Raw genomic sequence first — 57,487 nt, 5'->3', positions numbered from 1 at the left:
GGGCGCGTGGCGTTTAAAGGCGACGAAACCTCGCAGGGTGGCGCGAGGAGGGTTTTGAAACCGCCAACACAACAATCGACATCATCAAACGTGGGGCGTTTTGGCGAGTGTTGTGTTGGGCAATTGGTTGACACAATCAACTACAATGAGATAGTTGATTATGTCAACTATAAATTTGCGAATGGATCGCAATATTCTGACGGAGGTATGCGTTCAGGGATGATAAACCGGTCACAGGGGCTTTGACCGCGCGGGTCTATTTTACCCGAAAAACATCATAGAAAATGTGTTTCCTGTCGCCGAAATCTTCGTGGTTCGGCAGATAGGGCATGGGATCGGAATGGGAAATCAGGTCCCACTTTTTTGCGCGTGTGGTGGCCTGAATGGCCTTGATGAAGGCATCGTCATACAAATCGGTGCGCTGGGTAAAACAGACTATTCCACCCGGTTTGACCACGCGGCAGAACTCCGAAAACAGTTGCCTGGTTTCGCGCACATAGGTAAGCGTCCCGATGCATTGAACGGCAGCAAAACCATTGTCGCCAAAGGCCAGCGTCTTGTTCATGTCGCGCTTTTTAAGGTGGCGATAGACTTCCTTGTCCTCGGCGGTTTGCAGCGACTCAAGGGATAGATCAATACCGGTAATGTCGGTGTATCCGGCCTTGGCAAGCTCAAGCCCGGTCAGACCCGTGCCACATCCGGCATCCAAAATCGGCGCATCAAACGCAACACCCTGTTCGCGCATGATCTCTGCCGCCCGCTTGGGCGCATCATAGCCCATCTTTGGCAGGTCGGCGTCATAGCTTTGCGCCCACTTGTCGTAATAGTCCGCCAATGTATTTGCATCGGCATTGGTCATGCTGGTCAGATCGGTTGCGGTAGCGGAAATATCCGCCTTGCTGGAATTGCCATTACTGGCACCCGTCATGGTTCACCTCACTGTTTTTGCTTTTGGATTTTTAATTTTGGAGGTGGGTATTAAGGCACATGGGATGCATCAATGCAAATTGCGCCTGACCTTACGCGTAGTATCGCGCGATGGTTTTGATGCGTATCATCATGGAAATACTGGGGAGGACAGATGATGAAATTCACACTGATTTTGGGGATGAGCGCCCTGTTCGCGCTTGGTGCGGACGCCATGCCGGTCAACGCAGCGCAACCGTCCATCGTATTTGATCAGATGGTTGAACATGGCGGCGGATGCCGTAAAAGCTCCCCACCCGGTCAGTGTTGCCACATGGATAACAAGGCGGGGTCGGTGCATTGCCACTAAGCATCGCTTTGGATGCATCATGGAACGGGCCGGGAGGCGTTGTTGCGCCAGCCTTTTCAGTGTATAATCTGCTCTGTATTTCAAAGGGATCTACCCATGGTGACGAAACAGCAGATAGCGGATCGCAAACGTAACGTCGCAAGCGCGATTGCCAGCCAGCATCTTGAAAGCATCGCCCCGGATCGCGAGACACTGGCAGATTTGGAACGCTTTGCCCAAGGGAAGCTTGAGATTTCCGACGTTCTTGCACGCCTGCAACACAGGACAAAACGTGTCGAAGTACAGTCTTGACGATCATTATCTTGACCCCGTTTCCAATATCCTCAGAAACAGGCTTGGCCTGACCAAGCAGGCTGAACTTGATCAGGTCGAGGCCGCTTTTGTTGCGGCGCGGACGATTGAATTATCCGGCATGTCTGATCGGTTTGAAGGCGTGGTGCGGTTTTCGCTTGCGCATATGCAGGCCATTCACCGGCACTTGTTTGGCGATGTTTATGGCTGGGCTGGGGAATTGAGAACGGTCGACCTTGCCAAGGGCGCAACACGGTTTGCCAATTTCGGTTTTATTGCGCGTGAGGCCGATAAACTTGTTGCGGGGCTTGAGAAAGAAAATTTCTTGCTTGGTTCTGACCCGAAGACGTTCTGTGACCGTGCCGGGTATTACATGGGGGAATGGAACGTATTGCATCCGTTTCGCGACGGAAATGGGCGCACACTTCGGGAATATGTCGGTCAATTGGCATGGCGTGCCGGGCATGTTTTGCGGTGGGACAGAGTAGAGCGGACGGAACTCGTTGAGGCATCTATTGCCGCCTATAACGGCGATCACCTGCCTTTATCGGCGTTGCTGTATAGAAGCCTTGATAGCGTTGGCTTTCCTGCCGCCGTGATCCATCGCCTCAGTGCAGGCGAAAACCCGGTGCGGGTCTATCGCGAGCATTACGATATGACTCAGGACGCCTTGGGGGCGCAAGTTGGCGTGACCGGAACCTATATTGCTGCCATCGAACGTGGCGCTCGCCCGCTGTCAAAAAAACTGGCGACGAAAATTGCGTCCGTCTTCAAGGTGGATGCGGATGAATTGGAGGTTTGGTCGCAAGAGTGATCTTACTTGGTGAGTGGAAAATAAATCTGTCCCTTGCTCTTTATCCTTCATCTTTGGGTAGAAATAACACTCTTGTACTTTCTAGATAATTATCGAGCTATACGAAAGAGTCATTATGCAATTGAGAGAGATTGGAAAAATTACAAGCCTTGCTGACGCTGTGTCTGCGCGTGTAAAAATCAGTGATCACCCCAGGCAGTTCACAGCTTTCCGAGGTCAGGCCAACTATAGATGGAAACTTGAGCCAAAATTATTTCGGAGCTCAAGATGGAAGAGATATGAACACTCAATGATTAGGGATGTGATTTCTGCTCATCCACAAGAGTTTCATAATGATGAGACTATGTTAGATAAGTTGGTGAGGCTGCAGCACTATGGACTCCCTACGAGATTACTTGACGTAACGCTGAATTTTCTAATCGCTTTGTATTTTGCGTCCGAAGACCACCATGAAAAGCTACCAAATTCCAACCAAGCAGTCCCCCGGGATGGTGCATTGTTTGCAATGTCTGGATCAGACAAACTTGAAAAATACTATGATAGTGACAGTGTCAGTGTGCTGGCGAATTTGTCAAACTTAACTTCCTACAGAAAAGAGAACATAGTTACAGCTCTGGAAACATACTCAAAATCTGAACTTGAAGAATATCGAGAAGAACGAGATGTGGATCAGTTGGTTCAATTTATTAGAGCTGAGAAACCTTACTTCCGCAATCTCATCAATATGGATGACCTGACAAAAGCTTACTATGTAATCCCAAAGAAAAATAATCGGAGAATAATCGCGCAATCAGGGGGCTTTATAATTCTAGGGCTGAGCACAACAAATTTTAGTACTGTTTTCCCTAGAATGAAAACTGGCTTCTTTCGCATACCACATTCTAATAAAACCAAAATACGGGAGGATTTGGATAAGTTGGGAGTTAACGATGCTTTCTTGTTTCCGGAAATTGATAGAGCTGCTGCATTTGTTGCTGATCGATATAGAAAAAAATAGTTGTTCTTATCTACATGTTTTTAATAGACACCCACTTAACAAATACCCCCCCGTCGGCGCTTCCCAATCGACCATTTCGCCGAGGCAGTAGGTGCCCGGGCGTTTGATGAGTTGGAAATTCTCATCGAGTTCTTCCCAGGCGACACCGCCTGCGGTGCTGATGGCCTCGTCCAGTGGACGGGGCTTTTTGATTTGGAGTTCCAGGTTTTTGATGGCGGTGGCGAGTTGGGCCGGATCGTTCAGGGTTTCGCGCGGGGTGACTTCGAAAATAAGGGCCGTTTTGGTGGCATCAAGGCCTAGGGTTTTGCGGAGGTGATTGCCGAGTGAGTTTTTGCCGCGTGGCTTTGACAGGCGCTTGGTGACGTCTTCAAGTGTGCGGTCGGGGCAGAGGTCGAGGGTGAGGGTGCCGACACCGGTTTCAAGCCACTGGTCGCGGAGGGTTGCCGAGATGGCGTAGACCGCACTGCCTTCGATGCCGGTTTTGGAAATGACGAACTCGCCGCGCACGGTTTGGGTGCCACAGGCAAGCGTCACGGCCTTGACGGGTTGTCCGGCGCATTTATTGATCAGGTGGTCGGTCCAGTTAATCTCAAAGCCGCAATTGGCCGGTTTGAACGGGGTGCATTTGATCCCGGCATTGGTAAGGATTTCCATCCATTTGCCGTCTGAGCCCAGCCGTTTCCAGCTTCCGCCGCCCAAGGCCAGCACGGTGATGTTGGCGGTGGCGGTAATTTCGCCATCCGGGGTTTTGAAAACGGCCTGATCGGCGTCGTTCCAGCCGGTCCAGTAATGGCGGTAATGGATTTTACAGCCCAGATCATCAAGCCGCCTAAGCCAGGCGCGCAAAAGCGGGCTTGCCTTCATCGCGGTCGGAAATACCCGGCCCGATGATCCGACAAAGGTTTCCACGCCCAGCCCCGCGCACCATTGCCGGATTTGATCGGGGCCGAATTTGCGCAGGTGTGGTTCGAGGCGTGCGCGGGATGCGCCATAGCGCGTGAGAAACGTTTCCAGATCTTCGCTGTGCGTGATGTTGAGTCCCGATTTCCCGGCCATCAGGAACTTCCGCCCGGCACTTGGCATGCCTTCATAGATCGTCACCGCATATCCATCACCGGCAAGGCGTTCAGCCGCCATCAATCCGGCCGGACCCGCGCCGATCACCATGGCAGTTTTGCCATTGGGAGTGGGGCGGGCAGCAAGTGCGGCGGTGGTGTCTGCAGGGTGGGGCATGTTCGGCCTTGTGACGGGGTTAAGTTACTGTGGCGGTTTTATCGTGTTTCGCAGGGGGTGGCAATTTGTGCGGTGGTTTGCGGTGGAGGATGCCGCGCAAGGTCCCCGTACCCGCCTTCGCGGGCACAGGCTCTGCGCGGGGATGACGATGCGATCCGTTTGCCGTTTGGTTCCGTCATTCCCGCGAAAGCGGGGGGCTGGTGCCAAAGGTTCCACCAACAGGCGAAAGATCGTTTCGTGCTGTTTGCCTGTTTGGGGCAAAAGCCGCCAATCTGCGTGTGTTTGGCGCTAAACATTGGCAATTTGCAGGCAATTCGGCTACCAGATTGAGGAACAGATAATTGATCGAAAAAAAGACCCTGAGGAGGAAACATGCGTTCTTATGATCTGGTGACGGGGGCGGGCAAGGCTGCGCGTCGTTCGGTTCTGGCAATCGCGGTTGGCGCGGCTGTTTTTGGTGCGGGCGTTGCCCATGCGGCAGAGAAAATCAACATCGCCGCCCTGACATTCGTGTCAAGCTCCCCGCTGTTTATTGCCAAGGAAAAGGGATATTTCGAGGCCGAAGAGCTTGATGCGGAATTGACGTTTTTCCGTTCCGCACAGCCGGTCGCAGTGGCGATTGCATCGGGTGATGCCGATTTTGGCGTGACGGCCTTTACGGGTGGGTTCTTTAACCTTGCGGGTAAGGGCGCGCTTAAGGTGATTGGCGCGCAGCTTCATGAAGATGTCGGTTACGACGGTTCGGCGATTTTGGCATCGAACAAGGCATATGAAGCCGGTTTGACGTCGGTCGACAAGCTTGGCGGGCACAGCTTTGCGCTGTCGCAGGTGGGATCGAGCTTCCATTACATGATCGGCAATGTGGCCGAGAAAGCCGGTGTTGATATCGAAACAATGGAGCTGAAACCGCTTCAGTCGGTTCCCAACATGATCGGCGCGCTTAAAAGCGGGCAGGTCGATAGCATGATCATCGTCCCGCATATCGCCAAGCCGCTAAATAACGCGGGTGCCGCGCATATCATCGGCTGGGTCAAGGATTACGTGCCCTATCAGGTGGGTGGTTTGTTTACTTCAAGCCGCAATGTCGAAGAACGCCGCGATGTGGTCGAAAAATTCGTGCGCGCCTATCAAAAGGGTGTGGCCGATTACCGTGCGGCCCTGTTGGCAACCGATGGTGATGGCAATCTGATCGAAAGCGATACCACCGACGAAATTCTCGAGATCGTGCACAAATATGTCTACAGCGATCAGCCCGCCGAGAAGGCCTATCCGAAAATCCGCAATGGCGCGATGTTCATTACCGAAGAAGGCAAGCTTGATGTCGAAGACGTCAAGCAGCAGGTCAAATGGTATCAGGAACGCGGCTATGTTTCTGACAGTGCCAACCCGGATGACTTCATCGATACCAGCTTCATCGCCCCGCTGGGCCAATAAGCTGATGTGATTTTCCGACCGGGCCGAAAGACCGCCTTTCGGCCCGGTTGTCATTGATAAACTGTTTTCCCAAGCGCCCCGTATTTTTTAATTAATCAAGAGTTGGCCATGCGGCTTACCATTCAGAATGTCAGCCATCATTACGATCAGGTCGAGGCATTGCGCGACATTGATCTTGCAATTGAACCGGGCGAGGTCGTAGCCCTGATCGGGCCTTCGGGCTGTGGCAAATCCACGTTGTTGTCGATCATTGGCGGAATGCTTGCGCCCAGTCAGGGGGACGTCCTGATTGATGATCAGGCAAAGCCCGAAGGGTGCCTGAACCCGCTGACGTATGTGTTTCAGGATTTCGCATTGCTGCCCTGGCGCACGGTTGCAGGCAATATCAGCCTTGTTCTTGAAGACCATCCGCTGACCAAGGCCGAACGCGATGCCCGCATTGCCGAGGTGCTGGCGCAAACCAATCTTTCGGATTTTGCCAATGCCTATCCCAAACAATTGTCAGGTGGCATGAAACAGCGTGTTGGCATTGCGCGCGCGCTTGCGGTGCGTCCGGCCGTACTTTTGATGGATGAACCGTTATCGGCCCTTGATGCGCAGACACGCATTTTGCTTCTCGATGAATTTGCCGATCTGTTTGCACGCACCGGCATGACGGCGGTGTATGTGACTCATAACCTGAACGAAGCGGTGCGTCTGGCGCATCGGGTGGTGGCCTTGCGCCGTCGTCCGGGCACGATCAAGGAAATCCATAGCATCGATATCCCGATCAAGGATCGGGCTGAGGGCATGCCAGAACTTGTTGCCCACGAACAGGCCTTGTGGAACCTTATTCGTGATGAAGCGATTGCTGCGGACAAGGAGCTTGAAAATGTCGCGTGATGTTTCAAAAAATGCTCCGACCAATATGAAAAATCGGGAAAGCACGGAAAACACGGAAAATAAAGTCCGTTTCCGTGCCACGGGCTTTAACCCCAAGGCCAATCCGGTTGCCGCGTGGGGAAGCTTCATTGCCGTCATCGCGCTTTGGCAACTTGGATCGAGTACCGGATTTATTTCCGAACTCGCGATGCCAAGTCCGGTTGCGGTGGCCAAGGCGCTTTGGCAGTTGATTATATCGGGTGATCTTTGGCGTCATCTTGGCGCGTCGTTGCAGCGCCTTGTCGGCGGCTGGATTATGGGAACGGTCGCTGGTCTGATTGTTGGTTTTCTGGTTGGCATGTTTACCTGGGCGCGCTCGCCCGGTGTGGCATTGGTCTCGGCACTGTTCCCGATCCCGAAAATCGCACTCTTGCCGCTTTTCATCATCTGGTTTGGCATTGGCGAACCTTCCAAATTCGCCACCATTGCCTTTGGCGTATTCTTCCCGACCGTGATCAACACGTTTGGCGGGGTCGATAATGTCCAGCGCAACCTGATCCGCATGGGGCAAAGCTTTGACATGCCGATGACATCGGTTATTCGCAAAATCATCCTGCCCGGTGCGCTTCCAACCATCCTGTCGGGTTTTCGCATTTCGTCGTCTATTGCAATTATCCTGCTGATCGCTGCTGAAATGATCGGGGCGCAATATGGCATCGGCGCGCTGATCTTGGCCGCCGGGAACCTGTATCAGACCGATCAGTTGATTGCCGGTGTGGTGGTCTTGTCGCTTTTGGGCTTGTGTGTTTCGTGGCTTCTGGGGCGGCTGGATCGCTGGTTGCTGGCATGGCGATAAGAAGGCCAGCGATGATGAACGGAACCTGGGATATCCCGGCACAAGACGAACTGCCGCGCATCGTTGCGATGATGGAAGACGAGGCCTTCTATGACAAGATCGCGCGTGTGCCGGATGCGGATTTGGAGGCGGCCCTTGCCGGATCGCCGGATACGGCTCTTTGGGTGTTTCGGGTTGACGGGCGTGCTGTTGCGTATGCCTTTATGACCGAAATGGCGACCAAATACCCCAAACTTGATGAATTCGGTGTGTTTGAACGCGGGCGCGGATATGGCAAGGCGGCGCTTGATGCATTGGCAAGGAAATGTGCGAAAACGCCACGCTATGAAAAGCTTTGGCTGCATGTCGTTGATGGCAACGAGGCTGCGATGGCACTTTATCGCAGCCTTGGTTTCGGCGAGGAACTTTTCATTGCTAAGGGCTGGAAAACCCGGTCGGACAAGGTCGTTGATCAGGTGCGCATGTGGCTGAAGCTTGATCGCCTGCGCAGACCAGAGGACTAACGGTTGTCTTGTCTGAAGCGGGCCGGGGATATCCCGGTCTTTTTGGCAAAGAAACGTGAAAAATATCCGGCATCGCGAAAGCCCAGTTCATCGGCGATCTGTTGAATGGCGATGTCGGTATAGATCAGGGTGCGCTTGGCTTCCAGCATCAGGCGGTTTTGCACCACCTCGCTTGCGGTCATGCCATAGATGTCCTTGGCAATGCGGTTGAGCTGTGTGGTGGTCACACCAATTTCGCGGGCATAGAACTCAAGCGATTTATGCTGCTTGTAAAACGTTTCGACCAGCGTTTGAAACTTGCGGAATTTATCGGTTTTCCGTTCCTGGCGGGACAGACGCCCCGTCTTGCCCTGTGGGGCGCTGCGCCCGATATCGAGCAGCAACAATCCCAGAATATGACGCAGGGCAAACAGCCGCCCGGTATTGTGGCTGTAGTATTCCTGCACCAGTTGCGAAATCAGGAAATCGCCCGGATTGGGCGCGTCATCGCCGGGGTCGCCGGATGGGTGGCGCGTATCAACGCATATCGCGTGATCCAGACGGGCAAGCAATTTGGGCGCAGGTTCAAGAATTTCACGCAGGTGATGGTCGGTCAGCGATATCACCCAGCCATCAATATCATCACTGAACTTAAAACCGTGCACAGTGCCCGGTGGCACCGTGATCAATTGACCGGCCTGCATGGTCAGGTGTTGATCATCAAAGCTGATATCGGCCTGACCACGGGTGATATAAAGCAATTGAAACAGGTTGGTATGACGGTGCGGCTTGATATGCAAATCATGCAAGCGCGAGCGTTCCGGAATGCTTTCAAGATGGAAAAATTCCGGTTCGGTGACCGGTTGCGGGTCGGTGCCGGTCCGATCCCCCATCGCGGGCCGAAGGGCAGCGTCGCTTTCACCATAAAGCTTATAGATCGGGATGCTGTTGCGCATGGGCTTCTTGATATCGGGGTTTCGATTTGCGCAGTCTAGCGCGTTTGACAGGCGATCAAAAGAAAAGCCCGCCATCGGAGATGGCGGGCTTTGTCAATTGGCTGTTATGGGGCTAACCGCCCAATATCGATGGCACAAACAATGTGAGTATCGGGACAAAGATCAACAGCAGAATACGGACAATCTCGGCCCCGAAGAATGGCATGACACCCCGGAACGTCTGGCTCATCGGCACACCCTTGGCAAGGGCGTTGATGATAAAGACGTTCAGTCCCACCGGCGGCGTGATCAACCCTAACTCCACGACAATCAGGGCCAGGATACCAAACCAGATTTTAAGGTCTTCGGTCCCCATGCCATAGGCCGCTGTTGCTGCCGTTGCCCAGTCACCCCCATTGATATCAACAAGGGCCGGCCAGAAGAACGGGATCACCACCACGATCATCGACAGGCTTTCCATGAAGCAGCCCAAAAGGATCAGGGCGAGCAGCATCAGAACCATGATCAGCCAGGGATCAAGACCACTGGTCGCTGCGGCTTCTGCCATATAGGCCGGAAGGTTCGCACGGCTAAAGAAGCCTTTGAGGATTTCCGCACCCAAAAGGATGAAGAAAATCATCGAAGACGTAATCGCCGTGTCCTTGAGCGACCTGCGCAAACCCGACCATGTCAGGCCGCCTTTGCCTTTCCAGCGCATATAAGCGCCGTAAACCAGAATGGCGAACACGCCCACACCGGCAGCCGGGGTCGGGGTGAACAGGCCAGCCCCCAGACCAAGGATGATCGATCCAAAGATCACCATCACCGGGATCAGGCGCATCAATGCTTCCTTACGCTCGGCTGCGGGCATCGGTTCGGGTTTTGGCGCCAAGGACGGATTGAGGCGCACCTGAATGGCAATCACCCCCATAAAGAACACAACAGCAATCAGGCCAGGAATGATGGCCGCCTGAAACATCTGAATGATCGATGCTTCAACCGTGACCGCATAGATCACAAGCGCAACCGATGGCGGGATCAGAATGCCAAGCGTGCCGCCCGCAGCCAGCGTACCGGTGGCAAGGCGCGGCGAATATTTCAGGCGATCAAGTTCCGGCAGGGCCACCTTGCCCATGGTCGATGCGGTCGCAAGCGACGATCCGCAGACCGCGCCAAACCCGGCACAGGCGCCAATTGCGGCCATGGCAACACCACCACGAAAACGCCCGAGAAGGGCATTCACCCCCTGAAACAGATCGCGTGACAGATTGGCCTGACTGGCGAGATACCCCATCAGAACAAACAGCGGAACGACAGAGAGCTCATAGTTCGACACAATCCCGTAAAACAGGGATTTGAACTGCTGCAGATAGGGATCAAAGCGCAGGAACGGGAAGAAGATGCTCAGCACATAGTTGCCGCCGATCCCGACGCCAACCATGGCAAGGCCAACCGGCACGCGCAGTGCAAGAATAACAAAGAGAAGGGCAAGGCCACCAAGGCCGATCAATTCACGCTCAGACATCGGCCTCTCTTTCGAAAATCTGACTTCCGGCAATCGCAGCCCAGAGGAACATCGAAATGATGCCCGGAAGATAGAACGGCCAGATTTGCCAGCCGAGGATTGCGGAAAGGGTGTTGTCGCTTCGAACCTCGATCAGGCCATGAACCATCATGTAACCAAGGAACAGCGCCAAAGCAGTCATGCAAATGCCCGAAATCACATCAACCCAACGCGAAAACCACGCCGGAAACATTTTGATGAAGACATCTACCGCGACATGTCCGCGTTTTACCTGACAGTAGGGGAAGAACATCAGGGCAGCCGAACTTACGATCATGCTGACAAAGTCCTCATAGCCAATAATGGCCGGGACATTGGCGTCGAACAGTCGGGCAATCTTATCCAGGCCAAAGGCGGTAACGTTGACGATCGTTACAACGGCAATCAGCAGGGCAAGCATGCCACCGGCAACGGCGAGCCAGGATGCAGCCTTGTAGAGCACGTTTTTCATTTGTCTAACCTAGCGGGAAAAACAGGGTCACGTATCGGCATGATACGTGACCCTACAAGATTTACCAGTAACCTTGAAAAGTTACTTGGTGTGGGCCTGAACGGCTGCTTTGGCGTCTTCCACCAGTTTCGCACCGTCAATGCCGTTTGATTTGGATTCTTCGATCCAGCGATCAACAACCGATGCAGCTGCATCGTCGAAGGTTGCTTTTTCTTCAGCGGTGATCTGAACGACCTGGCCTTTGCCTTCGTTGACCATGCGCTTGCCGACTTCTTCAACACCGTTGAAAACATCGCCGATTTCTGCTGCGAAGTCCTGACCGGAGTTGCGGTCGATGATTTCTTTCAGGTCATCAGGCAGGCTCTCGTAACGATCCTTGTTCATTGCGAACAGGAAGGTCGAGGTGCCAAAGCGCGAATTTACGCCTTCGCCTTCAACAGAGTACGAAATCAGCTCAGCCAGTTTCAGCGGCGGAACAACTTCGAACGGCACCAGACCGCCGTCGACAACGCCAAGCGACATTGCCTGCGGCAGGGCCGGGACCGGCATGCCAACCGGCTCCGCGCCCCAGGATTCAATCACCCAGGAACCGGTACGGGTCGGGGTGCGCAGTTTCAGGCCTTTAACGTCATCCACGGTCCGGACTTCTTTTTCGGTCAGGTGGATTGCCTGACCGGCATGGACGTGAACCGCCAGCGGGTGGATGTCTTCAAGGTCTTCGGCGAATGCGTCTTTAAGGTCCCACATCGCAAGGTTGGTTGCGCGTGCATCACCAAGATGAACACCGGGAAGTTCAAAAACTTCGATACGCGGGAACACACCCGGGGTATAGCCCGGAAGGGTCCAGACAATGTCTGCCACGCCATCGCGGACCTGACGGTAAAGTTCCGGCGGATTGCCGCCAAGCGACATGGACGGGAAGATTTCAAACTTGATGCGACCGTTTGATTCTTCTTCGATTTTTTTCGCCCATGGTTCGATCATTTTCGACTGGGCCGGTGCTTTCGGGCCCAGGAAATGGTGAACGGTCAGGGTGACTTCCTGTGCATGTGCGCCAAACGACACCATCGTCGCAACAGCAGCACCCGCAAGCAATTTGGTGATATGTTTCATTCTTCCTCCTTTGAACGTCCTGTCGCGCTTTGTGCGCTTGCAAACGTTTCAGCCACGATCCCGTAACTAGCGTACGAAGTTTTCCAATAATTTTGTTATTGTTTTTGATCTTGTTTCTGGATCAGCCTGCGTTTAACGCAATCCTGCCATACCATATTGGAGTCAATCTAATCGGCATGAGATGGTTATGTATAATGATATGTAAGCACATATCCATAACCAAACGATTATGTTTTGACGCCAGAATGAGGGGCATGGTGATGTGTCGCTTCTTCGCGGACAGCATTGATCAGCATCTCTACCGGCGGGGATATGGGGGAATCAATCCGCGTCGTCAGGCCAACAGGGCCAAATGTGTCACTTGTATCAATTGGTAATTCGACAAGATGGCCTTCTGCGATGTCAGATGCAACGGCCCCGTTTGAGATGATCCAGATCGCATCTGTTTCGCGGGTAAAGGCACGGCCAAACGATGTCGATACCGTTTCGATCCGGTCGGGTAGGGCACCAATGCCGTGCGCAATCAGCATCTTGTCGACGGTTGGGTGAATGATGGCGTGTTTGGGCGGTACCAGCACCGTAAATTCACGAATACGAGTGATGTCCGGGTTCTTGTCTGCCAGCAACGGGTGACCCGGACGCGCGACCAGCGAAATATGTTCGGAATATAAATGTATAAAGGACAGGCCAGACATTTGATCAGGTTCGGCAAGCCGCCCGACGACCAGATCAAGCTCGCCCACACGTAATTGCCCCATCAGCATCACGTTTGGTCCGGCAACCACTTTTACAGTGGTGTCGGGACTGAGTGCCTTGAAACGGCGGATGGCACTTGGCATGACGCTGGCGGCAACCGTTGGCAAGACACCAAGGTTGATCGAAAGACCGCCCTGCATGCGGACCTGACTGATGCTATCAACACCCTGGCGCAGGGCTGTCACACTTGCCCCGGCATAGCGCAGAAAGACCTTGCCGAAATCGGTCAGGGTCACGCCGCGTTTTGATCGGTCAAACAGACGCGCATCGAGATGTTCTTCAAGTTCGCGAATGGTTTTGGAAACGGCGGGCTGGGTGATTGACAAGGTGTCGGCAGCTTTGACGACACTTCGTTGGCGCGCAACCTCAAGAAAACAGGTCAGATGGCGGAATTTGATGCGTTGATCAAGCATGCGTCCCTACGATGCAACGATGTAGAATAAAGCTTATGGGTCCTGATCTCAAATATAATTATACAGTTATGCGAAATACGCAATTCCTCATTTTACATAACCAAAAGCATCTGCGAATGTTTGGTTAAATAAGCAGGGTGGAAACGACATGAGTCTACAAGTCGCCCCGATCAACGGGACACATATCCATTACAGCCAGTCCGGCTCCAAAAAAGGTCCGGCATTGGTCTTTGCAAATTCGTTGGGAACGGATCTGCGCATCTGGGACGATGTTGTCAGTGCGCTTTCGTCACGATTCAATATCGTTACCTATGACAAGCGCGGCCATGGGCTGTCGGGTATTGGTGATGCGCCCTTTGATGTGTCGCTGCATGCCAATGATCTGATTGGATTGCTAGATTTCCTTGGTCTGAACGAGGTGATCCTGTGTGGCCTGTCTGTTGGCGGGTTGATCGCCCAAAAGGTTACAGAATTGGTGCCCGGACGTGTCCGTGGACTGATCCTGTGTGATACGGCTGCCAAGCTTGGTGACTACGAGGGCTGGAACACCCGGATCGAGGCAATCAAGGCTGACGGGATCGCATCGATGGGCGATGCGATCATGGAACGATGGTTGTCGCCAACATTCCGTGCCGAGCGGCCACTTGAAACCGCGATGTATCGCGACATGCTGGTGCGCACCACAGCCGAGGGGTATATCGGCACCTGCATTGCACTGCGCGATGGTGATCTGCGCGACGTGGCCGGAAAAATTGCTGTTCCGACATTATGTATTTGTGGATCCGAAGATCTTGCGACGCCGCCCGACGTGGTGCGTGAAACGGCAAGCATGATCCCCAATGCCGAATTCGAATTAATTGACGGGGTCGGGCATTTGCCTTGTATCGAAGCCCCGGAATTGCTGACCCGGTTGATCGACCGATTTACCAAGGAGAAGAACCTTGTCTGAGAGCCGGTATGACATTGGTATGAAAACCCGCCGTTCCGTTCTGGGCGATGCGCATGTGGATCGTGCATCGAAAAACGTTACGGAAATCGACGAAGGTTTTCAGCGCTATATCACCGAAAATGTCTGGAACGGTGTCTGGACGAGTGAAAAGTTCACCAAGCGTGAACGTTCGATTGTGACCATCGCGCTGCTTGCGGGCCTTGGTCACGAAGAAGAACTCGCCATGCATATCCGCGCCACTCTTAATACCGGGGCAACACGCGATGATATTCGTGAAACCCTGATGCATGTTGCGGTCTACGCCGGCGTTCCCGCCGCCAATACGGCATTCCGCATTGCCAAACAAACCTATGCCGAGATCGATGCGGCATCTTTGGGAGAGTAAGTCACATGTCCACCTTCAAGCCGCGTGACTGGGGTTCCCACGCCCCGTTTATCGCACCCGGTTACAAATCGACCATTTCGCGCGGTCCGTCCCGCCCCGCACTTGCCATCAAATCCGGCCTGACCGAGGGTACTGGCCCGCGCTTTGCTCCGGCAACTGTGCGTGAACTTGATTTCGATTTGACGAAGAACGGCATCACAAACGGAGAACCGCTTGGTGAACGCATTGTGGTGCATGGTCGTGTTCTTGATACCGATGGCCGCCCGCAGCCCAACATTCTTGTTGAAATCTGGCAGGCGAATGCGGCAGGTCGATATGTTCACAAGGTCGATCAGCACGAAGCGCCCCTTGATCCGAACTTTCGCGGGTCGGGCCGTTGCATGACCGATGAGAATGGCAATTACACATTCTATACCATCAAGCCGGGGGCCTACCCGTGGGGCAATCATTTCAATGCCTGGCGTCCGAACCATATTCATCTGTCGCTGTTTGGTCCGGGATTTGCCACCCGCCTGGTGACCCAGATGTATTTTCCGGGGGACCCGCTGCTTGAGCTTGACCCGATCTTCCTGGGGACAGAGGACCTGGTCGCCCGCGAACGGTTGATTGCCAAATTCTCGATCGACAAGACCGAAGAAGGCTTCGCGCTGGGTTATCAGTTCGACATTGTCCTGCGTGGACGCAACGGCACCCCGATGGAGAATTAAGTTATGGCATATGGTGAAACCCCCTCACAGACGGTTGGCCCGTATTTCGCCTATGGCTTGACCGCAGGCCAATACGCATATGACTTTACCGATATCGCTGATCCGACCGTTGCTGGCCCGGATGCTGCGGGCGAGCACATTCGCATTACCGGGACTGTTTTTGACGGTGAAGGCAATGCCGTCAATGACGCGATGATCGAAATCTGGCAGGCCGATGCCAATGGCGTTTACAACGACAAGCCTGTCGATGTCGCCGATACCGGTTTTCGTGGCCTTGGCCGTTGCGGAACAGGCACCGATGCCAAGAACCGGTTCTGGTTTGATACGGTCAAACCCGGCGTGGTCGAAGATGCCGGTGCACCCTTTGTGAATGTGATCGTCTTTATGCGCGGCATGTTGGTGCATGCCTTTACCCGTTTCTATTTTGACGACGAAGCCGAACAGAATGGCAAGGACGACGTCCTGCAGTCGGTTCCGGCAGATCGCCGCGACACCTTGATCGCCAAGCGTGTCGAAACCCCCACGGGGATTGAATACCGGATTGACATTCACATGCAGGGGGACGCGGAAACCGTGTTCTTTGACGTGTAAGTCGGTCTGGTCCGATGGCTGCGTCCGCTGCTTTGGGGAAAGCCGGCGGTCGCAGCCATCGATACTTTTTCCCGCGCTGTCGGGGCTGATGCCCCGCATTTTTAATCTTTTGGATTAATACCACAGGAGTTCACCGTGGTTGCACGTTTCATGTCGCTTAAAGAGGCGGTCGCATCCTGCGTCAAGGATGGCGACACCATTTCGATGGAAGGCTTCACTCATCTTATTCCGCATGCCGCCGGGCATGAGATCATCCGTCAGGGCATCAAGGATCTGACGCTTATCCGTATGACCCCGGATATGATCTATGATCAGCTTATCGGTGCAGGCTGTGCGAAAAAGCTTGTATTTTCCTGGGGTGGGAACCCCGGTGTCGGTTCGCTGCACCGTTTGCGCGATGCCTATGAAAAAGGCTGGCCGACCAAGCTTGAGATCGAAGAACACAGCCATGCGGCGATGGCAAATGCCTATGACGCCGGGGCGGCTGGCCTGCCTTGTGCGGTGTTTAAAGGTTATCGCGGGGCAGAATTGCCGCGTGTGAACCCGAACATCAAATTCATCGAATGCCCGTTTACTGGCGAAAGCCTGGCCGCGGTTCCGGCCATCCGCCCGGATGTCACCGTGGTCCACGCCCAAAAGGCCAACAAAAAGGGCGACATCCTGTTTGAAGGCATCGTTGGCGTTCAGAAAGAAGCCGTTCTGGCAGCGAAAAAATCCATCATCACCGTCGAAGAAATCGTCGATGATTTTGGTGATGTTTCGCCAAATGCTGTGATGCTACCGAACTGGGCCGTGACGGCGATTGTTGAGATTCCGGGCGGGGCGCATCCGTCCTACGCGCAAGGGTATTACAGCCGTGACAATGCATTCTATAAGGCGTGGGACCCGATTGCCCGCGATCGCGAAGCATTCCAGGCCTGGCTTGAAGAACATGTCATCAAAGGCGGTCCCGAAGATTTTGCCGCCAAACGTGACGCAAACAAAGGCTAAGCGGAGAAAAGATCATGGTTGAATATACCCCGACTGAAATGATGACGGTATCCGCTGCACGCGCGCTTAAAAACGACGATGTGTGCTTTGTTGGTATCGGTATGCCGTCAGCCGCCTGCAATCTGGCGCGCCTGACACATGCACCTGAGATCACCCTGATTTATGAAAGTGGCACGATTGGCACCAAGCCGGACGTTCTGCCGTTGTCGATCGGGGATGGCGAACTTTGCGAAACAGCTGTCAACACTGTGGCCGTGCCGGAAATGTTCCGCTACTGGCTGCAGGGCGGCAAGATTTCCGTTGGCTTCCTTGGTGCGGCCCAGCTTGATAAATATGGCAATATCAACACCACGGTGATTGGCGATTATGACAACCCCAAAGTCCGGCTTCCGGGCGGTGGCGGTGCGCCGGAAATCGCAACAAGCTGTGGTGAAGTTTTCCTTGTGATGAAACAAAGCAAACGTGGCTTTGTTAACAAGATCGATTTCGTGACATCGCTTGGTCATGGCAAGGGTGGCGAGGACCGCGCATCCTATGGTGTTGATACCAAAGGCCCATCGCGCCTGATCACCGATCTTTGCATCATGGAACCCCATCCGGTCGGCAAGCAATTTATTGTTACCTCGATCCATCCGGGGGTCACCCGCGAGGAAATCATCGAAAATACCGGTTGGGATGTTGAGTTTGCCGACGAAGTCGCAGAGACTGCGATCCCGTCCGAAGAGGAATTGAAAGTTCTTCGTGCATTGCACGAACGGACTGCCAAGGCCCACGGCGACCAGCAGTAAGCATAATTACAAGGACTTTGGAAATGGCTGACGCATATATTTGCGATTATATCCGTACCCCGATTGGCCGATTTGGTGGCAGCCTGTCGCAGGTGCGCGCCGATGATCTTGGTGCGGTGCCGCTCAAGGCGCTGATGGGGCGCAATCCGGATCTGGATTTTGCTGCTGTTGATGACATTATTTTTGGCTGTGCCAATCAGGCTGGCGAAGACAACCGCAACGTTGCACGTATGTCATCGCTTCTGGCCGGTCTGCCCGAAACCGTGACCGGCACGACGGTCAACCGCCTGTGCGGGTCGGGTATGGATGCGATCATTATTGCTGCTCGCGCCATCAAGTCGGGCGAAGCTGATGTGATGATTGCCGGTGGCGTTGAAAGCATGTCACGCGCACCGTTTGTCATGCCAAAGGCGACGTCGGCCTTTTCGCGCAATGCGGAAATCTATGACACCACGATTGGCTGGCGTTTTGTGAACCCGGTGATGAAAAAGCAGTACGGCGTGGATTCCATGCCCGAAACCGGCGAAAATGTTGCAGAAGATTTTAAAATCTCGCGCGAAGATCAAGATGCCTTTGCCGCCCGGTCCCAGGACAAGGCGGTTGCCGCACAGGAAAACGGTAATCTGGCCCAGGAAATCACCCCGGTTACCATTCCGCAGCGCAAAGGCGATGCCATTGTCGTGGACAAGGATGAACATCCGCGTCCGGGCACCACAGCCGAAAAACTTGCCAAACTGCCGACGCCGTTCCGCGAAGGCGGATCGGTGACGGCGGGGAACGCATCGGGTGTCAATGACGGAGCTGCTGCCCTGATCGTGGCATCCGAAGCCGCAGTCAAGAAATATGGCCTGACCCCGATTGCCAGGGTTGTCGGCGGGGCAACAGCAGGTGTTGCACCGCGCATCATGGGCTTTGGCCCGGCACCGGCAAGCAAAAAGCTGCTGGCACGTCTTGGCTGGTCAACCGAACAGCTTGATGTAATCGAACTGAACGAAGCATTCGCATCCCAAGGTCTGGCAACATTGCGTGATCTTGGCATTGCCGATGATGATGCACGCGTGAACCCGAATGGTGGCGCGATTGCCCTTGGACATCCGTTGGGCATGTCAGGCGCACGTATCGCCGGGACTGCAGCCCTTCAGCTTAAACGGACGGGTGGCAAACGTGCATTGGCAACCATGTGCATTGGTGTTGGTCAAGGCATCGCGATTGCGCTTGAAGCTGTTTGAGCCGGATGGCTGATTGATCTTTAAAAGGTGCCCCTGTGCCGATTGTCGGGCAGGGGCTTCTTTTTGCGTTATTGACCAACATGGTCGCTGGCGCGACACTAAGTTGATTGATTTTACACCTGTTTGAATGGTGGATGACGCCTTATGACCGTTTCGCCTTTTGATTCCGCTTTGCTTGGCAATTTGTTTTCCGATCCGGAAATTGCCGCCCTGTTTGATGACAAGGCGCAGATTGCCTCGATGCTTCTATTTGAATCGGCCCTTGCCGCGGCCGAGGCGAACGCAGGCGTCATCCCGAATGAAAGTGCCGTGCGCATTGCCGAAGTTTGCCGCGACTTTGCCCCCGATCCGGCAAGTCTTGCTGCGGGCACCGCAAGTGCGGGTGTCCCGGTTCCTGCACTGGTCAAGGCGCTTAAGGCGGAAATTGGCGGAGACGATGCACGTTTCGTACATTTCGGTGCGACCAGTCAGGATGTTATTGATACGGCACTGGTTTTGCGCCTGCGTGAAGCGATCAGCATCATACGCCGCCGCATTCGCAAGCTTGCAAAATCCTTGTCAGTACACGCCGATACACACCGTAAAACAGTGATGATCGGGCGGACACGCTCACAGCAGGCGGTGCCGACCACCTTTGGCCTGAAGGCTGCCGGGTGGCTTGCACCACTTGTGCGGATTGATCGCCGGATCGAAAACCTGTCGGCTGAACTATTGCGTGTTTCTTTTGGCGGTGCCGCAGGAACGCTTGCCTCCATCGGGGCCAAGGCAGCAGAGGTCGAAGGCAATCTGGCTGAGGAACTTGAACTTCCGTTGGCAGATATGCCCTGGCATACCCAGCGCGACGTTCTTGTTGACTTTGCAAGCCAGTTAACTGCCCTGACCGGGGCGCTTGGGAAAATGGGGCAGGATCTGGTGTTGCTGGCGCAATCGGAAATCGCCGAAGTTCAACCGGGTAAGGGCGGTGGTTCATCGACGATGCCGCATAAATCAAATCCGGTGCAGGCAGAAATGTTGGTGACCCTGGCCCGCTTTAACGCAGGACAGCTTGGCACATTCGCGCAGGCGCAATTACATGACCATGAACGCGATGGATCAAGTTGGCTTCTGGAATGGCTGACTTTGCCGCAGATCATCATGGCCGCAGGAACCGCATTGGCGCAGGCGGTTGATGTGGTGCCTGATCTCAAGATCAATACCGATCGGATGGCCCAAAACCTTGGACTGTCGCGTGGCGCGATGCTGGCTGAGGCGGCAACATTCGCACTGGCAGATCATGTTGGTCGGGATGATGCAGACAAATTGGTCAAGGACGCGGTGGCCAAATCGGCTGCGAACCATTCGAACCTTTTTGACGAATTGCCAAAATTGACCGATGCCCCTGTTGATTGGGAATATGTGCGTGACCCGGTCAATTATATCGGGCAGGCCGATGTCTTTGTTGACCGGGTTCTGGGCGCGGCAAAGCGCGGGTTGCGGGAATAATCATCAGCAAATCCGCAGTTGGGAAACCTTGGTTGCGGATGCGTCAACTTGCTTTGCGCAGGCGCTTTTCGACGGCAAAATTGTGGATCGGGACGCCATTGACTTCGAAATCGCGACGCTCGACCACCGAAAACCCCCGCTTGAGCAAGAAGGACTTGGCAAGCTCGCTGGCCTCGGAATAGAGCTTGGCGATATTTTTGGCCTTTGCCGCGTTCTCAAGGGCGTCATAAAGCTGCGCGACAACGCCGGTTCCGGCAATGTCGGGTGATGCATAAAGATATTCGATGTGACCATCGCACTCGATATCGCCAAATGCCATGACCTGATCTTGGTTATTGACGGCAACAAGGCAGTGGCGGCCGTCATTCATGACTTCGACAAGTCTTTCGGGGCTTGGCTTAAGGCTGGCCCAGACGGCGACCTGTTGCGGGCCATAGGCACGAGGCCCCAGTTCCGTGACGGAGCGACGATAAATATCTGACATTGACGCGGCATCCGGTGCGCGGAATGGGCGGATGGTGATCATTATTGTGCGCTCCATGCCGTATCAAAGAACATGACTTCAAGTTCTGTTGCACGTTTGAAATAGGACAGGCAGCTTTCGCGTTCGCGATCCGAAAGGTCGGGGCCGACCTGATCAAGTTGCCCATTGAGATAAGCGACGACACTTTCGAAATAGTCGCCGACATGCAGTTCAATCCATTCCCAATACCAGAAATCATCCGGACGCTTTGCAAGCCCACGATCAACCCTGTCCGCCCAGCCAAGATACGTCCCCTCGGCAACGGCCAGAACGGCAAGCATATCGGCATAGCTGTTGCCTTCGCTGGCGTCTTTCATCAACTGTTTGAATTTTGATGTGGCAGGCCAGTCGGGTTGATTGGAGCGCTCGGTTTCGCTGACTTCTAGTGCCGCAAAAGATCGTTCAAAATAGGTGTTCTCTGCACCGGTCAAAAGGGCCAGAAACTGACAACCGGGAATACGATCCTTTAGCGAAGGGGCCCGCGAAACCGCAGCGGCCAAAAGCGCAACAAACCGGTCAATAAACCGATGATCCTGAATAAGATAGTTTTCAAGATTACGTCTGGGCAAGGCAGCCTGTCCCCATGCATCGGTAAAGGGGTGATGGGTGACGCGATGCCAGTCGGCGGCAACACATGCCTTCAGCCAATCAGAAAACCCCCGGTCAGGATTGGATTGTTTCCATGCAGAAAAATCAGGGACAGGGTTTTGAATGTCAGTTGTCATGGCATGTTTCCTGATGTCTTTGATTTGCAGTCTTTTTACATGCGATCAGGACAAGGGCAAGAACCCATGTGCCGGTTTGAAAAATTGCAGTTCGATTGATGCTGATCAATTTAAAACAATAAATAATAATGTATTCATGTAATGTCTTCGTTGCAATTGCTCATGGAGGAAATCATGGCAAATGTCGGACTTGTTGATCGGATTTTTCGGGCGTGTGCCGGTGTTGTTTTGTTGGTTTTGCCTTTTGTAATGGCAATGCCCGAAGACGGTGCCATGGCATTTGGTGTCTATGGTTGGGTGATGCTTGTGGCCGGTGTTGTGATGCTTGCAACCGCAGCATTGCGGTTCTGTCCGCTTTATCACGTGTTCGGGATCCGGACCTGCCGGATTTCCAGGTAGGTTCTGAGGCACTCTAACGGCGTTTTGCGTGTGTACGCATTTTCGAAACGTTGTGCTGGTATCTGTCGCACTGTCGGCTATGGTGTGAATCCAAGCTGACACGTGCCCGCAAGGGTGCGGCAACTGGCAACGACCAACGGAACGGAAAAATGAAACGCCTGAGTGATGACATAACTGTATCGCCGCAATTACCACTTGATGCGATTGATGAAATTGCCAATGCCGGTTTCAAGACCATCATCTGCAATCGCCCGGATGACGAAGATCCCGGGCAGCCGTCCTTTTCGGAAATATCTGTAAAGGCCGAAGCCGCAGGCATGAAGGCCATCTTCCAGCCGGTCGCCAGCGGCAATGTATCGGATGCCGATGCGGATGCTTTTGCGGCCAATCTGGCAGGCGCGCCAAAGCCCGTCTTTGCCTATTGCCGCAGCGGAACGCGCTGCACGATCCTGTGGTCGCTGGCCAATGCCGGGCAAATGCCGGTGCAGGACATCATCAAGGCGGCCGCGGATGCAGGCTATGACATGGCACCGCTTTTGCCACGGATTGCAGCGCGCGGTTAACGCGTACCGACTTGTTCTTTATGCGATGGCGTGCTGTGCAAAAAAGACAGGGCGCATCGCATAAATTGCACTATTCCTTTTTCGCGTTTCATGACGATATATCCGTAACATGCCGCATGTGGCATGGCTTTATCATGTGATGGCGGTATGACGTCAAACGCGGGCATGGTCCCCAAGATTCATTTCCGACAGGCCCAGCCAGGCGATCTGGATGCGCTGTGTAATATCGAAAGCAGGTCTTTTGAAGATGACCAACTTTCCCGGCGTGCCATCAGGCGCTTTGTCGGTAGCAACACCGCGCGCCTGACAGTTGCCGAGACAAATGCGGGTGTTATTGGGTATGCACTGGTAATTTTTCGCCGGAATGTTGCCTTGGCGCGTTTGTATTCCATGGCGGTTTTGCCCGATATGCGCGGGCAGGGTGTTGGACGTGCGCTGATCAATCAGGCCGAAGAACAAAGCCTTGATTTCGGTGCGCCAATCCTGCGTCTTGAAGTCAGCCAGAAGAATGCGCGTGCGATCAAGATTTTTCAGGGTGTCGGATACCGGGAGTTCGCCCTTTACCCGGATTACTATCCGGACCACACAGATGCCCTGCGCATGGAAAAGGTCTTGGTGCCCAGTACCATGCGATTGCCATCGCCAATCCATTTTTACCATCAGACCCTGCCATTTACCTGCGGTCCAGCGGCCTTGATGATGGCGATGAATGCGCTTGATGCGGATGTGGCGCTTGACCGCACATTGGAAATCGCCCTTTGGCGCGAAGCCACCACGATCTTCATGACGTCTGGGCATGGCGGTTGCGGGCCATTGGGCCTTGCACTGGCTGCACACAAGCGCGGCTTTACTGCCGAGGTGCTGAGCAGCCGTGATGGTCCGCTTTTTGTCGATACGGTGCGCAAAATGGCCAATCGTGAAGTGGTCGAATTGGTCCATTACGATTTTGCCCAACAGGCCGACGATGCAGGTATCCCCGTCATCAGCGGCCCGTTTGGCCTGACCGAGATTGAAGATCGCACCAGACAGGGCAAAATGGCACTGGTTTTGATCAGTCAGTATCGGATTTACGGGGATAAAATCCCGCATTGGGTGGTGGTGTCGGGGTTTGATGACCGTTTCGTCTATGTCAGCGACCCGGACATTGGCGAATACCACGAACCATTCAATGGCAGTGATTGTTTGTCTGTTCCGATCTTGCGCCATGAGTTTGACCTGATGGCGCGCTATGGGCGCGATAAGCTGCAGGCTGCTGTTTTTATTGAAAAGAAGGCCGGGTAATCCCCGGCCTTGGTTCATTGCGCGATCACGTTATCGGGTGGGATCAGGGTCGGGCAATCTTGCCCAGAAGATGCGCGATGATCCGGCGATATAGCTCCATGCCGAGCACGGCGTCTTCAACGCCGGCATCGATATTGGGGTTGTCATTGACCTCGATGATCATCGGGCCATAGGGCGTTTCCTTGACGTCGACCCCATAAAGCCCATCCCCCATCAGGCGGGCGGCTGCAAGGGCGGTTGAGACGATATCATCCGGTGCGTCTTCAACGGCAACGGTTTCAAAGCCGCCTTCCTCAAAGCTTTTCCCGTCATCTTCATGCTTGACGATCTGCCAGTGGCCCGGCGCCATGAAATAGCGACTGGCAAAAATCGCCTCGCCACCCAGAACACCAATCCGCCAGTCAAAGGTGGTTTCGACATATTCCTGAATGACAAGAAGTTCGGAATTTTTGAACATCTCGCTGGCGATTTCCACCAGATGCTGCGGCGATTTTACCTTGCGCACCCCGCGTGAAAAGCAACCATCAGGAACCTTCAGCACAGATGGAAAACTGAACTGTTGCCCAATTTCGGAAATACGGCGTTTGTCAAAGATCGCACTTTTCGGTGCCGGGATGCGATGGGTGCGCAGCAATTCAGCCAGATAGACCTTATTGGTACAGCGCAACATCGAAACAGGATCGTCAATGACCGGAATGCCTTCTGATACTGCCCGCTTGGCAAAGCGGTAGGTGTGGTGATCAAGGGCGGTGGTTTCGCGGATCAAAAGCGCATCAAATTCTGAAAGATGGTGAAAATCCCTGGCCGTGATCAATTCGGCCTTGGCGCCAAGGTCGGCTGCAGCCTGTACAAAGTTGTCCAGTGCTTCCTTGTCTGAAGGTGGTAATACGGCATCGGGATCGTGCAGGATTGCGACAAGGGCGGTCGGTGGGGTGATGTTACCCTGTTTGCGGATACGCCCACGTAAATAGGCGCGCAAGGCCGCTTCGAACTCGGCAAGGTTGCTGTCGCCAAGCTGGCTAAGCGACGGGGCTTCGATCTCGCGCAGAATTCGGCGATCCCCCGCGTTAAGATGAAGACGCAGGATCGGGCAGCGGAACTGATCAAACGCACGTTCGCCGATTTGGCGAAACCGTTTATCAGCGGTGCGTCCGAAGTAGACATCAATGTGATCGGGAATGTGATCCGGGGCCTGTCCGGCGTTTTGTCCCGATTTTGCCAATGCATCAATGATCTGCGGGCTGAGTTCGGCGCGGGCGGATTTCTGAAGACGTTTCCAGTTCAGATCCAAAAGAACATCTGCTTCGGGAATGACGCGTTCTGCGCGTGCGGCGGCCAGCAGGCTGCAGTAATAACCGCGCGACAGGTATTCATAAGATTGGCACAGGTTGATCACACGGCGGTTACGGACCCCGTGATCAAGTGCCAGATAGTCACGTACACGCATGATGCGGGCGCCAGATACCGCAAAACGCAGGTCGGACAACCGATCGACAAGGATCAAGGGCGCGCCGGTTGCGACCGCGGGCGAGATATCGCTTTGTCCGTTATAAAGGACATGTTCAAGCCGAACGCCATCCCCGCCATCCTGATAATAGCCGGGAAGGTCGGCGATCTTGTGATATCCGTGGCGGATGTACAAATTGTGCGCAGGTTTATTGTCGGCGCGCACTTCAAGGCGCATGCGAACACACGTAGCATCTATCGCAAGGTTTTCAATCCCGGCCAGAAGCTGTGTTCCCAAGCCTTTCCCGCGCCAGTCTTGTGCGATTGCCAATGAATATATCCGCCCGATATCCGTATTGGCGTGCAATAACAAAAGGCCATAGCCGACAATATTTGGCTGATCAGCATCCCCGGCATCGGCAACAAGCAATCGTGCGGACGCCTGACGTAGGAACCTGGAAAAAGATGCGCGTGATATCAGGTCAGTTTGGAAATTCGCCGTCTCAAGGGCGCAAAGCCCGTCAAGGTCGGCGCGAACAGCATTGCGAATAATGACAGCATTGGTCGAAGACGAAGTCACGGGGTGGACCTCCTGCAATGGGGATGCGCACAGGTTGTGCTCAACTTGCGGTACGCCCAATCCAAATATTGCACAAGCGCGTTTATCGTTCACAGCCATGCCATTTTTTCATGGGATATGACACAGGACGTACTCGACCTGTGCGCAGAATAAAAATAAGGTATTTTCAATAGGCTGTTTTGAAACTTTTAGTCATCCTGAGCGTTGTGCGCTCGTATGATGTTGCTGGCCGAAAACAATAAAGTTCAGTCATGAACGGGCGTATGGGCGCAATGAACAAGGGCACGATGGGTTGAACACAAAAATCGCTTATAAATTTACCTCTTTTGGACGACGCGCTCGCATCGTTCCGCTTTTGCTTGCGGGAACGATGTTAACGGCATGTGCGTCCGATGATGGGTTGGGCGATATGCTTGGGTTTGGCACAGAGGCCAATGGTTCTGTGGCGCAAAACGATTTGCGATCAACCATCCCATACGACGTTGAAATCACCGGTATTGATCCGCAGGAAGAAAAGCTGATTGCAGCGCTTGATGGGGTCAGTACCGCGCGACGCCTGCAATCGCGTCCAACGGCATCGCGTGCGGGTCTTCAGCGCCGTGCAGAAGATGACGTTGAACGGTTTCAGGCGGTTTTGCGCTCAAACGGTTTTTATGATGGTCAGATCACTTTTGATATCCACGAACAGGAAAACGCCGGGACATCTGATGCCCCCCGTTCTGCGGATGAGCCTTCTGAAGATGATGAAAGTCAGGATGATGCGATTGAAGGGCAATCAGCCGAAGATGGCCTGACGCCGGAGACTGATCAGCCAAAGCCCCTCGTTCTGACATACAATATTGATGTCGGTACGCCTTATCTGATCGAGGCGGTCAATCTTGTGACCACTTATCCCGATAAGGTGATTGAACGTACGGCAACCGATCAGGAACTTGAAAAAACCCGCTTGCAGATTGGTCAACGTGCAACAGCCGAGCCGATCATTCTTGGCGAACAATATGGCGTCGATATCCTGCGCGAACGGGGATATCCGCTTGCCAAGGCAGGCAAGCGCACTGTTACGGCCAATACTGCGAAGAAAACGATCACGATCAACTATGCCTTCGAAGCCGGACCACCGGCAAAATTCGGGGATATTACGGTCAATGGCGCCAAGGAAGTCGATCCGGATTTTATTGCCGGTTACCACAGTTGGGAGCAGGGCGAACAATATCATCCCGATCAGGTGCGCACCACACGTCGCGATTTGGCGCAATCCAATTTGTTTGACAGCGTCATCGTCAAGGTGGCCGGACCAGTGAACGATAACGGTGAAATTCCTGTCGAAATTGACGTTGTTGAACGCAAGATGCGCTCTGTTGGCGGCGGGGTTGATTTTTCAACTGCGGACGGTCCCGGTGCAAGTGCGTTTTGGGAGCACCGAAACCTGTTTGGTGCAGGGGAAAAATTGCGACTGGGCACGGATGTTTCCAGCCTTGAACAAGGTGTTTCGGCCAGTTTCAAAAAGCCGCAATTTTTGGAACGTACCCAGTCCTTTGTTGCCGATGGCGAAGCCAAAAATAACGATACCGATGCTTATCAGGGTGAAACAGTTGACAGTTTCGTTGGTATTGAAAGGCCCCTTTGGGAAAACTGGTCGACCACCTTTGGTGTGACAGCGGAATATTCCGACCTGACCGGGTCAGATTCCCCGAACGAGGAATTCTATCTGGCGGGCTTGCGCGGTATTTTGCGCCATGACAATACCGATAACCCGCTGGACCCAACCAAAGGCACGCGATTTGAAATCAATGTGTCGCCCTATATGGGGCTGACGGACACGGATACCAATTTTACCTCTGTCTCGCTTGCCGGGTCGCAGTATCTGGCAATTGATGAGGATGGTGATTATGTCATGGCCGCACGGGCGCGGACCGGCACCATCATCGGCGAAGACCGTGGCAGTCTGCCGTCCAACAAACGTTATTATTCTGGTGGTGGCGGATCAATCCGTGGGTATGAATACCAAAAGGTCGGGCCGCTTGATGATGAAGATGATCCGCTTGGTGGTCGGGCGGTTCTTGAGCTTGGCTTTGAATTTCGCGCCCGCGTGACCGAAAGTCTTGGCATTGTGCCGTTTGTCGAAGGCGGGAACGTCTATGCTAGATCCGAACCCGAAGACATCGATCTTCTATGGGCGGCGGGTCTTGGATTCCGATATTACACGGCGGTCGGGCCGCTGCGGTTTGATGTCGCTGTCCCCATTGATAAGCGTGAAAATGTCGATGACGATTATCAATTCTATATCAGTCTGGGGCAGGCATTTTGACCGGGTCTGAGAATTCTCTACCAGTTAAGAGCAAACCAACCGGGCCCAAGCGTACAGCAAATAAATGGCTGCGCTATGGGGCCTATGGTCTTGGGGCGGTAACGTTTGGCCTTATTGGATTGGTGGCCCTTGCGGGCACCGGGCCAGTGCTGCGCATGGCGACACCGTTCATCAATGAAACCGTTTCTGCTGCGACCGACAGCCAGTTTGAAATTGGTCAGATTGAAGGCAGCCTGTGGACCGGACTGACACTTGACCGGCTTGCGATGGATCGCGCGTCAGATGGTTTTCATCTTGAACTTGGCAATGTTGAATTTGATTGGTCACCCTTGGCCCTTTTGGGTGGGCGTTTACAGATCAACCGGGTTGGTTTGGCAAGCACCAACGTCATTTTGCCGGATGGCACTGCCACGGAAACGGTCGAGCAGGAAGAAGATGACACAGGAGGCAGCTTTGCCTTGCCGTTGTCGGTATCGCTTGAGGCGCTTGAACTTGGTGAAATCGCCATTGTCGATCCGCTATCAGGCAACAGCTTTTTATACACGCTGAGTGGCAAGGCCAAGGTTGGCACAAACCTGTCCGCAACAGCGCTTGTTGATTTGCAGCCCCTTGATAGTGGGGCGGACCGGCTTAAGCTTGATCTTGCCTTTGACGGCGACGAACAGAAACTTTCGGCGGAAATCGATGGGGCGCTTGGCCGTGACGGGCTTGTGATGACGCTGGCGGATGTTGATCCGCAAACGGCAGCAGACATCACCATCGCATTGAACGGTGATGGTCCGGCTGATGACTGGAAAGGCAAGCTTGATCTCAAGGCTGCTGGCTACGGCGCGCTTTCAAGTGATGTCGGTGTACAGCTTTCATCAGATGTTCTGGCCTTTTCGCTGGATGGCGGGCTGACCCCGCAAGAGCGCATAACAGAACAACTGCCAAAACCTTTGCACAAGACGGTTGATGTTGGCATTGGCGGGGCGTTTGATCAGGCTAAACAAACCCTGTCATTTGATCGGATTGAGATCGCTGTTCCCGATGCGCTTTCTTTGGCGGGGACAACCACACTTGATCTTGAAGAAAACGACGTTGATGCAGACCTAAGTGCAAGTCTTGCCCCGAGCCTTTCGACGCTTTTTGAGGGGGCGGTATCCTGGGGGCAGCTTGATCTGTCGGTGACGGCAGACGGCAATATGGCGATGCCTGGTGTTGCTGTTGCGCTAAACGGGCAGAAAGTCACAACGCCGGTTTCCTCGATTGCGGATGTCACCCTGCGTGCTGATATGCCATCGCCCGAAGATGGTGATGAAACGGTTGCCGCGGCACTTGCGCTTTCGACATCCGGAACGCAGTGGAATGACGAAAACCTTGCGGCGGTTTTGGGCACAAAGCAGGACTTGTCGCTTGAGGCGATGATCGCGGCGGGATTTGGTGATATCGCTGTGCGCAACCTTGTCGTGAATGTGCCGGACATGGCTTTGCGCGGGCAGGCTGATATTGACGAAAACTTTTCCGTCTCAAACGCAAACCTTGTTGCTGATATTGCCGACCTTTCGATCTTTGCACCGATTTCCGGCCTTGATCTTAGCGGTCAGGGCAGGGTCAGTCTTGATGACCTGATGTGGTCAAGTAAAACGGGTTTGAAAACGGATCTGGGGATATCCACATCGCAGACCGGGTTCGGGATTGCTGATCTTGATCGTATCGTTGGCGCAAGCCCGGCTATCAATGGTGTGGTTACATTGTCACCCGATCTGGATTTGACTGTGGATGTGCCGGGCATTGAAACCGCCATGATCACAGGGCCGCTTACCGTCGACATCACCGATGATTTCGGGCAGCTTGCGGTCGGTGCTGATTTCGATCTTGCACCGGGTGTTGTGCCGCCCGGAATTGGCGTTGCCATGGCGCCCTCAAAACTGTCTGTCAGGCTTGATGGGGATATTGCCGCACCAACCGGAAAGATTGATTTGCGCGTGCCAAATCTTGAAGCCGGTGGGCAGCTGTTTGATGACATCTCGCTTGCTACGGAAATGAGGTGGTCAGATCAAAACGTCCTTTCCCTGATCAATCAGGGGCGGTTTGGACTTGGTGGCCGGGACTATGACCTGAGTGCCAATGTGATCTTGCCAAGTGATGGGCTTCGGGTTGAGGACATAACGCTTGAGGGGGATCACATCGCGCTGGCAGGGGATATCGGATTGCCCGGTTACAGCGTTCCGATGCGTGGTGCGCTTTCCTTGTCGCGCCTTGAGGCAGAGCTGCTTGGTGATTTTGCCGTGCCCTTTGCCAATGGGTCACTTTTGGCCGATGTTCGCTTTGAGCCCGACGGTGCCCGCCAAACCATTTCGGTGGCAGCAAAGGCCAAGGGACTTCGCATGGAGGGGGATGTCGAAGGCAACCCGACAATGATCGAAGACGTCACCCTTGATGCGACGGTTGCGGATGCTTTTGATGCACCGAACATCACAGCAAAGCTTGCGGCCATTGATATACTTGCGGGCAGCCTCGCGGTTAAGGATGTTGCACTTGGTGTCAAGGGCGGGCTGGATCAATTGGCGATTACCTTGGATGGATCGGGGCTTTATCAGGGCAATGTGCCACTAACCACAGATCTGGTGGCAGAGATTTCCCTCGGCACGGACATCCGTGTGTCGGCCAGCCAGTTTGATGCGGTTATCGGGGATCAGAAGATCGTGCTTCGCCAACCGCTGCAATTTGTAATGCGCGACAACGGCAGTCAGCAACTTGATGCGGATTTGACGGTGGGTACCGGCCAATTGACCGCCACCCTTAATCAGGAAGCCAATCTGCAATCCCTTGCAGGGGATGTGAAACTTAGCGGTGTTGATCTTGGGCCATGGGGCCGGATATCAGGTTTTGATGGGCTAAGTGGTACCGCAAACCTCGATGCCAGCTTGCGTGAAGAACGGGGCCGGTTGCCCACAGCACAGGTGAATGGGCAGATCACAGGTATTACCGCCAAGGCGGTCGAAGACCTGAAACCTTTTGAAATGCTTCTTGATATCTCGCTTAAAGACGGAACGCTTGAAGGGCAGGCAACGCTTGGTAATGGCGATGTTGAAACCGTATCGGCAAATGGTACTGTTCCGCTTGCGATATCGGTGCTTGAACAGCAATTCAGCCCCGATCTTGGGGCGCCGGTGTCTGCTGCCGTGCGACTGAATGGCGAAATTGCTGAATTCTGGCCTTATGTTCCCGCCCCCGATCATCAGCTTTCGGGCAAGATCGATCTTGCGGTGGATGTCGCAGGGACCCTTGATGACATCCGCTGGAACGGTGAAGTTTCCCTTACTGAAGGTCAATATGAGAACCTTGAATATGGCACCATTCTTGATCAGATGACGCTTGCCGGGACCTTTGATCAAAACGGTCTTTCGATACCGTCCTTCACGGCAACGGATGGTGGTAACGGCACGGTTAAATCATCGGTTGATCTGCGCATGCTTGATGGCGGGGAGGTTCGCTATGATGTCTCGGCCGATCTGCGCAATGTTGCCCTGTCACGTAAGGATGAGCTGCAATTCTGGGCCGATGTTCAAGCCAGTGTGACAGGATCACAATCAGAAGCCGATATCAAAAGCACGGTTTCAGTGCAGCGTGGCGAGGTCGATTTGACCTTGGCGCTGCCGGAATCAGTGCCAACCATCGAAATTGAAAACCTGCCCGATGCAACGCAAACAAAAGAAGCTGAAAAAAGTGAAGCGGACCAGGGCGGGTTTAGGGGCAACCTTGACGTCACCGTCGATATCCCCGGTCGTCTGTTTGTGCGCGGCAAGGGGCTTGATTCCGAATGGGGCGGGCGCCTGGAAGTTACCGGTACGACAGATGCTCCGCAAATCACCGGACAGTTGTCGGCTTTGCGCGGGCAGCTTGATGTCATTGGCAAAACATTCGTGATCAAGGATTCTTCGATTACGTTTGCCGGCGGATCGCCGCCAGACCCGATGCTTGATATCGAAGGGGTGTACACCACTGACGATCTCGAAGTGTCTGCAGGTTTCCAAGGACCATCAAGCGATCCGGAACTGGTTTTAACGTCCAATCCATCCCTGCCAGAAGACGAAATTCTGTCGCAGGTCCTGTTTGGCAAATCACAGGGCAGCTTGTCCGCGATTGAGGCCGTGCAGCTTGCCAGTGCGCTTAACGAATTGTCAGGTGGTGGCTCCGGGCTTGATGTGGTTGGGCAGGTGCGGCGCTTTATCGGCGCAGATGTCCTGCAGGTCGGCGGTGGCGAAAACGGCCCCGAAGTCAAGGTCGGCAAATACCTGACAGAAGGTGTCTATGTCGGCACTAAGGCTGGGTCCACGCCGGGCTCAAGCGGGGTCGAAGTGGAAATTGAGGTAACCCCTAATATCAGCGTGACCAGCGAAACCACGGAAATCGACAGCAAGGCTGGTGTGCAGTACCGCCTTGATTACTGATCAAGTGCAAGGTCGCTGATATCAACAAGTGCGCCGTGGCGACAAATCACCCGACCGGCAACCGTTTGTGCAATGTGCGGTTCAATCATTGTCGGTGAAAATACGCAAAAATCGGGCGGTTTACGTGAAGTGTTTGCAAACAGGGGAAAATTGAAGAAAGATCAATAACCGCATTTTGAACGTAAACAGATAAGACCCGTAAAAGCCGAGGTGCCGATGAGTTGGGGTGGTTTCACAGCAGCAGAATTGGAATGGCAATATAACCCGCGCGAAACCGTGCCGGAGTTCATGACCCATTTTGACCGGTTTGTGAAATTGTCTGACGAAACCCGCGCACAGCTTGGCGGCAAGCTTGATGTGCGGTTTGGTGATGGTCCCAAGGAAACCATGGATGTCTATATGGCCGCCGAGCCGGGCGCGCCGGTGCATGTGTTCTTTCATGGGGGATACTGGCGCAGTCAGGACAAAAAGGATTACGCCTTTGTCGCGCGTGACCTTGTTGCGGCCGGGTTTACGGTGATTTGCCCGAATTACGATTTGTGCCCGGATGTCACCGTTGCCGACATTACCGAAGAAGCCGTGCGGTGCATTACGCACGTCTATCAGAACATCGAAGATTTCAACGGTGACCGTGACCGTATTTCGATCTCCGGGCATTCGGCCGGTGGGCAGATTGTCGCCCGTCTTGCCACGCTGGATTGGTCGGACGTCCTAGGTGATGCCATGCCGTTTGAGGCAGTTGTCCCCATATCGGGTGTTTTTGATCTCGAACCGGTCCGCCATACGACGCTTAATGAGGACATCCGCCTTGATGAAGCATCGGCTGCGGATAATTCCCCCATGCTTGATGTTGTTCCGATCGGGGCGCGATTGCTGGTCGTGGTTGGCGGCAATGAAAGCCCGGAGTTCGTGCGTCAAAGTGATGCGTATGGGGCGTATTGTGGTAGTGCCGGGCTTAAGGTTTCTGTCTATAAGGCATGGGGCGCAAACCACTTTACCGTGCTTGAAGAACTGTTTTTGGGAACCGGGTCGTTGTTTGGCACTCTTAAGCGGTTTTTACTGCCGTAATCCTGTGTGATTTCTGCGGAAAACAGTACAAAAAACTATTGGTCTTCCTGTGACGTGAGCGGTGTGACGTGGTATAAAACATGACCGCTACCGCACTGAAATGAAAATAAATCTACAGGAAGGCTCATGCGTTTCATCTCTGCTGACGATATCGAAAAATTTGTATCGCCCCGTGATCTGGTTGAAGCCCTTCGCGACGGGTTTGAACACGGATGCGAAGCCCCGCTCCGCAGTCATTTCAACATGGAACGTAGTGCCGAGGATGACGCGACTTTCCTGATCATGCCCGCATGGCAAAAGGACGGGGCGGCAGGCGTGAAAATCGCTGCCGTGGTTCCGGGGAACTCTGCACGTAACCTGCCTGCTGTTTCGGGAACCTATGTTTTGCTTGATGCGCTATCAGGCCAACCGTCTGCTGTGATTGATGGCACCAAACTGACCACGCGCCGCACAGCCGCAGCATCGGCACTGGCGGCAGATTATCTGGCCCGGAAAGACACCCGCGACATGCTCATGGTCGGATCAGGTGCGATGGCACCGCAATTGATCAAGGCCCATGCGTCCGTGCGTCCGATCAAGAATGTCACCATCTGGAACCGCAATGCAGACAAGGCCGTCAAACTTGCCACCGAAATTGCTGAGCTTGGCTTTAACGCCAGAGGGACCGACGACCTTGAAGAGGCATGCAAAACTGCAGACCTGATTTCATGTGCAACGCTTTCAACCGAACCCTTGGTGCATGGCGATTGGCTGCGCGACGGCACGCACGTTGATCTGGTCGGCGCATTTAAACCAACCATGCGCGAAACCGACGACGCGGTGATGAAAAACTGCCGCATCTATGTTGATAGCTTCGAAGGTGCAAGTGCCGAAGGTGGCGACGTGGTTCAGGCGATGGACAGCGGCGCGATTGCCAAATCTGACATTATCGGTGATCTGTTCGGCCTGACGCGCGGGCAGGTCAAGGGCCGCGAAACGGACGGGGAATGCACGGTATTTAAATCTGTCGGGCATTCGCTTGAAGATTTCGTCGCGGCAGTTGCGGTCGTTAAGGCCGTCGAAAAATGATCAGCACCGATCTGTTTGCGCCCGAACCACTAGAAGGATTTCGGGGCCACATCAAACCCGAATGGATCGATTTCAACGGCCATATGAATGTAGGCTATTACGTGGTCGCGTTTGATCTGGGGTCGATGGCGTTTTTGGATGCTGTCGGGATGGGATATAGCTATCCCGAGCGGCGCGGTGGATCGACCTTCGGGCTTGAAATGCATGTGACCTATGATCGCGAAATTCATCAGGACGACCCGTATGTGATCTATACCCGTGTGCTTGATTGCGATGCCAAACGCATTCACATGTATCATGAAATGCGTCATGGCACAGAAGGGTGGCTGGCCTCGACCAACGAGATCATCACCATGCATATCGATATGGAAAAGCGCCGCTCAGCACCGTTTCCCGATGACATCATGGAAACGCTTAACAGGATCAAGACTGCCCATGCCGATTTGCCGATACCATCCGGTGTTGGACGCAAGATTGGCATTCGCCGCAAATAATCAAAAACCCCGCATCATCAGATCGCTGGGTTTTGTTTAGGTGTGCTGAATCTGGATTAGGGTCGCGTTGCCATATAAAGCCTGCACATCTCGCCGGTTTGATTGACGTCTTCGTCGCGCAAATAGGTTAGCCCCAGTTTTTCAAGCATCTTGACGGATGCAATGTTGTCTGGCTGGCAGTACCCATAGATCTTGTCATAGCCAAGCACGTTCCAGCCATGATCAATCAGGGCATGACAGACTTCAAAGGCATATCCTTTGCCCTGATGGTTTTCTGCCACGGCATAGCCGATATCAGGTGCATCAAGGGTGTCACGCTTTACAAAACCAATCAGGCCGATCGGTGTTTGGGTTTTCTGTTCAAACGCAATGCATATCCCAAACCCCAGCTTGGGATAAATTTCACGATGTCGCTGATCAATATATGCCCGTGTGGCATCAAGGTCGCGAATGTTGCGATCCCCGATAAACCGGAGCCAGCCGGGCTCGTTCAACAGCTGCAGTATGAAGGGGGCATCGTCATGGTGTGCATCTCGCAAAATCGTGCGTTTGGTTTGAAGAAACATCACTGAACTGTCCATGGTAATATGCTTTAGTGTGATCCTATCGGCCATTGCCGGAAAAGGCAGCATGATTTCACCCAGTAATCTTTTGAATGTTTTGGAGAAATGCGATGCCGGGAAAACCAATCAAACTTATGTTTGAAGGCAGCAATGGTGCGCAGCTTGCCGGTCGTCTTGAATTGCCAGCAGGGCCGGTCAAGGCCTATGCGCTGTTTGCCCATTGTTTTACCTGTACCAAGGACTTGACCGCCGCCCGCAAGATTGCCGAGGCACTCAATGTTCAGGGCATCGCCGTCTTGCGGTTTGATTTTACCGGTTTGGGCGGATCAGGCGGTGATTTCTCTTCAAGCAATTTCACCTCAAACCTTGAAGATATTGAACGGGCTGCGGATTTCCTGCGTAAAGAGTTCGAGGCGCCCAAACTTTTGATTGGGCATTCGCTTGGCGGGGCTGCTGTTCTTGCGGTGGCAAGCCGGATCAAGGAAGCAACGGCCGTGGCAACCATCGGTGCGCCCGCAGATGTCGAACATGTAACGCACAACTTTGCCACCCATCTTGATCAAATTAACAAAGACGGCGAAGCTGAAGTCAGTCTGGGGGGACGGCCATTTGTCATCCAAAAACAGTTCGTTGATGACTTGGCCAATCACGATTTGACCGAACAAGTCGCAACATTGAAAAAAGCACTTCTGGTGATGCATGCGCCGTTGGATCAAACGGTTGGTGTTGAAAATGCCGGGCGAATTTTTGATGCAGCGAAACATCCCAAAAGCTTCGTCTCCCTCGATCAGGCGGATCATCTTTTACGTAACCCCGACGATGCAAGCTATGCGGCATCGGTCATAGCAGCCTGGGCAAAACGCTATATTCCTGAAGAGGTTGGCAAACCTGCCGATATCGAAGAGGGTGTCATTGTCCGTGAAACCGGACTTGGAAAGTTTCAGGCTATGGTGCTTGCCGGGCGACATCGCCTGCTGGCCGATGAACCGGAAAAAGTCGGCGGTTTTGATAGCGGCCCGTCACCCTATGATTACCTGTCAGCTGCACTTGGCAGTTGCACTGTAATGACCATTCGCATGTATGCCGATCGCAAGGGTATCAACCTTGATGGCGTCAAAGTCGCGGTCATCCATGACAAGGTTCATATCGATGATTGCGATGAATGTCTGAAAAGCCACGCGCATAAACCCGATGGACGGGCTGGCAAGATCGACCGGTTCGAGCGCCGCATTCGCTTAAATGGTGACCTTGATGATGAAACCCGCGTACGGCTGATGGAAATTGCCGATAAGTGCCCGGTTCATAGAACGCTAGAGGCATCATCGCTTATCGTTACGCACGAAGACGTTGGCTAAGGCAGCCTTACTGCAAAGACAAAAACACCCGGCAGGATAAACTGCCGGGTGTTTTGGCGATCAGATGATCATTTTGTATTATGGCTTGGCTGCAACAACCATGAATTCAACCAGATAATCCGGGGTGGCAAGCTTTGCTTCGCCGCAGGCACGGGCCGGGGTGTGCCCCTGCGGGACCCATGCGTCCCATACGGTGTTCATCGCAGCAAAATCTTTCATGTCGGCAAGCCAGATGGTGGTCGACAGGATGTTTTCCTTGCTTGAGCCGCATTCGGCCAAAAGCGCATCGACCTTTGCCAGGCACTCCTTGGTCTGGTTGGTGATATCGCTGTCGGCATTGCCGACCTGACCGGCAAGATAGATGGTGTCGCCATGGACGACGGCCTGGCTCATACGCGGGCCGGTGTGAAGACGCTGGATGCTCATGAAACGCTCCTTGATATAAGCATTGGATACATTATTCGAACTGGGAATTTAGCTACCACGCTTTTGCACCCCGCACCAGTCGGCGATGAAGAGTGCAAGGACTTCGGTGACTTCCATTATGGAGGCAATCGAAACCCGTTCATCAATGCCATGAATGCGTTCGGCTTTGGGGCCATAACAGGTGGCCGGGATGTTGCCATAAATCTGGAAGAAACGGGCGTCCGTCGTGGCGGTGGAGGCATAGTTCTTGATGGTCTTGCCGGTGACTTCCTGATGGATATCGCCCATCATCGTCATCATCGGGTGGTTTTCATCCATTTCGCAGCCCTCAGCCTGAAAACCGCGATAGGTGATGTCGATTTTTGCCCCTTTGCAGGCCGGATGGTTGTCAACCGCACTTTGTTTGACGGCCTCAATGGTTTCGCGAACCTTTTCAAGTTCCATGCCGGGGTAAAACCCGACGCGCACATCCGCAGTACAAATCGGTGGCACGGTTGATGCCCATTCGCCGCCTTCAATCTTGCCCAGATTGAAATTCACCGGATGAACATGCGCGCCGTAGGCCGCATGACGATGCGTCGGGTGATTCCAGATTTCCTCGACTTCCTTAAGCGTTTCAAAGAAACCAAAGGCAGCTTCAATCGCGTTACTGCCCGCCGAGGTATCAAGAACATGTGCCGGGCTGCCTGATACGTTGATTTGGAACCACATGACACCAAGTTGCGCGGTCATCAGGGTTTGATTGAATGGTTCGGGAATGATCGCACAGTCGGCGGTGTAACCGGCATGAAGGCAGGCAAGGGCGCCGTTGCCGGTGCATTCTTCTTCGACCACCGATTGCAAGGTGATCGGGGCGGCCGGTTCAAGGCCGATATCATGCAGCGCTTGCAATGCGTGGCAATAGGCAATGATCCCGGCCTTCATGTCCCCGGCGCCGCGACCGTAAATCCAGTCATCCTCGACATAAGGGGTGAATGGCCCATGTCGCCATTGATCAACAGGCCCGGTTGGCACCACATCAATGTGCCCATTCAAAATCAGGCTGCGTCCGGTCGGCGTTTGCGGGCGGTGCAAGCCGATAATGTTTTCGCGCCCGTCATAATCATCGATCACGGGGGGGGAGAACCCCGGCTGATCCCGAAGGGCATCGACATCAATTTTTACCCGTTCGACATCAAGCCCCATTTCCGCAAATTGTTCAGCGACCCAGTCCTGAGCTGCGGCCTCGTTGCCAAGCAAACTGTCATGACGGACCAGCTCGCACAGGTCCCTAACCGCGTGTGATGTACGGTCCGAGACAGCCTTGCGCAGGGCTGCGCGATCAAAACTGGTCATGGATGCCTCCGTTCTGTCAGGGAACTGCTCATTGCAATTCCTGTTTGCCGCTTGCAAGTGTGGGCCGTGTGGCAGAAAGCGCGTCCTTGGTAATGCCAAGCTTTTCCATCTGTGGCGGAACATCGTTCCCGGTGATGATGCTTGCGGCATATTCGCCCATGGCTGGTGCGGTTTGGATGCCATACCCGCCTTGACCGGCCAGCCAATAGAAACTGTCATCAGCCGGGTCAAAGCTTGAAACCGGATCGCCATCGGCAAAGAAGCTGCGCAAACCGGCCCATGATTCACCCGGGCGGCGGACCTCGATGCTGGTTGTTGTCATCAGGCGGTCAATTGTGATGGCGATATCAAGTTCTTCGGGCTGCACATCATGGGGTTCGGTGGGCGTGGTATCAGCCGGTGACACCAACAAGCGCCCTGCGTCCTCCTTGAAATACAGTGTTTCATCGAGACAGGCGACCAACGGCCAGCCATGTGCATCAACATCAGCCGGCAGGTCAACCATCACCGCAGTACGGCGCTTGGGCACGATGCCAAGCGGGGGGATGCCGGCCTTGGTGGCGATGTCATCGGCCCATGCCCCCGCAGCGTTGACAACAATATCGCCATTGTACGACGCGCCATTTGAAAGGGACACGGTCCACACGCCGCTTTCCCTTGTGATAGCGCTAACATCTGCTTTGGTGACAAGCGTGCCACCCCGTGACTTGAACTGACGAATGAAGCCCCAATGCAGCGCATGAACATCAATATCCATGGCATCGGGTTCATAGGCGGCCTTGGCAATTTGGTCGGTATGCAGGACCGGAATGATTTCCTTCAGTTCTGCCGGGGTCAGTTCAACAAAGTTCGCGCCATTCGCACGGCCCTCAGACAGGATGGCATCAAGTTCGGCTTCTTCGCCCGGCTTTGCCGTCATGATAATGCCACGCGGGCTCAGGATCGGGTTTTCGCTAAACCCCTCGGGCGGGGTCAGGAAAAACGCCCGGCTGGCGGTTGACATCTTGCGGATGATTTTCGGGCCATAGGTCTCGCTATAAAGTGCTGCGGATCGGCCAGTGCTGTGATAGCCCGGTTGATCTTCGCGCTCCAAAACCGTGACGGATTTTCCCGCCTTTGCCAAAAAATATGCAGCCGACATTCCGGCAATGCCGCCGCCAATAATCAGGATGTCTGAATGGGTCATGTGGGGCCTTCTGATTATGAGCCTAGTTGGTGACGCCAAAGGCGCTTAGAAACTGATACAGGTTTTCTGCCAATGTTTCACTGACATAACCGCCTTCCTGAACGATTACGGTTGGGCGCGAAAGCGTGGCAATTTTGTCACCGATCCTGGCAAAACCATCCGGGCTGACGGTCAAGCCGCCAAACGGATCATCGCGCGATGCATCTAGGCCAAGGGCGATCACAACGGCGTCGGCGCCGAAATCGTCAATCGCGGACAATGCCCGATCAAGTGCGTCAAGAAAGACGCCATCGCCGCTGCCAAGGGGCAGGGGGTGATTATGGTTAAAGCCAAGCCCGTCCTTGTCGCCACGTTCTTCGGCGTGTCCCCAAAAGAACGGATAGAAATCATGCGGATCTGCATGGATCGACAGTGTCATGATATCTGCCCGGTCATAGAAAATATGTTGGGTGCCGTTACCGTGATGAAGGTCAACATCAAGGATGGCGACCTTGTCGTACTTTGTGCGGAGTTCCTGTGCGGCGATTGCACTGTTGTTTAAATAACAGAACCCACCGGCGATGTTGCTGCTGGCATGGTGCCCCGGCGGACGACAGAGCGCATAGGCACTTTGCGCGCCGTCATCACGGACATGGTGTGTGGCGGCAATCGCGGTTTGCGCACTGGCATAGGCCGACGGCCAAGTGGTGGCCGAGACAGGACAGGATGTATCGCCCAGATGAAATCCGGCCTTACCAGCGTGATGGCGCGGATAGGGGCCGTTGCGATCAAACGGATGGATGTTGGGGATCACCAGTTCTGATCCACCGGCTGCCTGCCATTGTTCATAAATCGTCTGCAGGAATGTCAGATATTGCGCATCGTGAATGGCCGCAATCGCCCCCATCCCGCTATCCTTTGGCGTTCTGACATCAAGTCCAAGGCGTGCTACCGCACGGCCCAGAATTTCAGCGCGTTCGGGTACTTCGGGGATCGGCTTTCTTTCGCCCGCGACAATGAATGTTTTGCCGTGATGGCGAAGCTGATCGTCTGAGAAATAGGCATGCATCATCGCTGCCGCCTTTCAGTTTGCGTGATCATTGGTGGCTGTTGTTTTTAATCTGGTGGGCTAGAAAGATACCTTGTCAGCACCTTTCAGCCCCAGTTGCGCACGGGCGTCATCCGGGGTTGCGATTTCAAGAGACAAACCGTCAAGCACCTCACGGATTTTGCGCACTTGTGATGCATTGTCCGGGGCCAGTTCGCCCTTGCGCAGATAAAGGTTATCTTCCAGCCCGACGCGCACATTTCCGCCCATGGCAGCCGCCATGCTGGCAAGCGGCATCTGATGGCGACCAGCCCCAAGGACAGAGAATTGATATTGATCGCCAAACAGCTTGTCTGCCGTGCGTTTGAGGTGTGCCAGATTGTCCGGGTCGGCACCGATGCCGCCCAGCACCCCCAGAACGAACTGAATGAATATTGGTCCCTTGATCAATCCGCGATCAACAAAATGGGCCAGCGTGTAAAGATGGCCGACGTCATAACATTCGAACTCGAACCGCGTGCCATTGGCATCGCCAAGGTCGGCAAGAATGGTCTCGATATCTGAAAACGTGTTTTTGAAAACAAAGTCGCGGCTGCTTTCAAGAAATTCAGGTTCCCAGCTATGTGTCCAGTCGTTCCGTCCGGCAAGGGCCGGGAACAAGCCGAAATTCATGGTGCCCATGTTAAGCGACGCCATCTCGGGTGCTGCTTCGCGGGCAGCACGGATACGGTCACGTACATTCATGTTCATGCCGCCACCGGTTGAAATATTGATCACGACATCGGTTGCGGCCCTGATTTTTGGCAGGAATTCCATGAACACATGCGGATCCGGGCTTGGGAAGCCGGTTTCCGGATCGCGGGCATGCAGATGCAATATCGAGGCACCGGCATTTGCCGCATCAATGGCCTGTTTGGCGATATCTTCGGGGGTTATCGGCAAATGCGGGCTCATGGACGGGGTATGCACCGATCCAGTAATCGCACAGGTGATGATGACTTTGCGGCTCATGAAAAGGCTCCTGCGACCAATAATTCGTCCTGCAAGGTGACAAATGCAGCACGCAAAGGATCAAGGATGTCGGCAAATTGATCCTGTTGAATTGTCATCGGTGGGCAAACCATCACATGGTCGCCACGATATCCGCCGCGTGTGCGTCGCCAATAGATGATCAGTCCCAGGTCATAGGCGATATCAACCAAACGGGCCGCTGCCATATGTTTGGGGTCGATCGGTTCCATGCTTGTGCGGTTTTTGACCAGTTCGATTGCCAGCAAAAGTCCCTTGCCCCGGACATCGCCAATCATGGTGAAATCATCGGCAAGCCCGCAAAGCGCGTCTTTCAGGGCCGCACCACTGTTGGCAGCATTTTCCAGAAGGTTGTTTTCATCGATGACGTCCAGAACGGCATTTCCCGCCGCACAGGCCAACGGGTTCCCGGCATAGGTGTAGCCGTGAATAAATCCACCGTGATCAAGAACCGGACCAACGATCCGGTCGGGCGCGATCATCGCACCCAGCGGTGCGTAACCGGCAGCCAAGCCTTTGGATACGGCCAGAATGTCGGGGGTGATGCCCCAGTGTTCGGCGGCAAAGTATGTGCCGGTGCGACCGGCACCGGTCATGACTTCATCATAGATCAGAAGGATGCCGTACTGATCGCAAATCTCACGGATGCGGGCGTAATAGCTGTCTGGTGCAACCAGCGCGCCTGTGGCGGCACCGCCAACCGGCTCCATGATGAAACCAAGAACGGTTTCCGGGCCTTGCTTGATGATTTCGGCTTCTAACATGTTGGCATATTTGAGGCCCCGGTCATGATCCGAAAGGTCATCGCGATCTAGATAGCAGGTAGGTGCGGGGATCTTCGGTTGATCGACCATCATGGGCGCAAATGGCGCATGCATCGGCGTATAGCCGGTGAGTGCCAGAGCCCCCAAAGTAGACCCATGATAACTTGGGAAACGGGAGATGACTTTGGTGCGCTGTGATTGGCCGATCGCCAGTGCATATTGCCGGGCAAGCTTGATGCAGCTTTCAACCGCCTCAGACCCGCCAGAGACAAAGAACACGCGCTCAAGATCGCCCGGTGCACGTTCGGCAAGGCGCCAGGCCAGGTTTTCTGCCGCATCATTTTCAAAATGCAGGCGATAGGCGAAGCTGGCCTTTTCAAGCTGGGCATTCATCGCGGCGATCACACGCGGGTCGCTATGGCCGATATTGCTGACCATCGCACCGCTTGATGCATCGATATAGCGTTTGCCATCAACGTCCCACATGTAAACGCCTTGGGCGCGCTCAATCAGCGGGCGGCGGGACCGGCTTTGATAAAACAGTCTGGACTCCCGGTTGTGGCCGGCCGGGCTTTTGTCATTATGCGTCATTTATGGTGGCTCTCCTGAACCGGCTGCATCTGGAACGCTTAATCCTGATGGCCGGGCAACAACACACAATTACGTGCCGCAATATGCATAAAGATATCGGCACCTTCCTGATGGGGGCGGGCATCAATCGGATTGATGACCTGCCAGTCGCGGCCATTGGCCTCGACAAAATAACGGGCTTGCTGACCCAGATAGTCAACGGTTTTGACCTTGCCCGGAATGGCAATAATACCGTCAGTTGCCTGATTTTGCTCTGACAGGTCGATTTTTTCAGCACGGATGACTGCGCGCACGTCTTTTGACCCTTTGGCCTTGGCCGTTTGTTCATCCATGGTCAGAAGCGTCTCGCCACTGTTTAAGCTGACACTTGTAAAGGCCGCGTCAGGGCTGCCAAGGTTTGCCGGAATGATGTTGGAATGACCGAGGAAGTCTGCAACAAAAGCCGAGTTCGGGTTGTTGTAAACCTCTTGGGGGGCGCCTTCCTGTTCGACGAAGCCATTGTTCATCACAACCAGCTTGTCAGACATGGCAAGCGCTTCGGACTGGTCATGGGTCACGAATACGGTGGCAACACCAAGTTCGCGCTGGATACGTTTTAGTTCCACACGCATTTCTTCGCGCAGATTGGCATCAAGGGCGGAAAGCGGCTCATCAAGCAGCAATACATCGGGTTCAATCACAATCGCGCGCGCCAGCGCAATACGCTGCTGCTGGCCACCGGAAAGCTGATTGGGATAGCGGTCTGCGACATGGGGCAGTTGCACCAGATCAAGTGCCTTGTTGACCTTGTCGCGGATGTCGGCCCTGGACACCTTGCGGTATTTCAGGCCAAAGGCGATGTTGTCAAAGATCGTCTTGTGCGGGAACAGGGCATAGTTTTGAAACACAAGGCCAAGATTGCGCTTGTGTATCGGCAGGCTGTTGACCCGTTTGCCGCGGATCTTCAAATCACCTTCGGTAATATCGGTCAGACCTGCAATCATGCGCAGCGTCGTGGTTTTGCCACAGCCCGACGGGCCAAGGAAAGTCACAAAGCTGTTGTCGGGCACGGTTAAATCCATGCGTTTCACTGCGGTGAATTCACCATACCGTTTAACGACATTTTGCAGTTCAACGGCGTTGTCGGTGTCTGCCATTGTTCAATACCCTGTCAGAATTACGCTGCACCCGGTTAAGGGGTGGCAAGGGTGTTCTGGCCGATTGTGCGTTTTCGGCCAGAACACAGTTTCAGGTGGGCAATCGGGCTTAGTAGCCGCGCTGCACACGCGAGAAGGTTTTTGACCAATCGGCTTCGTTTTCGTTCCAATACGCCGGATCAAAGAAGCTGAGCGACGCCAGCGTGCCACTTGGATCAAACGCCGGCAGGGTCGGAATGGTATCACCCAATTCGATCTTCTGTGGATCAAGGGCAGGCGGATAGCTCTGACCTTCGGCAACGGCAATGGCGACCTCTGGTTCAAGCATGAAGTTCAGAAGCTCTTCACAGGCGGCCATCGGGCTGCCACGCAGGACGAACAGGCATTCCTGCCAGCCAAGACCACCAGCCGGATCAAGATAGCCAATGTCATGGCCCTGATCCTGCAGCGCCTTGATGCGGCCCGACCAACCTTCGGTGACATAGATTTCTTCTTCTGCCAGAAGGCTCATCAGTTCCGCGCCCGAACTCCAATATTTCAACGCAAGATCACGGTGTGCACGGATCATGTCCCAAACCGCATCGATGTCCTTGATGCCATTCGGGTCCTGATCGGACTGAAGTGCGCCGTACCAGATACGGGTTTTCCATTCGCCCCAGCCGCCGATTTTGCCTTTGTAGGCCTCATCGACCATCAGTTTGGCACCCTTTGCCTTGGCTTCGTCATCGCTGATATATTTGCGGTTATAGGCAATGCCCGTGGTGCCATAGTCATAGGGCACCGCAGAAAGCGTCCCGCCTGTGATCTTGCGCAGCGGATCAATCAGGGTCGGGATGACGTTTTTCAGGTTCGGAATATTGGCTTCATTAAGTTCCGAGGTCAGTTCCAAACCGTGATACCGGGCATAGTCAAATACGCCTGACAGATGGGCAAGGTTGAATTCACCCGGCTGGCTGGCCTTGACGCGAGCAATATATTCGTCCGCGCCGCCAAAGGTGCCGGAAACCACATCGATGCCGGTTTTTTCGGTGTATGGGGCGAAGGCATATTTTTCAAATGCCTCGGACACAACGCCGCCCCAACCATCAAAGCGAACCTGTTCCGGGGTTGCAGCCATCGCCTTGCGTGCCAGCATGCCCATCGGGCCGCCGGTGATGCCGGCCGTGACACCTGCCGCACCCAGTGCCGTCAGGAAAGTACGGCGGCTGATGTCGCCGTCGCGAAAGCGGTTAAGTAGGCGTTCATAACGTTTGGTATCGTCCATTTAGGCCTCCTGATAAGGGATTTATCCGTTGATCGGTTTTGTTCTTGGTCGTGTTTTTTGTGGTCTTCTTGTTGGTTTTGGCGGTTGTCCGCGTTCTTTTAAAAAGTCTGTTCAGTGTTCCTGCATTATTTGGTCGTGCCGGTTTTGCGCATTGCCATAACCCGCGCAATAGATGCCGCCACCAGGGGCAGGGCGATGGTAAAGATCACCATCACTGCCCCCAGCGCGTTGATTTCCGGGCTGATGGAGTTGCGCAACATGGCAAAGATCTGGGTCGGAACGGTTTCAACACCGCCCGGCTTCCAGAACAGCGTGCCGGTGATGTCATCAAATGAAATCGTAAAGGCAAACAGCATCCCGGCCATGACAGCAGGCAACATCAGCGGCAGGGTCACTTCAAAGAAGGTTTGCACCGGTGTTGCGCCAAGGCTCATGGCGGCTTCTTCGACGTCGCGGCGGATCGACACAAGCCTTGCCTGAACCACCAGCACCACAAACGGCAGGGTAAAGACGACATGGCCCATCAACAGCAGGCCAAAGCTTTTGGGCATAGACAGGAACTGCAAAAACAGCAGGAGTGCCACAGCCAGAACGACTTCCGGGATCAGGATTGGGGCAACCAACAGTGTTGATATGGTCCGTTTTCCCGGAAAGTCGTATCTGACCATGGCAAGAGCTGCGAGCGTGCCAAGCGTTGTCGAAATTGCGGCTGTTAACAGACCCAGCAACAGCGACGTTTTAAAGGCACGCACAATCGCATCATTGTTCCAAAGCGCTTCAAACCAGCGCAGCGAGAACCCTTCGATCGGGAAACTGCCGAATTGATTGGCGTTAAAGGCCAACAGGATCACAACCGCAACCGGCGCAAACAGGAACAGATATACAAGGATCGTGGCAATTCGGATTACAGACCAACCGGACATCATTTCTGTTTCCCCTTATTTGAAGCTCTTGGCGATCTGATCGATGCCGAGATAGCGGGTGTAAATGACGACCAGTGCGCCCAGAAGGGCCAGCAGGACGAGCGATAATGCCGAACCAAGCGGCCAGTTCAGTTGTGTGACGATGGCTTCAAACACAAGGTTGGCAAACATTGCATCGCGTGGGCCACCCAGAACGATCGGGGTGATATAAGTGCCTGCTGCCAGTACAAAGCACAGCAACGATCCGGCAGCCAGACCGGGCATGGAAAGCGGCAGGGTCACTTCGCGGAAAGCCTGAAAACCGGTGCAGCCAAGGCTTTTGGCGGCTTCGGTCAGGTTCTTGTCAATGCCATCAAGGCTGACATAGACATTCAGGATCATGAAGGGCAGCAGATAGTGCACCAGCCCCAGAACAACGGTTTGCTGGTTATAAAGCATCTGGATCGGGTCATCGATGATGCCCATTGACAGAAACAGCGTGTTAAGCGCGCCCGACGTACCCAGAATGTTGATCCACGACATGGTGCGGATGATGTAGCTGATCCAGAACGGCAGCATCAAAAGCAACAGCAGAAATGCCTTTGATTTCATCCTTGTGTTGGCAACGAAATAAGCCGGGATATAGCCCACCAATGCGCAAATCACCGTGGTGTAAAAGGCAATCAAAAGGGTTTGAAACAGGATGTCGCGGTAAAAGCGGTCCCCAAGGACTTCAATCCAGTTATCAAAATAGAACCCGACCTGATCGGCCCCGGTTGCGGTACGCAGCCAGAAGGAATAAACGACGATAAACAGCATTGGCACAATCAGCAGAAGGCTGATGGTTGCCAGTGATGGTGATAACAGCATCCACGGAGTCCTGCGGGCTCCGGCGGCGTCTGCGGCCATTTATGCCTCCCGTTATTATCTGCGGTCATTGCCGCATGCGGTTATTTGGCCGTGAATATGTCTTTATGTCTTGGGGGTATTCCACCTCAGTCTTGGACATAGCGCAAATAGATAAGTAGAATAGAACCCATAGCCAATAACTATGCGTCTTACGAAGGCGGTGACGAATGGGGGATTTGTGATGAACGAATTGTTGCGGCGCCAGTTTGACTGGAACCTTCTGCATACCTTTACCGTCATCGTCGAAGAACGGTCCATTACCGGGGCCGCCAACCGGCTTTTGTTGCGCCAGCCAAGTGTCAGTAATGCTTTGAAAAGGCTGGAAGATCAAATCGGTGCGCGGTTGATTGACCGTGGACGTGGCCGGTTTGAAGTCACCGAGCAGGGGTTGGCGTTGTATCACGAATGCCGGGAAATTTGCGGGGCCATCGGCCGTCTGTCGGATGTGATGTCAGACAGCGGCAACCAGTTGACCGGGCATCTGCATTTATGGCTGGCCAGTCACGTGGTTTTCCCACCTCTTGATGATGCATTGTTTGATTTCAACCGATCGCACCCGGAAGTGACATATGAAATCAATGTTGCGACATCTAGCAACGTGATTGATCAGGTGTTGTCCCAACAGGCCAGTTTTGGCATTTGTCTGGTTAAGGATCAGCACCCCAGACTGGAATATCGGCGCCTGTACCGCGAACATTTCGGTTTCTTCTGCGGTCCGACACATCATTTGTTTGGCAAAGAGGATCTGACCCTTGCCGATCTCAGTCGAGAGGCCTTTGTATCCTTTTCCACCGACCAACTGACAGACGCATTGGCACCGGTTGCGGTCTTGCGTGCGCAAGAAGGGATGAAAGGCAAGGTAGTTGCCGTCAGCCCGCACCTTGAAGAAGTCCGGCGTCTGATCAATGCCGGGCTTGGCATCGGGCCCTTGCCGATCCATGTTGTACAAAGTGCAACGGACCGGGGGCAACTTTGGCGGTTGCCGCCCTATGATGCGCCGCCCGCAATTGATATTTATCTGGTAACCAACCCGCGCATGTCGCTGAGCCGGGCGGAACGGTTCTTTATTGATAACCTGACAGCCCGGCTTGACAGTGCGCCTGAGGGTTATTTTATTTATCCATAAGGTTTAATTTTCCCTGATAACGCCATTGGGACTTGTCTTCGGGGATGTGCTGCGCAAGCATGCCGGCAAATTGAAGTGTCAGGATTGAAGATGAAACTGATCTATTTTTCGTGGGTCAAGGACCGCATCGGTATGGCGGAAGAGGCAATTGATCTTCCAGACACCGTTAAAACGGTTGCCGACCTGCTGGCATGGCTGCCCGGCCGTGGCGAAAACTTTGCCGATGCCTTGGCAGACCCCGCGATCATTCGCGTCGCGGTGGATCAGGAATATGCCACACCCGAAACCGACGTCACCAAGGCCACAGAAATTGCCCTGTTTCCGCCGGTAACGGGTGGATAACCCGGACGCAGTTTGGGTATGACACCAAACCATACGGCGGCGTGAGACAAAAAAGGCGGCCCCAACAAGGGCCGCCTTTCCATTCGAGATTTAAGTCTGTTTCAGATTAGTCCGGAACAGACGCCGTCTGGGTCAGGCTGTCAAAGAATTCCTTGCGGCCCAATGTGCCCGATACCTTGCCATCGCGGGTCAGGATGACCGGGTTCTGGGTGATCGAACGAATGTCGATCAGATCCTTAAGCAGGACATCATCCTGGGCAACAAAGACGATGGAGTTGTCTGTTGCATCAAGATCGCTTGGCAGTGTGCCATCATAATTGATCAGTTTAAGCTCACCGCGTTCACCGTTGTTGGCTGAACGTACAACCCCATCCTCAAGCGTGATGCGAATGTTGGCATCTTCAAGTGTCAGCTCGGCACTGCCGGTTTTCTTGTCACGATCAATGCGGTGCATGATCGCACGACCACGCAGGATGTGAACCGGGTTCATGTGGGCAACAAAATCGGCGACATATTCGTTTGCCGGACGCAGTGCGATGTCTTCGGGCGTGCCATGCTGCACAACATAACCGCCTTCCATGATAGCAATCGAATTGCCAAGTTTCATGGCTTCATCAAGGTCATGGCTGACAAACAGGATGGTTTTGTTGAGTTTCTCCTGCAGATCAAGCAACTCGTCTTGCAAACGGTTACGGATCAATGGATCCAGGGCCGAGAACGGCTCATCCATCAGAAGGATCGGTGCATCGGTGGCAAAGGCACGCGCCAGGCCAACACGTTGCTGCATGCCGCCAGACAATTCATGGGCGTATTTATCTGCCCATTGGTCCAGGCCAACAAGGGCAAGCTTTTCATCAACGACGTCGCGACGTTCTTTCGGGTCCATGCCGCGCAACTCAAGGCCAAAGCCTACATTCTCGGCCACGGTGCGCCACGGCAGCAGTCCGAATTGCTGGAAGACCATGGCAACACATTCACGGCGCAGCTTGCGAAGGGTGGGGCCGTCACATTTCGTAACGTCAGCCATCCAGTCGCCGTCATGCACCCGAAGCGAACCGCGTGACACGGTGTTAAGGCCGTTCACACACCGCAGAAGCGATGATTTGCCCGATCCCGACAGACCCATCAGGACACAAATTTCGCCTTGCGGGACATTAAAGTTGACATCGGCAACGCCAAGAACGTTGTTGGTTGCCGCGGCAATTTCTTCGCGGGTTTTGCCTTCGTCAAGCAGCTTAAGGGATTCTGCCTGACGGTTGCCAAAGATCACGTCGATATTATCGAATTCAACAGCATTTGTCATGATCACTGCCCCGAAGTTTGGTTGTTTTCACGACGGCAGATGCGATCAAGCACGATGGCCAAAATCACAATTGCAAGCCCGGCTTCAAAGCCTTGCGCGATATTCACAGTGTTCAGGGCGCGCACAACCGGTTTGCCAAGGCCATCCGCGCCGACAAGGGCGGCAATCACCACCATTGAAAGTGACAGCATGATGCATTGGGTGAGCCCCGCCATGATTGATGGCATGGCTGATGGCAGTTCGACCTTGAACAACAACTGGCGCGGCGTGCAGCCAAAGCTTTCACCGGCTTCAAGCAGGGCTTTTGGCGTGCTTGAAATGCCAAGGTGGGTCAGGCGGATCGGGGCGGCGATGGCAAAGATCACCGTTGAAATCAAACCCGGTACCACACCCAGACCAAACAGGATCAGGGTCGGGATCAGATACACGAATGTCGGGATCGTTTGCATCAAATCAAGCACAGGGCGCATGGCCTGATACAGCCACGGACGGTGGGCTGACGCCACACCAAGCGGTACACCGATGACCATGCAGAACAACGACGCATAAAGCACCAGTGCCAGTGTTTCCATGGTTTCTTCCCAATAGCCAAGATTAACAATCAACAGCAGGGAAAGAACCGTAAAGGCCGTCAGTTTCCAGGATTTGTGCAGCACAAATGCCAGTATGCCGAAACCGGCAATAATTAAAAGGGCAGGGAGCCACACCAGAAAATCGATGGTGTTTTCAATAATGAACTCGAGGACATCCGATATGGTATAGAACACGAAATCGGCATGTTCGTTCAGCGCATCCATCAGGGACGATATCCACTGTCCCAGCGGAATTTTCGTTTCCGTGAGCCATTCCATGCGAAAATATCCGTTCAATGAGAATTAAAATAATGCGCCGATGCGCCCGCTTTTGCCATATCGGCAGTGGGCGCATCGGCAAGATCAAGCGGGCAGCTTAAAGACCAAGCGCGCCTTTAAGGGCTGACTTTGCATCGCCACCGTCAAAGGTGGTTACACCGTCAAGCCACGCATATGCAGTATCCGGGTTGGCTTTCAGCCATGCGGATGCGGCTTCTGCCGGATCGGTACCTTCATTCAAAATCGCATCCATGATTTCGTTTTCCATGGCGAGGCTGAATTTAAAGTTGGTAACAAGATTGCCGGCATTCGGGCATTCGTCGGTGTAGCCTGCGCGCAGGTTGGTATGAACCGTTGCACCACCAAAGTTCGGGCCAAATACGTCATCGCCACCATCAAGGTAAGCCATGTCATATTTTGCGTTCATCGGGTGTGGTTCCCAGCCAAGGAAGACAATGAACTGGTCGCGCGAAGATTTGCGCTTAACTTCAGCCAGCATGCCCTGCTCGGAGGATTCAACAAGTTCGAAACCGCCAAGGCCGAATTGATCGCCATCGATCATGTCCTGGATCAGGCGGTTGCCATCGTTGCCCGGCTCGATACCATAGATTTCGGCGTCCAGCTCATCTTTGAACTTGGCAATATCTGCGAAGTCTTTAAGACCAGCGTCAAAGGCGTTCTGGGTAACGGCCAGAGTGTATTTTGCACCTTCAAGGTTTGCACCGGTCGAAACAACGGTACCGGCATCAAGATACGGCTGAATGTCGGCTGCCATTGTCGGCATCCAGTTGCCAAGGAATACGTCAACATCGCCATTGGCAAGGCTGGTGTAGGTGACCGGAACGGACAGAAGTTCGGTTTCGGCGTCATAGCCCAGTGCTTCGAAGATAACCGATGCAGTTGCCGTGGTCGCGGTGATGTCGGTCCAGCCAACATCAGAGAATGTCACGGTTTTGCAGGCATCGCCATCTGCAGCTTTGGCACCAACTGCACCGAAAAGGGCGGTTGCAACGATGGTGCTGCCAAGCAGGCGGCCGAACGTGGAAAGATTGGTCATGTTTCTGGTTCTCCCTTGTGTAAACCTAATGTTACTGAGGACCGCAAAGCGCTGTCATCAGAAGACTCTCGGTTCCGGAGGCCAGACGAACATCAACGCAACAGTTATGTCGCCAATACTCGCCCAGAGCCATTAATCAGGTTCCCCCGAACGTGATTAATGGGCCGGAATAATCACAAAAACAGCCACAAAGCCGCGCAGCAAAGGATAAAGCCCCTGAGAAACGCGCCGCAAATGTCAGCGTGTTTTTATTGATTGATTGTTCAATTAAAATACAGCATATTCTGGTTACGTCAATTGCGAAGGATTAAAAACTGCGGCTTACGGCAGTGCAGTGGCGCTAAACCCTTCGCAACGCAATGGATTGGAAGAATTAATGCCCAAAGTTGGTATGCAGCCTGTCCGCCGCAGGCAGTTAATCGACGCAACGATTGAAACCATCCACCTGCATGGATTCGCGGATGCTACGATTGCTCGCATATCCAAGGCGGCGGGGATGTCGTCGGGTATTATTTCGCATTACTTCGGTGGCAAAAACGCCCTGCTCGAAGCCACCATGCGTTTTTTGATGCAGGAATTGCGTGATGATTACATGACGCGTTTGAAAACGGCGAAAACGCCGCTTGAACGCCTTGAAGCCATCGTTAGCACCAACTTCAACGAAGGGCAGTTCACCCAGCAGGTGACTGTCGCGTGGTTGTCTTTCTGGGCGCAGGTGCCATTTTCCAAGGATCTGCGACGCCTGAACGACATCTACTTCCATCGGCTGGAGTCCAATCTTCGGCACGAGTTGCGCCAACTGACAACGGATGAACGCGCCGAAGAAATCGCCGCTGTCATCGCCGCCATGGTCGATGGAATTTGGGTGGGGACGGGCCTGACGCGGGGGCGCTCCGATGTTGCGGGCGCACGCAAGATGGTCATGAACACCTTGCATCTTTATCTGGCGAATTCGCCAAGTCGCTAGATCAAGACCGCTAACATAATTCGAACCATACATACGATTACGGTCGCCCGAAACACAGGCGACCTGCAGGAGTTTAAGATGAGCCTTTATCAGATCCAGAATTTCATCAACGGCAAGAAAACTGCTGGCTCGGGCGCGGAAATGGTTACCCTTAACCCCGCGACCAACACTGTACTTGCCAAAGGCCACGAAAGCACGGCATCCGACGTTGATGCCGCGGTAAAGGCTGCGCGCGCCGGGTTTGAGGTTTGGAAAAACACACCGGCTGCCGAACGTGCCCGTGTGTTGTTCAAGGCCGCCCAGATTCTGCGCGACCGCAATGATGAATTGGCACTGGTGGAAACCCGTGACACCGGACGTGCCATTCAGGAAACCGAAATTGTCGATGTGATTTCCGGTGTCGAGTGCCTTGAATATTTCGCTGGTGTCGCTGGAAGCCTTGCGGGCGAGCACATCGATCTTGCGGGCAACTTTGCCTATACCCGCCGCGAAGCGGTTGGCGTATGTGGTGCCATCGGGGCATGGAACTATCCGATCCAGATCGCATGCTGGAAAGCTGCACCTGCGCTGGCATGTGGCAATGCCGTTGTTTACAAACCGTCCGAAACAACGCCGCTTTCGGCTATCGCGGTTGCCGAAGCACTTCAGGAAGCAGGCCTTCCTGATGGCGTTTATAATGTGGTTCAGGGCGCGCGCGAATGTGGTGCGTCGCTGGTTGATCACCCGGATGTTGATAAAATCTCGCTGACCGGCTCGGCTGCGACCGGGGCCAAGGTGGCCTCTGTTGCTGCGGGGGGCATGAAGGCGGTCACCATGGAACTTGGTGGCAAGTCGCCGATGATCGTGTTCGAAGATGCCGATCTTGATAACGCCGTATCTGGCGCGCAGATGGCGAACTTCTATTCATCGGGTCAGATTTGCTCGAACGGGACGCGTGTCTTCGTGCATGAAAGTGTTGTGGATGCCTTCATCGAAAAGCTGATTGCACGTTCTAAGGGGCTGGTTTTGGGGGATCCGGAAAAGCCGGAAACCCAGGTTGGCCCGATTGTGACAAAGACCCAGTTTGATCAGATCATGTCCTATATCGAAAAGGGCAAGCAGGAAGGGGCGAAATGTGTCCTTGGTGGCAATGCCGTGACCGATGGCATGCCCGAAGGGGGCCTGTTTGTTGAACCGACCGTGTTCACCGAGTGCACCGATGATATGTCCATCGTGCGTGAGGAAATCTTTGGTCCGGTGATGTCGGTTCTGACCTTTAGCGACGAAGAAGAAGCCATCAAGCGCGCCAATGACACGCAATATGGTCTTGCCGCAGGGGTCTTCACCAAGGATCTGTCGCGTGGTCACCGTGTTGTTGCCCGTCTTGAAGCCGGGACCTGCTGGATCAACACCTATAACATCACCCCGATCGAGATGCCATTTGGTGGCGTGAAGAAATCCGGTGTGGGTCGCGAAAACGGCCGTGCGGCGATTGAATATTATACCCGCATCAAATCTGTCTATGTCGAAACCGGCGATGTCGAGGCACCTTACTAAAGTAACGCGTTGCCTTTCGCTAAATCGTAACCGGCTGCCCCAAAGCGCGACCAGATACAAGGGATCAGATATGACGACCCCAACGACGACTGAAAAATATGATTATGTGATTGTTGGCTCCGGTTCTGCTGGGGCTGTGCTTGCCAACCGGTTGACCGAAGACTCCGAGGTAAAGGTGCTGGTTGTTGAAGCTGGCCCCAAGGATCATTGGTGGGATTGGCGTATTCATATGCCAACCGCACTTTCCTATCCGATGCAATCCGAAACCTATAACTGGGCCTATTGGACGACGCCGCAGGCAAACCTTAACAACCGCCGCATGGAAACACCGCGTGGGCGCGTTTACGGTGGGTCAAGCTCGATCAATGGCATGGCATATGTTCGCGGGCACGCGCTTGATTACAATCGCTGGGCCGAAGAAGACGCCGCCCTTAAGGAATGGGATTACGCGCGCTGCCTGCCATATTTCCGAAAGGCCGACACGCGTAACGAAGACACCGAAGGCGATGAATACCACGGCGGCGATGGCCCGCTTCATGTGACGACCGGGGCGTGCAAGAACGACTTGCACAAGGCATGGATCAAGGCCGGTCAACAGGCCGGTTACGAATTCACCCCCGATCAGAACGGCTATCGCCAGGAAGGTTTGGGGACCATGGATATGACGGTCTACAAGGGCCGTCGCTGGTCAACGGCGCAGGCCTATTTGCGCCCGGCAATGACACGCCCGAACCTGACCGTCTATCATAAGGCGTTCGCGCAGAGTGTTGTTTTCGAAGGAAAACGTGCCATTGGTTTGGACTTTTTCCATGAAGGTGAAAACAAGCGCGTGGTCGTGGATCGCGAAGTGATTATTTCGGCAGGTTCGATCAATTCACCAAAACTTTTGATGCTGTCGGGTATTGGTCCGGCGGCCCATCTTCGCGAGCATGGCATTGATGTTGTCCATGATTTGCCCGGTGTTGGCGAAAACCTGCAGGATCATCTGGAACTTTACGTTCAGATGGAATGCACTAAACCGGTCAGTCTGAACAGCAAACTTGATTGGTGGAGCAAGCTTAAGATTGGCGTTGAATGGTATCTGTTCAAAACCGGTTTGGGCGCGACCAACCATTTTGAAGCCGGTGGCTTTATTCGATCCAGGGCAGGCGTCAAACACCCGGACCTGCAATATCACTTCATGCCAGCGGCGATTAATTATAACGGGTCCAAGGCGGCAGAAGGCGATGGTTTCCAGGCCCATGTTGGTCCGATGCGGTCCAAATCGCGCGGCACCGTTCGGTTGGCCTCAGCCGATCCCAAAGATCGCCCGATCATTGATCCGAATTATATGAGCCACCCGGAAGACTGGGAAGAAATGCGCGCATCCGTGCGCCTGACCCGCGAGATTTTTGCTCAGGAAGCCTTTGCCGATTTGCGCGGTGGGGAAATCGCACCGGGTAAGGATATCCAGTCTGATGAAGAAATCGATGCATGGGTCGCTGATCACGCCGAAAGTGCCTATCACCCGTCCTGTTCATGCAAGATGGGCAGTGATGACATGGCGGTGGTTGACGAGAAAACCCGTGTTCACGGCATCGAAGGGCTGCGCGTTGTTGATAGCTCCATCATGCCGACGATTGCCACGGGAAATCTCAATGCGCCAACCATCATGATTGGTGAAAAGGCTGCCGATATCATCCGTGGTCGCCAGCCATTGGCACCGTCAAATGCCCCGTTCTTTGTGCATCCTGAATGGGAAACAAAGCAGCGCTAAGCCGCATTTGACTAACGTAGAAATTCTGAAATCCCCGGCCTGTCATTCTCAGGTCGGGGATTTTTGTTTTGATGCATTGTTATGCGTTTTGGGCGTGGCTTCGCGCAATCCTTTATCTTGTGGCGTGTCTGTTTTGGCATAATCGATGAAATGGGAAAATGACGGTCCAAATACGGCAGTTTTCCCTTGCGAGATGAAACTGTTCGGTCAGGATATGCTGACAACCAATAACGAAAATGAGACTTCCTCATGTTTACCCCTAACTTGCTAACCGCCAATGACAAGGTCGGTGCCTATCCCGCGTCCTATTACGCAGCAACAGCCAACGCCATTGCGTCATTTGCAAAGCTTCAAGGGGATCAAACCTGCGACATTGTCGTTATTGGCGGGGGCTTTACCGGGCTGTCATCGGCGCTGCATCTGGCCGAACGGGGATATGACGTTATTTTGCTTGAAGCCCACCGGGTTGGCTGGGGCGCATCCGGGCGCAACGGCGGGCAAGTCGGGTCAGGTCAGCGCCGCGAACAGGATGATCTGGAAAAGATGGTCGGGCGCGATGATGCCAAAAAGCTTT

Annotated in this window: 55 protein-coding genes (1 of these 55 cut by a window edge); 31 read left to right on the top strand and 24 right to left on the bottom strand. The window is 54.0% G+C overall.

The features are described from left to right. Positions 1–256 precede the first annotated feature (256 nt). Positions 257–928 (bottom strand): class I SAM-dependent DNA methyltransferase, encoded by a 672-nt coding sequence (locus JF44_RS0115845; RefSeq protein WP_033069894.1) that lies wholly within the window; start codon positions 926–928, stop codon positions 257–259. 153 nt (positions 929–1,081) lie between these two features. On the opposite strand from JF44_RS0115845, the gene JF44_RS0115840 reads away from it, so the two are divergent. From JF44_RS0115840 to JF44_RS0115825, 4 genes are all read left to right on the top strand, one after another. Continuing rightward, positions 1,082–1,276, top strand: a complete 195-nt coding sequence (locus tag JF44_RS0115840) for a hypothetical protein (RefSeq protein ID WP_081944468.1) — start codon at positions 1,082–1,084, stop codon at positions 1,274–1,276. A 96-nt stretch (positions 1,277–1,372) separates the two neighbouring features. Continuing rightward, entirely contained in the window at positions 1,373–1,567 is a 195-nt protein-coding gene (locus JF44_RS0115835; protein WP_033069893.1) for an antitoxin VbhA family protein, read from the top strand. Further along, complete coding sequence (locus JF44_RS0115830; RefSeq protein ID WP_052065973.1) at positions 1,548–2,381, top strand: Fic family protein; 834 nt, start codon at positions 1,548–1,550, stop codon at positions 2,379–2,381. Before JF44_RS0115835 ends, JF44_RS0115830 begins: the two co-directional genes overlap by 20 nt. A 115-nt stretch (positions 2,382–2,496) precedes the next feature. Further along, positions 2,497–3,378, top strand: coding sequence for an FRG domain-containing protein (locus JF44_RS0115825; RefSeq protein ID WP_033069892.1), 882 nt, complete (start codon positions 2,497–2,499; stop codon positions 3,376–3,378). A gap of 6 nt (positions 3,379–3,384) precedes the next feature. Here JF44_RS0115825 and JF44_RS0115820 read toward each other — a convergent pair whose 3' ends face one another. Next, entirely contained in the window at positions 3,385–4,611 is a 1,227-nt protein-coding gene (locus tag JF44_RS0115820) for a TIGR03862 family flavoprotein (RefSeq protein ID WP_033069891.1), read from the bottom strand. 372 nt (positions 4,612–4,983) lie between these two features. On the opposite strand from JF44_RS0115820, the gene JF44_RS0115815 reads away from it, so the two are divergent. The 4 genes from JF44_RS0115815 to JF44_RS0115800 all read left to right on the top strand — a co-directional run bounded on the left by JF44_RS0115815 (position 4,984) and on the right by JF44_RS0115800 (position 8,265). Continuing rightward, the gene (locus tag JF44_RS0115815) at positions 4,984–6,045 is read left to right on the top strand and encodes an ABC transporter substrate-binding protein (protein ID WP_052065971.1); all 1,062 of its coding nucleotides are present in this window, start codon (positions 4,984–4,986) and stop codon (positions 6,043–6,045) included. A gap of 108 nt (positions 6,046–6,153) precedes the next feature. After that, on the top strand, positions 6,154–6,927 hold the full coding sequence (locus JF44_RS0115810) for an ABC transporter ATP-binding protein (RefSeq protein ID WP_033069890.1): 774 nt from the start codon (positions 6,154–6,156) through the stop codon (positions 6,925–6,927). After that, on the top strand, positions 6,917–7,762 hold the full coding sequence (locus JF44_RS0115805) for an ABC transporter permease (protein WP_033069889.1): 846 nt from the start codon (positions 6,917–6,919) through the stop codon (positions 7,760–7,762). Before JF44_RS0115810 ends, JF44_RS0115805 begins: the two co-directional genes overlap by 11 nt. Positions 7,763–7,773: 11 nt before the next feature. Continuing rightward, complete coding sequence (locus tag JF44_RS0115800) at positions 7,774–8,265, top strand: GNAT family N-acetyltransferase (protein ID WP_033069888.1); 492 nt, start codon at positions 7,774–7,776, stop codon at positions 8,263–8,265. On the opposite strand, the gene JF44_RS0115795 is transcribed toward JF44_RS0115800, so the two are convergent. The 5 genes from JF44_RS0115795 to pcaQ all read right to left on the bottom strand — a co-directional run bounded on the left by JF44_RS0115795 (position 8,262) and on the right by pcaQ (position 13,476). After that, complete coding sequence (locus tag JF44_RS0115795) at positions 8,262–9,200, bottom strand: helix-turn-helix domain-containing protein (RefSeq protein WP_033070018.1); 939 nt, start codon at positions 9,198–9,200, stop codon at positions 8,262–8,264. The genes JF44_RS0115800 and JF44_RS0115795 overlap by 4 nt on opposite strands. Positions 9,201–9,312: 112 nt before the next feature. Continuing rightward, entirely contained in the window at positions 9,313–10,704 is a 1,392-nt protein-coding gene (locus JF44_RS0115790) for a TRAP transporter large permease (protein WP_033069887.1), read from the bottom strand. Then, positions 10,697–11,194: a TRAP transporter small permease gene (locus JF44_RS0115785; protein ID WP_033069886.1), complete on the bottom strand. Its 498-nt coding sequence runs from the start codon at positions 11,192–11,194 to the stop codon at positions 10,697–10,699. The genes JF44_RS0115790 and JF44_RS0115785 overlap by 8 nt, the downstream gene beginning before the upstream one ends. Positions 11,195–11,275: 81 nt before the next feature. Further along, positions 11,276–12,307, bottom strand: a complete 1,032-nt coding sequence (locus JF44_RS0115780) for a TRAP transporter substrate-binding protein (protein ID WP_033069885.1) — start codon at positions 12,305–12,307, stop codon at positions 11,276–11,278. 227 nt (positions 12,308–12,534) lie between these two features. Beyond that, entirely contained in the window at positions 12,535–13,476 is a 942-nt protein-coding gene (pcaQ, locus tag JF44_RS0115775; protein ID WP_033069884.1) for a pca operon transcription factor PcaQ, read from the bottom strand. Between the two features lie 148 nt (positions 13,477–13,624). Between pcaQ and pcaD the strand changes: the two genes are divergently transcribed. From pcaD to pcaB, 8 genes are all read left to right on the top strand, one after another. Continuing rightward, positions 13,625–14,425: a 3-oxoadipate enol-lactonase gene (gene pcaD / locus JF44_RS0115770; protein WP_033069883.1), complete on the top strand. Its 801-nt coding sequence runs from the start codon at positions 13,625–13,627 to the stop codon at positions 14,423–14,425. Next, positions 14,418–14,810 carry a 4-carboxymuconolactone decarboxylase gene (pcaC, locus tag JF44_RS0115765; RefSeq protein WP_033069882.1) on the top strand — a complete coding sequence of 131 codons (393 nt, stop codon included), beginning with the start codon at positions 14,418–14,420 and terminating at the stop codon, positions 14,808–14,810. The genes pcaD and pcaC overlap by 8 nt, the downstream gene beginning before the upstream one ends. 5 nt (positions 14,811–14,815) lie before the next feature. Further along, the gene (gene pcaH, locus JF44_RS0115760; protein ID WP_033069881.1) at positions 14,816–15,517 is read left to right on the top strand and encodes a protocatechuate 3,4-dioxygenase subunit beta; all 702 of its coding nucleotides are present in this window, start codon (positions 14,816–14,818) and stop codon (positions 15,515–15,517) included. 3 nt (positions 15,518–15,520) lie between these two features. Beyond that, positions 15,521–16,108, top strand: a complete 588-nt coding sequence (gene pcaG / locus JF44_RS0115755) for a protocatechuate 3,4-dioxygenase subunit alpha (RefSeq protein ID WP_033069880.1) — start codon at positions 15,521–15,523, stop codon at positions 16,106–16,108. A 135-nt stretch (positions 16,109–16,243) separates the two neighbouring features. Then, entirely contained in the window at positions 16,244–17,098 is an 855-nt protein-coding gene (locus JF44_RS0115750) for a CoA transferase subunit A (protein WP_033069879.1), read from the top strand. Between the two features lie 14 nt (positions 17,099–17,112). Next, positions 17,113–17,886: a CoA-transferase subunit beta gene (locus JF44_RS0115745; protein ID WP_033069878.1), complete on the top strand. Its 774-nt coding sequence runs from the start codon at positions 17,113–17,115 to the stop codon at positions 17,884–17,886. Between the two features lie 23 nt (positions 17,887–17,909). Continuing rightward, positions 17,910–19,115 carry a 3-oxoadipyl-CoA thiolase gene (gene pcaF / locus JF44_RS0115740; RefSeq protein WP_033069877.1) on the top strand — a complete coding sequence of 402 codons (1,206 nt, stop codon included), beginning with the start codon at positions 17,910–17,912 and terminating at the stop codon, positions 19,113–19,115. Between the two features lie 144 nt (positions 19,116–19,259). Continuing rightward, a complete protein-coding gene (gene pcaB / locus JF44_RS0115735; protein ID WP_033069876.1) occupies positions 19,260–20,597 on the top strand; it encodes a 3-carboxy-cis,cis-muconate cycloisomerase in 1,338 nt (445 codons plus the stop codon). A 43-nt stretch (positions 20,598–20,640) separates the two neighbouring features. On the opposite strand, the gene JF44_RS0115730 is transcribed toward pcaB, so the two are convergent. Both JF44_RS0115730 and JF44_RS0115725 read right to left on the bottom strand, forming a co-directional pair. Next, complete coding sequence (locus JF44_RS0115730) at positions 20,641–21,123, bottom strand: GNAT family N-acetyltransferase (protein ID WP_081944466.1); 483 nt, start codon at positions 21,121–21,123, stop codon at positions 20,641–20,643. Beyond that, positions 21,123–21,845: a TenA family protein gene (locus tag JF44_RS0115725; protein ID WP_052065968.1), complete on the bottom strand. Its 723-nt coding sequence runs from the start codon at positions 21,843–21,845 to the stop codon at positions 21,123–21,125. The genes JF44_RS0115730 and JF44_RS0115725 overlap by 1 nt, the downstream gene beginning before the upstream one ends. 174 nt (positions 21,846–22,019) lie before the next feature. Here JF44_RS0115725 and JF44_RS0115720 point away from each other — a divergent pair, with 174 nt between their 5' ends. The 3 genes from JF44_RS0115720 to JF44_RS0115710 all read left to right on the top strand — a co-directional run bounded on the left by JF44_RS0115720 (position 22,020) and on the right by JF44_RS0115710 (position 24,088). After that, complete coding sequence (locus JF44_RS0115720; protein ID WP_052065988.1) at positions 22,020–22,244, top strand: YgaP family membrane protein; 225 nt, start codon at positions 22,020–22,022, stop codon at positions 22,242–22,244. Positions 22,245–22,393: 149 nt separating this feature from the next. Beyond that, positions 22,394–22,807, top strand: coding sequence for a protein tyrosine phosphatase family protein (locus JF44_RS0115715; protein ID WP_033070015.1), 414 nt, complete (start codon positions 22,394–22,396; stop codon positions 22,805–22,807). A 123-nt stretch (positions 22,808–22,930) separates the two neighbouring features. Further along, positions 22,931–24,088, top strand: coding sequence for a peptidase C39 family protein (locus JF44_RS0115710; protein WP_033069874.1), 1,158 nt, complete (start codon positions 22,931–22,933; stop codon positions 24,086–24,088). 43 nt (positions 24,089–24,131) lie between these two features. Here the strand turns inward: JF44_RS0115710 and JF44_RS0115705 are convergent, their stop codons facing one another. Then, positions 24,132–26,114, bottom strand: a complete 1,983-nt coding sequence (locus tag JF44_RS0115705; RefSeq protein WP_052065966.1) for a GNAT family N-acetyltransferase — start codon at positions 26,112–26,114, stop codon at positions 24,132–24,134. 370 nt (positions 26,115–26,484) lie between these two features. Between JF44_RS0115705 and JF44_RS0115700 the strand changes: the two genes are divergently transcribed. The 5 genes from JF44_RS0115700 (at position 26,485) to JF44_RS0115680 (ending at position 35,488) form a co-directional block, all read left to right on the top strand. Continuing rightward, positions 26,485–28,422 (top strand): autotransporter assembly complex protein TamA, encoded by a 1,938-nt coding sequence (locus JF44_RS0115700; protein WP_033069873.1) that lies wholly within the window; start codon positions 26,485–26,487, stop codon positions 28,420–28,422. Further along, on the top strand, positions 28,419–32,858 hold the full coding sequence (locus JF44_RS0115695; RefSeq protein WP_033069872.1) for a translocation/assembly module TamB domain-containing protein: 4,440 nt from the start codon (positions 28,419–28,421) through the stop codon (positions 32,856–32,858). The genes JF44_RS0115700 and JF44_RS0115695 overlap by 4 nt, the downstream gene beginning before the upstream one ends. A gap of 216 nt (positions 32,859–33,074) precedes the next feature. After that, the gene (locus JF44_RS0115690) at positions 33,075–33,926 is read left to right on the top strand and encodes an alpha/beta hydrolase (protein WP_033070013.1); all 852 of its coding nucleotides are present in this window, start codon (positions 33,075–33,077) and stop codon (positions 33,924–33,926) included. Positions 33,927–34,052: 126 nt separating this feature from the next. Further along, positions 34,053–34,994 (top strand): bifunctional Delta(1)-pyrroline-2-carboxylate/Delta(1)-piperideine-2-carboxylate reductase, encoded by a 942-nt coding sequence (gene lhpI / locus JF44_RS0115685; protein WP_033069871.1) that lies wholly within the window; start codon positions 34,053–34,055, stop codon positions 34,992–34,994. Next, positions 34,991–35,488: a thioesterase family protein gene (locus tag JF44_RS0115680; RefSeq protein WP_033069870.1), complete on the top strand. Its 498-nt coding sequence runs from the start codon at positions 34,991–34,993 to the stop codon at positions 35,486–35,488. Before lhpI ends, JF44_RS0115680 begins: the two co-directional genes overlap by 4 nt. A gap of 56 nt (positions 35,489–35,544) precedes the next feature. Here the strand turns inward: JF44_RS0115680 and JF44_RS0115675 are convergent, their stop codons facing one another. Next, positions 35,545–36,120: a GNAT family N-acetyltransferase gene (locus tag JF44_RS0115675; RefSeq protein ID WP_238318472.1), complete on the bottom strand. Its 576-nt coding sequence runs from the start codon at positions 36,118–36,120 to the stop codon at positions 35,545–35,547. A gap of 41 nt (positions 36,121–36,161) precedes the next feature. On the opposite strand from JF44_RS0115675, the gene JF44_RS0115670 reads away from it, so the two are divergent. After that, entirely contained in the window at positions 36,162–37,406 is a 1,245-nt protein-coding gene (locus JF44_RS0115670; protein ID WP_033069869.1) for a bifunctional alpha/beta hydrolase/OsmC family protein, read from the top strand. Between the two features lie 78 nt (positions 37,407–37,484). Here JF44_RS0115670 and JF44_RS0115665 read toward each other — a convergent pair whose 3' ends face one another. The 10 genes from JF44_RS0115665 to JF44_RS0115620 form a co-directional block, all read right to left on the bottom strand. Continuing rightward, positions 37,485–37,832 carry a RidA family protein gene (locus JF44_RS0115665; RefSeq protein ID WP_033069868.1) on the bottom strand — a complete coding sequence of 116 codons (348 nt, stop codon included), beginning with the start codon at positions 37,830–37,832 and terminating at the stop codon, positions 37,485–37,487. Positions 37,833–37,880: 48 nt separating this feature from the next. After that, positions 37,881–39,167: a M20 family metallopeptidase gene (locus JF44_RS0115660; protein ID WP_033069867.1), complete on the bottom strand. Its 1,287-nt coding sequence runs from the start codon at positions 39,165–39,167 to the stop codon at positions 37,881–37,883. A gap of 28 nt (positions 39,168–39,195) precedes the next feature. After that, positions 39,196–40,353, bottom strand: coding sequence for an NAD(P)/FAD-dependent oxidoreductase (locus JF44_RS0115655; RefSeq protein WP_033069866.1), 1,158 nt, complete (start codon positions 40,351–40,353; stop codon positions 39,196–39,198). 22 nt (positions 40,354–40,375) lie between these two features. Further along, positions 40,376–41,404 carry a histone deacetylase family protein gene (locus JF44_RS0115650; RefSeq protein WP_081944465.1) on the bottom strand — a complete coding sequence of 343 codons (1,029 nt, stop codon included), beginning with the start codon at positions 41,402–41,404 and terminating at the stop codon, positions 40,376–40,378. 57 nt (positions 41,405–41,461) lie between these two features. Further along, positions 41,462–42,391 (bottom strand): 3,5-dioxohexanoate:acetyl-CoA acetone transferase, encoded by a 930-nt coding sequence (kce, locus tag JF44_RS0115645; RefSeq protein WP_033069865.1) that lies wholly within the window; start codon positions 42,389–42,391, stop codon positions 41,462–41,464. Then, the gene (locus JF44_RS0115640; RefSeq protein WP_033069864.1) at positions 42,388–43,764 is read right to left on the bottom strand and encodes an aminotransferase family protein; all 1,377 of its coding nucleotides are present in this window, start codon (positions 43,762–43,764) and stop codon (positions 42,388–42,390) included. Before JF44_RS0115640 ends, kce begins: the two co-directional genes overlap by 4 nt. Before the next feature lie 38 nt (positions 43,765–43,802). Next, complete coding sequence (locus JF44_RS0115635) at positions 43,803–44,900, bottom strand: ABC transporter ATP-binding protein (RefSeq protein WP_033069863.1); 1,098 nt, start codon at positions 44,898–44,900, stop codon at positions 43,803–43,805. A 109-nt stretch (positions 44,901–45,009) separates the two neighbouring features. Then, positions 45,010–46,164, bottom strand: coding sequence for an extracellular solute-binding protein (locus JF44_RS0115630; protein ID WP_033069862.1), 1,155 nt, complete (start codon positions 46,162–46,164; stop codon positions 45,010–45,012). A gap of 125 nt (positions 46,165–46,289) precedes the next feature. Next, positions 46,290–47,090 carry an ABC transporter permease gene (locus JF44_RS0115625; protein ID WP_081944464.1) on the bottom strand — a complete coding sequence of 267 codons (801 nt, stop codon included), beginning with the start codon at positions 47,088–47,090 and terminating at the stop codon, positions 46,290–46,292. A gap of 12 nt (positions 47,091–47,102) precedes the next feature. Continuing rightward, positions 47,103–47,975, bottom strand: a complete 873-nt coding sequence (locus JF44_RS0115620) for an ABC transporter permease (protein ID WP_033069861.1) — start codon at positions 47,973–47,975, stop codon at positions 47,103–47,105. A gap of 181 nt (positions 47,976–48,156) precedes the next feature. Between JF44_RS0115620 and JF44_RS0115615 the strand changes: the two genes are divergently transcribed. Together JF44_RS0115615 and moaD are read left to right on the top strand one after the other, a co-directional pair. After that, positions 48,157–49,101 carry a LysR family transcriptional regulator gene (locus JF44_RS0115615; RefSeq protein WP_033069860.1) on the top strand — a complete coding sequence of 315 codons (945 nt, stop codon included), beginning with the start codon at positions 48,157–48,159 and terminating at the stop codon, positions 49,099–49,101. A 90-nt stretch (positions 49,102–49,191) separates the two neighbouring features. Continuing rightward, on the top strand, positions 49,192–49,443 hold the full coding sequence (gene moaD / locus JF44_RS0115610) for a molybdopterin converting factor subunit 1 (RefSeq protein WP_033069859.1): 252 nt from the start codon (positions 49,192–49,194) through the stop codon (positions 49,441–49,443). A gap of 106 nt (positions 49,444–49,549) precedes the next feature. Here the strand turns inward: moaD and choV are convergent, their stop codons facing one another. From choV to JF44_RS0115595, 3 genes are all read right to left on the bottom strand, one after another. Next, the gene (gene choV, locus JF44_RS0115605) at positions 49,550–50,746 is read right to left on the bottom strand and encodes a choline ABC transporter ATP-binding protein (protein WP_033069858.1); all 1,197 of its coding nucleotides are present in this window, start codon (positions 50,744–50,746) and stop codon (positions 49,550–49,552) included. Between the two features lie 2 nt (positions 50,747–50,748). Continuing rightward, positions 50,749–51,597, bottom strand: a complete 849-nt coding sequence (gene choW, locus JF44_RS0115600) for a choline ABC transporter permease subunit (protein WP_033069857.1) — start codon at positions 51,595–51,597, stop codon at positions 50,749–50,751. Between the two features lie 97 nt (positions 51,598–51,694). After that, positions 51,695–52,654: a choline ABC transporter substrate-binding protein gene (locus tag JF44_RS0115595; RefSeq protein WP_033069856.1), complete on the bottom strand. Its 960-nt coding sequence runs from the start codon at positions 52,652–52,654 to the stop codon at positions 51,695–51,697. Positions 52,655–53,018: 364 nt separating this feature from the next. Here JF44_RS0115595 and betI point away from each other — a divergent pair, with 364 nt between their 5' ends. The 4 genes from betI to JF44_RS0115575 all read left to right on the top strand — a co-directional run. After that, a complete protein-coding gene (gene betI / locus JF44_RS20385) occupies positions 53,019–53,621 on the top strand; it encodes a choline-binding transcriptional repressor BetI (protein ID WP_238318471.1) in 603 nt (200 codons plus the stop codon). A gap of 78 nt (positions 53,622–53,699) precedes the next feature. Continuing rightward, positions 53,700–55,157 (top strand): betaine-aldehyde dehydrogenase, encoded by a 1,458-nt coding sequence (gene betB, locus JF44_RS0115585; RefSeq protein WP_033069854.1) that lies wholly within the window; start codon positions 53,700–53,702, stop codon positions 55,155–55,157. Positions 55,158–55,227: 70 nt separating this feature from the next. After that, the gene (gene betA, locus JF44_RS0115580) at positions 55,228–56,913 is read left to right on the top strand and encodes a choline dehydrogenase (RefSeq protein ID WP_033069853.1); all 1,686 of its coding nucleotides are present in this window, start codon (positions 55,228–55,230) and stop codon (positions 56,911–56,913) included. A 249-nt stretch (positions 56,914–57,162) separates the two neighbouring features. Beyond that, positions 57,163–57,487, top strand: the 5' portion of a protein-coding gene (locus tag JF44_RS0115575) for an NAD(P)/FAD-dependent oxidoreductase (protein ID WP_033069852.1). Its footprint extends 992 nt past the window's final position; only the first 325 of its 1,317 coding nucleotides appear in the window; it begins with the start codon at positions 57,163–57,165; its stop codon lies off the right edge, out of view.

Source organism: Thalassospira australica, assembly GCF_000763295.1.
GTDB classification, from domain to species: Bacteria; Pseudomonadota; Alphaproteobacteria; order Rhodospirillales; family Thalassospiraceae; genus Thalassospira; species Thalassospira australica.
Note: the sequence above shows the minus strand (reverse complement) of the source record. Positions and strands in the feature narration are given on the sequence as shown.

What these genes read in the sequence shown, in the direction of transcription:
- JF44_RS0115745 (WP_033069878.1), top strand. Translation starts at nt 17,113, where the DNA reads ATGGTTGAATATACCCCGACTGAAATGATGACGGTATCCGCTGCACGC.
- JF44_RS0115675 (WP_238318472.1), bottom strand. Translation starts at nt 36,120, where the DNA reads ATGCTGCCTTTTCCGGCAATGGCCGATAGGATCACACTAAAGCATATT.
- JF44_RS0115625 (WP_081944464.1), bottom strand. Translation starts at nt 47,090, where the DNA reads ATGATGTCCGGTTGGTCTGTAATCCGAATTGCCACGATCCTTGTATAT.
- JF44_RS0115635 (WP_033069863.1), bottom strand. Translation starts at nt 44,900, where the DNA reads ATGGCAGACACCGACAACGCCGTTGAACTGCAAAATGTCGTTAAACGG.
- JF44_RS0115670 (WP_033069869.1), top strand. Translation starts at nt 36,162, where the DNA reads ATGCCGGGAAAACCAATCAAACTTATGTTTGAAGGCAGCAATGGTGCG.
- JF44_RS0115810 (WP_033069890.1), top strand. Translation starts at nt 6,154, where the DNA reads ATGCGGCTTACCATTCAGAATGTCAGCCATCATTACGATCAGGTCGAG.
- JF44_RS0115835 (WP_033069893.1), top strand. Translation starts at nt 1,373, where the DNA reads ATGGTGACGAAACAGCAGATAGCGGATCGCAAACGTAACGTCGCAAGC.
- JF44_RS0115815 (WP_052065971.1), top strand. Translation starts at nt 4,984, where the DNA reads ATGCGTTCTTATGATCTGGTGACGGGGGCGGGCAAGGCTGCGCGTCGT.
- JF44_RS0115630 (WP_033069862.1), bottom strand. Translation starts at nt 46,164, where the DNA reads ATGGACGATACCAAACGTTATGAACGCCTACTTAACCGCTTTCGCGAC.
- JF44_RS0115660 (WP_033069867.1), bottom strand. Translation starts at nt 39,167, where the DNA reads ATGACCAGTTTTGATCGCGCAGCCCTGCGCAAGGCTGTCTCGGACCGT.
- JF44_RS0115820 (WP_033069891.1), bottom strand. Translation starts at nt 4,611, where the DNA reads ATGCCCCACCCTGCAGACACCACCGCCGCACTTGCTGCCCGCCCCACT.
- JF44_RS0115790 (WP_033069887.1), bottom strand. Translation starts at nt 10,704, where the DNA reads ATGTCTGAGCGTGAATTGATCGGCCTTGGTGGCCTTGCCCTTCTCTTT.
- JF44_RS0115795 (WP_033070018.1), bottom strand. Translation starts at nt 9,200, where the DNA reads ATGCGCAACAGCATCCCGATCTATAAGCTTTATGGTGAAAGCGACGCT.
- pcaH (WP_033069881.1), top strand. Translation starts at nt 14,816, where the DNA reads ATGTCCACCTTCAAGCCGCGTGACTGGGGTTCCCACGCCCCGTTTATC.
- JF44_RS0115825 (WP_033069892.1), top strand. Translation starts at nt 2,497, where the DNA reads ATGCAATTGAGAGAGATTGGAAAAATTACAAGCCTTGCTGACGCTGTG.
- pcaG (WP_033069880.1), top strand. Translation starts at nt 15,521, where the DNA reads ATGGCATATGGTGAAACCCCCTCACAGACGGTTGGCCCGTATTTCGCC.
- JF44_RS0115690 (WP_033070013.1), top strand. Translation starts at nt 33,075, where the DNA reads ATGAGTTGGGGTGGTTTCACAGCAGCAGAATTGGAATGGCAATATAAC.
- choV (WP_033069858.1), bottom strand. Translation starts at nt 50,746, where the DNA reads ATGACAAATGCTGTTGAATTCGATAATATCGACGTGATCTTTGGCAAC.
- JF44_RS0115700 (WP_033069873.1), top strand. Translation starts at nt 26,485, where the DNA reads ATGTTAACGGCATGTGCGTCCGATGATGGGTTGGGCGATATGCTTGGG.
- choW (WP_033069857.1), bottom strand. Translation starts at nt 51,597, where the DNA reads ATGGAATGGCTCACGGAAACGAAAATTCCGCTGGGACAGTGGATATCG.
- JF44_RS0115655 (WP_033069866.1), bottom strand. Translation starts at nt 40,353, where the DNA reads ATGACCCATTCAGACATCCTGATTATTGGCGGCGGCATTGCCGGAATG.
- kce (WP_033069865.1), bottom strand. Translation starts at nt 42,391, where the DNA reads ATGAGCCGCAAAGTCATCATCACCTGTGCGATTACTGGATCGGTGCAT.
- JF44_RS0115805 (WP_033069889.1), top strand. Translation starts at nt 6,917, where the DNA reads ATGTCGCGTGATGTTTCAAAAAATGCTCCGACCAATATGAAAAATCGG.
- pcaQ (WP_033069884.1), bottom strand. Translation starts at nt 13,476, where the DNA reads ATGCTTGATCAACGCATCAAATTCCGCCATCTGACCTGTTTTCTTGAG.
- pcaF (WP_033069877.1), top strand. Translation starts at nt 17,910, where the DNA reads ATGGCTGACGCATATATTTGCGATTATATCCGTACCCCGATTGGCCGA.
- JF44_RS0115665 (WP_033069868.1), bottom strand. Translation starts at nt 37,832, where the DNA reads ATGAGCATCCAGCGTCTTCACACCGGCCCGCGTATGAGCCAGGCCGTC.
- pcaD (WP_033069883.1), top strand. Translation starts at nt 13,625, where the DNA reads ATGAGTCTACAAGTCGCCCCGATCAACGGGACACATATCCATTACAGC.
- lhpI (WP_033069871.1), top strand. Translation starts at nt 34,053, where the DNA reads ATGCGTTTCATCTCTGCTGACGATATCGAAAAATTTGTATCGCCCCGT.
- betB (WP_033069854.1), top strand. Translation starts at nt 53,700, where the DNA reads ATGAGCCTTTATCAGATCCAGAATTTCATCAACGGCAAGAAAACTGCT.
- JF44_RS0115725 (WP_052065968.1), bottom strand. Translation starts at nt 21,845, where the DNA reads ATGACAACTGACATTCAAAACCCTGTCCCTGATTTTTCTGCATGGAAA.
- JF44_RS0115785 (WP_033069886.1), bottom strand. Translation starts at nt 11,194, where the DNA reads ATGAAAAACGTGCTCTACAAGGCTGCATCCTGGCTCGCCGTTGCCGGT.
- JF44_RS0115650 (WP_081944465.1), bottom strand. Translation starts at nt 41,404, where the DNA reads ATGATGCATGCCTATTTCTCAGACGATCAGCTTCGCCATCACGGCAAA.
- JF44_RS0115620 (WP_033069861.1), bottom strand. Translation starts at nt 47,975, where the DNA reads ATGGCCGCAGACGCCGCCGGAGCCCGCAGGACTCCGTGGATGCTGTTA.
- JF44_RS0115845 (WP_033069894.1), bottom strand. Translation starts at nt 928, where the DNA reads ATGACGGGTGCCAGTAATGGCAATTCCAGCAAGGCGGATATTTCCGCT.
- JF44_RS0115715 (WP_033070015.1), top strand. Translation starts at nt 22,394, where the DNA reads ATGAAACGCCTGAGTGATGACATAACTGTATCGCCGCAATTACCACTT.
- JF44_RS0115640 (WP_033069864.1), bottom strand. Translation starts at nt 43,764, where the DNA reads ATGACGCATAATGACAAAAGCCCGGCCGGCCACAACCGGGAGTCCAGA.
- betA (WP_033069853.1), top strand. Translation starts at nt 55,228, where the DNA reads ATGACGACCCCAACGACGACTGAAAAATATGATTATGTGATTGTTGGC.
- JF44_RS0115720 (WP_052065988.1), top strand. Translation starts at nt 22,020, where the DNA reads ATGGCAAATGTCGGACTTGTTGATCGGATTTTTCGGGCGTGTGCCGGT.
- JF44_RS0115710 (WP_033069874.1), top strand. Translation starts at nt 22,931, where the DNA reads ATGGCTTTATCATGTGATGGCGGTATGACGTCAAACGCGGGCATGGTC.
- pcaB (WP_033069876.1), top strand. Translation starts at nt 19,260, where the DNA reads ATGACCGTTTCGCCTTTTGATTCCGCTTTGCTTGGCAATTTGTTTTCC.
- JF44_RS0115800 (WP_033069888.1), top strand. Translation starts at nt 7,774, where the DNA reads ATGATGAACGGAACCTGGGATATCCCGGCACAAGACGAACTGCCGCGC.
- JF44_RS0115780 (WP_033069885.1), bottom strand. Translation starts at nt 12,307, where the DNA reads ATGAAACATATCACCAAATTGCTTGCGGGTGCTGCTGTTGCGACGATG.
- JF44_RS0115730 (WP_081944466.1), bottom strand. Translation starts at nt 21,123, where the DNA reads ATGATCACCATCCGCCCATTCCGCGCACCGGATGCCGCGTCAATGTCA.
- JF44_RS0115615 (WP_033069860.1), top strand. Translation starts at nt 48,157, where the DNA reads ATGAACGAATTGTTGCGGCGCCAGTTTGACTGGAACCTTCTGCATACC.
- moaD (WP_033069859.1), top strand. Translation starts at nt 49,192, where the DNA reads ATGAAACTGATCTATTTTTCGTGGGTCAAGGACCGCATCGGTATGGCG.
- JF44_RS0115840 (WP_081944468.1), top strand. Translation starts at nt 1,082, where the DNA reads ATGATGAAATTCACACTGATTTTGGGGATGAGCGCCCTGTTCGCGCTT.
- JF44_RS0115595 (WP_033069856.1), bottom strand. Translation starts at nt 52,654, where the DNA reads ATGACCAATCTTTCCACGTTCGGCCGCCTGCTTGGCAGCACCATCGTT.
- JF44_RS0115680 (WP_033069870.1), top strand. Translation starts at nt 34,991, where the DNA reads ATGATCAGCACCGATCTGTTTGCGCCCGAACCACTAGAAGGATTTCGG.